This is a genomic window from Dactylosporangium sp. NBC_01737 (assembly GCF_035963215.1).
GTDB lineage: Bacteria > Actinomycetota > Actinomycetes > Mycobacteriales > Micromonosporaceae > Dactylosporangium.
In genome coordinates, this window is record NZ_CP109153.1 from 3,997,197 (window position 1) to 4,054,176 (window position 56,980).

A 56,980-nucleotide genomic window follows, 5' to 3' on the forward strand; every position below is an offset into this window, starting at 1 on the left:
GGTCGCGCAGGCGGCGGCGTTCCAGCAGGGGACCGGCACACCGCCCGGCGGTGTCGCACCCGTGAGTGCCGTGCCGATGAGCGCGCCACCCGTGAGCAGCCCCCCGATGAGCGGACCGCCGATGAGCAGCCCGCCCATGAGTGGACCGCCGATGAGCGGGCCGCCGATGAGCGGGCCGCCCATGAGTGCGCCGCCGATGGGTGGCCACCAGATGGGTGGCCAGCCGATGAGCGCGCCACCGGCGAGCAACGCGCCGGTCAGCGCGCCGCCGCCGGTGAGCGGCGGGCCCGGCTACCCGGCCGGTGCCCCGGTGAGTCCCGGGTTCGGCGACGCCGAGGCGACCCAGCGGATCCGTCCGATGACCCCGCCCGCCGGGCCGCAGGCACACCGCGGCGCGCCGCAGGCGGGCCACCAGCAGGCCTACCAGCAGGGTCACGCGCCGGTCCAGCCGCCGCAGCCGCCGCGGTTCGTGCCGCCGCCGCAGCAGTTGCCGCCGCAGCAGCCGGCGTACGTGTCGCCGTCGCTGACGCCCATGAACTATGCGCCGCCGATCCCGCGCGAGGAGCCGCTGCCACCGCCGGCCCCGCGGCGCAGCGTGGCGATCCCGTTCCTGGTCGGCATCCTGGTCCTCGCGCTGGCGCTCGCCGGCTACGTGGTCTACAAGGAGGTCGGCAACAAGACCGACAACACCGCCGGCCAGGATCCCTCGACGTCGACGACCACGGCGTCCGGGCCCACGCCCACGTCGACCAGCCAGGTGCTGGAGATCCCCGCGAGGCCGCGGGAGGACCGCCCGTCGTGGCTGCCCAGCAACTGGAAGCTGTTCCAGCAGCGTGGCCTGCACGAGCTCTGGGTCACGCAGGACGAGTCCGAGGGCGGCCGCTGCGACGCGACCGACAGCGCGCTGCACGTCGTGACGGATCGGCAGGGCCTGACCGGCTGCACGCTGAAGGACCCGCTGAACGTGTCGATGGCCGACGTCGGGATCGAGGCGAAGGTGCACCGCGAGAGCGGCTGCGCGGGGATCTGGGCACGGACCGGCGACAAGGGGTACACGGTCGGCGTCTGCGACGGCGTGGTCCGGCTGCACGCCCTGGGTGACTTCGCGCCCAGCCAGGACAACGAGCTGGCCTCGTGGCCCGTGAAGGTCACCGGCGACCCCTACGTGGCCCTGGTGGTCATCAGCAACGAGGTGTCGGTGTACGTCAACGGCACGAAGCTCGGCACGAAGACCCACGACCTGATCAGGCGCGGCCGGGTCAACCTCGGGGCGTTCACCCCCGGGGACCCCGCCGACGTCACCTTCTCGGAGGTGCGGGTCTGGCAGCCCCCGTCCAGCTCGGGCGGCGGCAACCCGACCACCGCGCCGAGCCCGTCGAAGACCACCTCGACCAGCCCGACGGCGACCCCGTCCTGGAAGCCGACGTCGACCCGCTCGTCGACCTGACACCGGTCCTCTTGCCGTGATCACGGAGGAGGGCCGTGCGCCGGCAGGCGAGCTTCGCCGCGGGGCGGTTGCGTGCCCGCCCAGCCACCGGCTCTGATCACGGAACTTCGCAGGGTGCCGGGCGCCACCGGAGCTCCGTGATCAGGGCATCGGGCGCCATTGCAGCGCTCAGCCTCCGTGGCCGGCGCGCGAAGCGGATGCGATGTCGGCCTGGTGCCGGTCGCTCGCGGCAGGAACCGCGCCGGGTGCGCCCGGACCGCCACCGGGCCGGCGCCCGGGAGGTTCCGTGATCATCGCGACGAGCCCGCACGCCATCCGGCACCCGGCCCGGACGGTGCCAGGGGTGCGCCGTCCCGGTGGTGACCGGAGGCTCGTAGCGGCAATGCCGCAGATGTGCGCAGAAAGCATCGGCCCGAGCACCTCGCCGTCGCCGGCGGGATCGGGCTGGGTCTGGCTCGCCTTCGGCTCCTCCCTCGCGGGAGCAGACGCCGGCGAGCACACCGACCGGCTGGCGACTAGCGGCGGGACCTCGCGGCGCGCGGCGCGACCAGGCGCGCCGCGGTCCAGTCCTTGCCGGCGTTGACCGTCGAGGTCTGCTGCAACCCGGCGGTGGGAGCCGACTCGTTGATATCGCTCGGCTCGACGTGCCCGGGACGGCCGGCCTTCGGGGTGAGCAGCCACACCACGCCGTTGTCCGCGAGCGGGCCCAGCGCGTCGATGAGCGTCTCGACCAGGTCACCGTCGTCGTCGCGCCACCACAGCAGCACAACGTCGACGACCTCGTCGGTCTCCTCGTCAACCAGGTCCCCGCACCGGTCGATCAGGACGTCGCGGAGATCCTGGTCGACGTCGTCGTCGTACCCCATCTCCATAACGACCATGCCCGGTTCGACGCCGAACCGGTCCGCCAGGCTCTTCACCTCGGCCTGACCCGCGGTCGCGTTCACTGTCCACTGCCTCCTGTCGCAACACCACTGTTAGCGCGTAGTCCACACAGTACGGGCCGTCAACGCAAGTGGCGCACCGATGCGATCGAAAAACTAAAGGTCCAAACTACCGGGCCAACAGCGATTTTGCTCCCTGGACGATCTGTTCCTCGGAGACCAGGACGTGGTTGGCGGCGGGTCCGAGCGGCACGAACGAGTCGACGGCGGCCACCCGGCGGGCCACGCCGACGTAGCCGGCGTCGACGAGCGCGGCGATGATCCCCTCGCCGACACCGCCGGAGCGGCGGGTCTCGTCGACGACGAGGACCCGGCCGGTGTCGGAGGCGTGCTTGATGATGTCGCCCACGGGCAGCGGCGACAGCCAGCGCAGGTCGACGACCCGGCAGCTCACGCCCTCCTCGGACAGCCGGGCCGCGGCCCGCAGCGACATCCGCACGCCGTTGCCGAACGTGATGATCGTCAGGTCGTCGTTCGGGCCGCTGTGATAGGCGCGGGCCCGGCCGATCGGCACGTGGATCGCCGACCACTCGCTCGGCGGCGCGTACTCCGACAGCCACCAGTTGTCGCGGTCCGTGTGCAGGTCGCGGGTGTGGTACAGCGCGATCGGCTCCAGGAACACCACGACGCTGCCGTCGACGACGGCGCTGGCCAGGCAGGTGCGCAGCATCGGCGCGGCGTCCTCGGCCCGGGCGGGCGCGGCCACGACCAGGCCCGGGATGTCGCGCAGCACGGCGAGGGCGTTGTCGTTGTGGAAGTGCCCGCCGAAGCCCTGCTGGTACGCCAGCCCGGCGACCCGCACGACCATCGGGTTGTGGTACGCGCCCTGGGAGAAGAACTGCATGGTGGCGGCCTCGCCGCGCAGCTGGTCCTCGGCGTTGTGCAGGTACGCCAGGTACTGGATCTCCGGCACGGGCAGCATCCCGGCCAGGCCGGCGCCGAGGCCGAGCCCGAGGATCGACGTCTCGTCCAGCAGTGTGTCGAAGACGCGGGTGGCGCCGAAACGGTCCCGCAGGCCCTTCGTCACCCCGTAGACGCCACCCTTGGCGGCCACGTCCTCGCCGAAGACCACCATCTGCGGGTACGCGAGCATGGCGTCGGTCAGGGCGGCGTTGATGGTCTGCGCGAGGGTGAGCGGGCCGGCGCGTTCGGGCAGCCGCCCGTTGAACGCCGCCGCGCGGGTCGGCGGGTGGCCGTTGCCGTTGGCCCGGTTGTCGTCGGCGGGCTCCGGCGCGTCCCGGTCGGCGTGCTGCTCGCTGTCGGCGGGCTCCACACCATCGTCCCCGCCCGGCGAACCCGAAGCGCCCTGCGGACCCGCAGCGGACGCCGGGCCCGCAGCGGACGCCGGGCCCGCAGCGGACGCCGGGCCCGAAGCGCCTGCTGAGCCTGCGGCGCCGGCCGGAGCCGCGGCGCCGGCCGGACCCGCGGAGGCCGCCGCATCCGCGGCGCCGGTGGAGTCCGCCGGGTCGCCGGCCGCCTCGTCCAACGGCTCGGCGGGGAGGGCCCCGGTGCCCGGATCCGGCCACTCGTCCCCACCGGCGGCGTCATCGGTGTCCTCGGACGGATCGTCCAGGGCGTGCTGGCCGGCGCCGGCGGACGACCGCAGCGCCGGGACGGGGGCGTCGTCGTCGGCGGAGGGCGCCCGGTGCGACGGCACGACACGGTGCGCCGGCGTGCCCGCCTCCGAAACCGCGGACACGCCCGCCTCCGAAACCGCCGGCGCGGTGCCCTCCGGCACCGCGGTCGGCACGGCCGCCGCCGGCGACGGTGCGGCGGTGTCCTCCGCCACGGGCCGCGCCCGGTGCGCCTCGGCGAACTCCAGGTCGTCGCCGATGTCGCTGCCCGCGTCCGGGTCCACGGCCTCGTCGATCAGGTCGGCGGCGGCGTCGGCGACCGCCCGGGACATCAGGTCGCGGACCGGGCGCCGCGGCGCGAGCGGCGCGGTCACCTCGGAGGCGCTGCCCAGCTTCGGCTCGCCGAGGACCTCCTCCGCGACCCGGCGCACGTCCCAGCCGAGCTCGTCGTAGCGGGCCATCAGCTCGGCCGGGGCGGCGACGCCGGCCTCGACGAGGAGCCGGGCGGTGCGGACCAGGGGGTCACGGGCCAGGTCCGCGGCGATCTCCACCGGGGAGCGGTACGCCATCTCGGCGTCGGCGCCCGCGTGACCCATCAGCCGGACGGTGGTGAGGTGCAGGACCGCGGGCCGCCGGAAGCGGCGCACCCACGCGGCGGCCTCGGCGGCACGGTCGTAGGTGGCGGCGCTGTCACAGCCGTCGGCGGCGTAGTACCGCACACCGGGGCGGCTGCTCAGGGCGGCCGTGACCCAGCCGTCGGGGGAGCGGACGCTGATGCCGAGCGAGTTGTCCTCGCAGACGAACAGCAGCGGCAGGCGCAGGCCGACGTGGTCGCACCAGCCGGCGGTGTTGAACGCGGCGGTCGCGGCGGCGTGGTTGACCGACGCGTCGCCGAAGGAGCACACGACCAGCGCGTCGCCGGGCCAGCCGTGGCTGTTGCCGAGGCCCGGGCCGACACCGGAGCCGGAGCCGGCCGGGGTGCGCCGGCGGCCGCGGCCGAGCGCGTAGGCGACGCCGACGGCGCGCGGCAGGTGCGAGGCGATCGTCGAGGTGGTGGGCACGACGTGCAGGTCGGGGTGGCCGAAGACCTTGTGCCGGCCGCCGGCGATCGGGTCCTTCGACGAGGCGACGACCCCGCGGAGCACGTCGCGGATCGGGTCGCTGCCGGGGACCTGCGCGGCGCGCATGCAGTAGAAGCCGCCGGAGCGGTAGTGCAGCAGGGCGGGGTCGGTCGGGCGCAGCGCCGCGGCGACGGCCGCGTTCCCCTCGTGGCCGGACGAGCCGATCGTGTAGTAGCCGGCGTCGAAGCTGCGCAGCCAGCGGGCGGCGAGGTCGAGGTGGCGGCTGGTGCACTGGGCGTCATACAGCGCCCGGGCCTGCACGCCGGTGAGTGCGGTGTCGTCGCGCACCGGCTCGTCGAGATCCCGGATGACCGTGGCGGCGACGAGCCCGGCGAGCTCCGCGCGGAACCGCTCGTCGAGATCCTGAGGGGTGGTCACGCTCGACAGCATGGCCGAAATTGGTCTTCGGTTGCCAGTCCGATGCGGCCGGGGGTGCCGCGGCCGTTACGGCGTGCCGCGCTCCGCGAGGGCCCTGTACTGCGAAGACGCCAGGAAGCCCGGCACCAGAAGCGCCGCTGTCACGCCGAGGTCCAGCGCGAGTGCCTCCTCAGGTGTGAGGAACACCATTGCCTGGCCCTCGCCGAGGACGATCTCGTCCTGGGTGGCGTCGGTCGGCGCGTAGTACACATGCATCTCCACGAGGCCGTCGGCGGTGGTCACCGAGGGTCGCGTGCTGGTAACGTAGTGCTCCAGGGTGGTTACGGTGAGTCCGGTCTCCTCCCGCACCTCGCGGCGGGCGGCCTCCTCCGGCGTCTCCCCCTCTTCGATCTTGCCGCCGGGCATCGCCCACTGGTTGGGGGAGACCTTGGCGTGGGAGTCGCGGTGCTGCATCAGGACCCGCCCCTGCGGGTCGACGAGGAACACGACGGCGACGCGACGCTCGATCACGCCTGTGATCCTCCCGCCTGGTGGCCGGGACGCCCGGCAGAAACGCGGTTCATCCGCGCAGGAAGCTGAAACGGACCTGACGGGTGGCGTTGTCGCCGTTGGGGTCGACCAGGCAGATCGACTGCCAGGTGCCCAGCGCGATCCGCCCGCCGATGACCGGCAGCGTCGCGTACGGCGCGACGAACGCCGGCATGACATGGTCCCGGCCGTGGCCGGGGGAGCCGTGCCGGTGCCGCCACCGGTCGTCGGCCGGCAGGACGTCGTCGAGGGCCCGCAGCAGGTCGTCGTCGCTGCCGGCGCCGGTCTCGATGATCGCGATCCCGGCGGTGGCGTGCGGGACGAACACGTGCAGCAGCCCGTCGCCGTCCGGGGCGTGCGCACCGACGAACCGTGTCGCCTCGTCCGTGATGTCGCGCACCACGGGGCGGGCGCCGGTACGGACGGTGATGACCTCCGAGTCCATGGATGACAGTGTGTCAGTCGCTGGAGGAGGACGACGACGACCCCGAGTCCGACGACGAGGACGAGCCGGAGTCCGACGAGGACGACGAGCCGGAGTCGCTGGAGGAGGACCAGCCGGAGTCGGACGACGACGACCAGGACGAGCCGGAGTCGTGCCCGTGGTGGCCGTGGTGACCGTGGTCCATGCCGTGCCCCCAGCCGTGCACGTGCCCGCCGTGCGAGCCGTGGTGCCCGGAGGACGGGCCGGGGAGGCCGGAGCCGCCGTCAGGGGTCCAGTCCGGCCCGAAGGGCGTGGCGCCGGAGCCGGTCCCGGGCCGGTACCCGCCGCCGGCCGTGTTGTTGAACGTGCTGCTGACGGCACCGCGGACGGTCCGGCGGACCACGAAGACGATCGTGAGGACCACGGTGGCGATCGAGGCCACGACGCAGAGCACGGGGATCAGCAGCCACCAGGCGGAGTTGTCGGACACGGCCGGACCGTAGCCGACGGGCTCCCCATGATGATCGCTGAGTCGCGGTTCTGTCACCCAGAAGTTACCCGCCGGTATCGTGTCGCGCGTCGCAGTTGACGCCCCGTAGACGTGACGGATTGCACTGGGGGCAGGCAGGATGGGACATGGGCTCACACATTGCCTCAACACGCACACCCCGAGGCCATCCCGACCGGCCATCGCCGTCCTACCAGCAGCGCGGCCGGTCCTACACCTAGAAGGAACGCCTGTGTCCACCGAACGCAAGCGCCCAGTGATCAGCGACGGCCTGCCGAGTCAACTGCCGGACATCGACCCGGAGGAGACCACCGAATGGGTCGAGTCGCTGGACGGAGTGATCGACGAGCGCGGCACGAAGCGCGCCCGATACGTGATGCTGCGCCTGCTGGAGCGCGCGCGGGAGCGACAGGTCGGCGTGCCCCCGCTCACCACCACCGACTACATCAACACGATCCCGCCGGAGCGTGAGCCCTGGTTCCCCGGCGACGAGCACGTGGAGCGGCGCATCCGCGCCTACATCCGGTGGAACGCGGCGATGCTGGTGCAGCGCGCCCAGCGCCCCGACGTCGGTGTCGGCGGTCACATCTCGACCTTCGCCAGTGCCGCGAGCCTGTACGAGGTCGGCTTCAACCACTTCTTCCGCGGCAAGGACCACCCCGGCGGCGGCGACCAGATCTTCTTCCAGGGGCACGCCTCGCCGGGCATGTATGCGCGCGCGTTCATGGAGGGCCGCCTGAGCGAGCAGCAGCTCGACGGGTTCCGCCAGGAGCTGTCGCACCGCGGCATGGGCGGCGGTCTGCCCAGCTACCCGCACCCCCGGCTGATGCCGAACTTCTGGGAGTTCCCGACCGTCTCGATGGGCCTGGGCGGCATCAACGCGATCTACCAGGCGCGGTTCAACCGCTACCTGCACAACCGCGGCTTCAAGGACACCAGCCAGCAGCACGTATGGGCGTTCCTCGGCGACGGCGAGATGGACGAGCCGGAGTCGATCGGCGCGATCGGCGTGGCCGCCCGCGAGGAGCTGGACAACCTCACGTTCGTCATCAACTGCAACCTGCAGCGCCTGGACGGCCCCGTCCGCGGCAACGGCAAGGTCATGCAGGAGCTCGAGGCGTTCTTCCGCGGCGCCGGCTGGAATGTGATCAAGGTCGTCTGGGGCCGGGAGTGGGACCCGCTGCTGGCCGCCGACACCGACGGCGCGCTGGTCAACCTCATGAACGTGACCCCCGACGGTGACTACCAGACGTTCAAGGCCGAGTCGGGCGCGTACGTGCGGGAGCACTTCTTCGGCCGTGACCCGCGCACCCGCAAGATGGTCGAGCACCTCTCCGACGACCAGATCTGGCAGCTCAAGCGGGGTGGCCACGACTACCGCAAGCTGTACGCGGCGTACAAGGCGGCGACCGAGCACACCGGCCAGCCGACGGTCATCCTGGCCAAGACGATCAAGGGCTGGACGCTGGGGTCGCACTTCGAGGGCCGCAACGCGACCCACCAGATGAAGAAGCTGACCCTGCAGGACGTCAAGGACTTCCGCGACCGGCTCTACCTGGACATCCCCGACAGCGCGATCGGCGACAACCCGTACGCGGTGCCGTACTACCGGCCCGACGAGAAGTCCGACGAGATGCAGTACATGCTGCAGCGCCGGGCGGAGCTGGGTGGCCCGGTGCCCAACCGGCGCACCAGCCACGTGGACCTGAAGCTGCCGGAGTCGTCGGTGTACGGCGACATCAAGCGGGGCTCGGGCAAGCAGAAGGTCGCCACGACGATGGCGTTCGTCCGCATGCTCAAGGACCTGATGCGCGACAAGGGCATGGGCAGGCGCTGGGCGCCGGTCATCCCCGACGAGGCCCGCACCTTCGGCATGGACTCGCTCTTCCCGACCGCGAAGATCTACTCGCCGCACGGGCAGAACTACACGCCGGTCGACCGGGAGCTGTTCCTGAGCTACCGGGAGTCCACCAGCGGGCAGATCCTGCACGAGGGGATCAACGAGGCCGGCTCGGTCGCCTCGTTCACGGCCGCCGCGACCAGCTACGCCACCCACGGCGAGCCGATCATCCCGGTCTACATCTTCTACTCCATGTTCGGCTTCCAGCGCACCGCCGACGGCATCTGGGCGGCCGCCGACCAGATGTCGCGCGGCTTCCTGCTGGGCGCCACCGCCGGGCGGACCACGCTCAACGGTGAGGGCCTGCAGCACGAGGACGGCCACTCGCTGCTCATCGCGGCGACGAACCCGGCCGTGGTGGCCTACGACCCCGCGTTCGGCTACGAGATCGCGCACATCACCGAGCACGCGGTCGGCCGGATGTACGGCGAGCAGCCCGAGGACCTCATCTACTACCTGACGGTCTACAACGAGCCGATCTTCCAGCCGGCCGAGCCCGCCGAGCTCGACGTGCAGGGGCTGCTCAAGGGGCTCTACCGGTACCTGCCCGCGACGGTGCAGGAGGGCCCGAAGGCGCAGATCCTCGCCTCCGGCACCGGCATGCAGTGGGCGCTGAAGGCGCAGAAGCTCCTGGCGGAGGAGTGGGGCGTGGCCGCCGACGTGTGGTCCGCGACGTCCTGGACCGAGCTGCGCCGCGACGCGGTCGTGGCCGAGGAGCACAACCTGCTGCACCCGGGCGACGAGCCGCGTGTGCCGTACATCACCGAGGCCCTGGAAGGTGCGGAGGGCCCGGTCATCGCGGTCTCCGACTTCATGCGGGCCGTGCCGGACCTGATCGCCCGCTGGGTACCCAACGACTACACGTCGCTGGGCACCGACGGTTTCGGCATGTCCGACACCCGGCACGCGCTGCGCCGGCACTTCCACGTCGACGCCGAGTCGATCGTGGTCGCCACGCTGCGCCAGCTCGCCCGCCGTGGCGAGGTCCCGGCGTCGGCACCGGCCGAGGCGGCGAAGAAGTACGCGATCGACGACGTCAACGCCGCCCCGGTCGGCGAGACCGGCGGCGACTCGTAGCACCCGCGGCACGCGGAGGGGGACCGGGCATCCGGTCCCCCTCTCTTTCGGCAAAGAGGTTTATCGCATAAAGTTCTTTGCATGACGCCCGTCGACGACGACGCACCACCCGCCTCACCCGCCGAGTCCCTGGCGCTCATCCAGCAGGAGCAGGCGGCCGTCACCAGTCGCGTCGGGCTCAACCCGCTCGCCTACTACCTGCCCTGGGGCGTGGCGTGGCTGGTCGGCTACGGCCTGCTGTTCCTGCGTTACGGCCCGGACGGGCGGATCTTCGTCGGCCTGCCGGACTGGCTGCCCCTGGTCGTGCTGTTCGTATGCATGGCCCTCGCCATGGTGTCCACCGTCGGGGTCTCCGTGCGGCGCGGCCGTGGCGTCGAGGGCCGCTCGTCGTGGCAGGGCACGGCCTACGGGCTGTCCTGGTTCCTCGCGTTCGCCGGGGTCGGCAGCACCCTGGGCCGCTTCGCCCCGCTCCTGCCGGATCAGGAGCGGGGACTGCTGTGGGCGTCGGTCTCCGTCGGCACCGTCGCCGTCATGTACATGGCCGGCTCGGCGATCTGGCTGTCACGCGACATGTTCGTCCTCGGCGCGTGGCTCACCGTCATCAACATCGCCGGCGTCGCCCTCGGCCCCGGCTGGCACTCGCTGCTGGTCTCGCTCGGCGGTGGCGGCGGCCTGTGCCTGCTCGGCGTGCTGCTGTGGCTCCGCGGACGCCGCAGCGCCCAGCCGGACGGACGCCGGCGTGGCTGACCTCGACCCGGTGATCCACGCCCAGGCGAGACTGCGCATCATGGCCGCGCTGTCCGGCCTGCCCGACGGCGACCGGATGACCTTCCCGCGCCTGCAGCAGATCCTCGACATGACCGCCGGCAACCTGTCGGTCCACCTGACCAAGCTCGAGCAGGCCGGCTACGTCGACGTCGCCAAGTCCTTCCGGGGTCGCACCCCGACCACCTCGGCCGCGCTGAGCGCCCGCGGGCGGGTCGCATTCGACGACTACACCGCCGCGGTCCGCGCCCTCCTCGACCCCCCTGCCGCCCCCTCTGCCACCCCCTCGAAGGAGACCTGATGCTCGCCCGCACCGTCGACGTCACCCGCCGCTACGGCGCCGGCGCCGATGCCCGCCTCGCGCTCGACGGCGTCAGCCTCGACATCCCCGCCGGCGGGGTCGTCGGCCTGCTCGGCCCCAACGGCGCCGGCAAGTCGACGCTCATCAACCTGCTCGTCGGCCTGCGCCGCCCCACGAGCGGCACCGCTGAGCTCTTCGGCGGCGACCCCCGCGACCCGGCCAACCGGCGCCGGATCGGGGTGACGCCGCAGGAGACCGGCCTGCCCGCGACGCTGCGGGTCAGCGAGTGCGTGGCGTTCGTCGCGGCCCACTTCGCCGACCCGGTCCCGGCCGGTGAGCTCCTGGAGGACTTCGGCCTGGCCGAGGTGGCCCGGCGGCAGACCGGCGGGCTGTCCGGCGGGCAGAAGCGCCGCCTGGCCGTCGCGCTGGCCTTCGTCGGCCGCCCCGAGCTGGTCTTCCTGGACGAGCCGACGACCGGCCTGGACGTGCAGGCCCGCCGCGAGCTGTGGTCCTACATCCGCGGCTACGGCCGGACCGGCACCGTCGTGCTCACCAGCCACTACCTGGAGGAGATCGAGGCCCTCGCGGACCGGGTCGTGGTCATCGGCGGCGGCCGGGTCCTCGCCGACGACACCGTCGCGGCGATCCGCGGCATGGTCGGCATCCACCGGGTCAGCGTCGCGGCGGCCGACCTTCCCGACCTGCCCGGCGTCGTGGGCGTCGAGCACGCCGACGGCCGCACCTCCCTGCTCACCCCTGACGCCGACCAGCTGGTGCGTGACCTCGTCCTGGCCGGCGTGCCGTTCCACGGGCTGCAGGTCCAGCCGACCACCCTCGAAGAGGCGTTCCTGACCCTGACCGGTTCGAAGACTGGAAGCTGACCAATGTCACTGGCACTCACCCACGCCCGGTTCCGCATCCTGGAGACCATCCGCATCCCCGTCGCGGTCGTCGGCGGGGCGTTCTTCCCGGCCGCGTCGATGCTGTTCTTCGTCGTGCCGTTCGCCGGTGACGACGCCGTCGGCGCCACCTACGCGACCGCGTCGATGGTCCTGTTCGCCGTCATGACCAGCTCCCTGTTCACCTACGGGGTCGGCGTCGCCGAGGACCGCGCGCAGCCGTGGGACCCGTTCAGCCGGACCCTGCCGGCCGGCCCCGCTGCCGCGTTCACGGGCAGGGTGCTGTCCGGGCTGACGTTCATGTTCCTGTCGCTGATCCCGGTGGTCATCATCGGCGCCGCGCTCACGGCGGCCACCGCCGGCGCGGCGCAGCTGCTGCTCGCGCTCGGCGCGGTGGTGCTCAGCGCGCTGCCGTTCACGTTCATGGGCCTGGCGATCGGCTACGCCCTGCCGACCAAGGCCGCGCTCGCCGTCGCGCAGATCATCTTCTTCCCGCTCGCGTTCGGCGGCGGGCTGCTCTCCGCGCCGGGCGACGCCCCCGGCTTCGTCGAGACGATCGCGCCGTACCTGCCGACCCGCGGCGCCGTCGAGCTGGTCTGGGCCGCCGTCGGCGACTTTCAGGTATCGACCACCGCGATGGTCGCCCTGGCCGTCTGGACGGTTGCGGCGGCGGCCCTGGCGGCCTGGGCGTACCGCCGCGACGAGGGATCCCGCTTCAGCTGATCCGCGCATCGGCGCCCTCCAATCGGTGTTCCACCGCCGATTGGAGGGCGCCGATGTGTGTCACAAAGAACATCATTACCTTGATTCCGGCGTTTCGCGCACAAGGGATCTTCCCTGGTCGCTAGCCTGGAGAGGCAGGCCTGCGACAGTGCAGGCCGAGGCGATGTCGAGGTGCCGACAGCCCACGGCCGGAAATTGCCGAACCATCGAGCTGGACGCACCGTTTCTCCGATCGCCGGTGAATCCTTTCTTCAGGGAACATGAAATGTATCTTTGGTACCGCGACCTGGCGGTGCGGTTGCCGTTCACATCGAGAGGGAACTCACGAGGGAAACGGCCAGGAGTGGCGGCGACGGTGACGGGGGGCAGGACGCGTGAGGTCGGGCGCCTTGCCGAGGGGGCGGTGACGGCCGTGGCACAACTGGACGCGGTCGGGCTCGTGGTGGCATACCTGCGTGCCCAGCACCACCTGTCCGGCGCGACCCTGGTGACCGAGCGCCCCGATGACCTGGGCGGGAGCCTGCCGGTGCTGCTCGTGGAGGCGGTGGGGGAGCCGGCCCGCTCGCGGCTGCCCTGGGCCCGGCAGGTGCGCTGGCGTATCGGGCTGCAGGCATGGGCCGAGGCCGACCAGGTGGAGAAGTTCATCTATGGTGCGTTGACGGCGCTGTTCGCCGCGCGCGGTGTCCGGCTGCCCGAGGGTGGCCGGATCATGCGGGTCGACCCGGCGGCGGAGCCGACCGAGGTGCCCGATCGCAAGATCAGCGACGGCGTCCGAAGGGTAGTGACAACCGTCGACGTGTCTGTCAGTTACTGATCTTTTCGGTAGATCAACACTCAACTATGAGTAGGTAGACACGCAACCGTTGAGTAACTCGGCCGAGTTACAGGGGTCGACGTAGGGCTACACCGGCGCTACGTTGGGCAGCGACATGAATTCTGCACGTGAATCTTTTCCGAAGCCTAGCGTGCTCGGGCACCACCGCCGCTCGGTGGGTACGGGGTGCGCACACGGCAACGGCCGGTCCCCCCGAGAGGATCGGCCGCCGGCTTTGTGCGGGTTACGCGGCGGTGCGCCAGGTGGCCCTTGGTCCTGTTGCCGCGAGCGGGCCCGCCCCGATGGCGTCGAGCATCAGCGCCTGCACGGCGTAGGGCTCGGCCGGCCGCCAGCCGTGCGTCTCCGGGGACAGCTCCCAGCGCACCCGCCCGCCGAACTGCGGACTCGGTGCCGCCGGGACCCAGGAGCCCTGCCCGTGCAGCACCACGTCGGGCTGCTGGGCGAGCTCCGGCAGCAGGCCGTGCCCCGGCAGCACCAGGAAGAACCAGCGGTCGGCCTGACCTTTCTGCTGCGCGACCGCGACCGGTCCCCGCGCCGCGACGAAGCCGTCGCCCAGCAGCGCGGCCCGGCCCAGTGCCGCGGAGACCTCCAGGACGTCGAAGGCGTGCCCGGTGGGGAACAGCACGCTGTAGGGATGGACCCGCCACCACTCGGCGACGACGGAGGGCGAGCGGCTCGGCGCGTAGGCCGCCGGGTGGCAGGCCACGGTGCGGCAGCCGGCCTCACCGCAGTCGAAGCGGCGCTCCTTGGCGTGCCGGCCGGCGTGCTGTCCGACCAGGTAGGCACCGGGCAGGACGTGCCACCCGTGCTCGACGTACCGGATCGCCGCTTTGCGCAGTTTGGCGCGTTCCCAGGACCGCATGTGCTCCTCCTAGCAGGGGAGATCACTCGAAAGTGCGCAGAGGACCACGTCGCGTCACCGGACGCCGTGTGCGTCGTTGACATTGGCGACGGGGGCTGCAACTTGCACATCGGAACGTATGAGCAGGCACGCCGGACGAACCGCACAAAAGGTGCGATGTCGGCCGGGCGGGTGACCTCCGGAGGTGAGCGGCGTGGATGAGCTGCCGATCGGCCGGCGCGTGGCCTACTGGCGAAACCGGCGCAAGATGTCCCAGCAGGTCTTCGCGGACCGGCTCGGGAAGTCGAAGAGCTGGGTCGACAAGGTCGAGCGCGGCGTGCGGCGGCTGGACAAGTTCTCGGTGGTCTACGAGATCGCCGACGTGCTCCAGCTGGACGTGCAGATCCTCCTCGGCAAGGACCCGGAGCGGCGCCCCGACAGCGTCAACTGCGTCGACCAGGTCGAGGTCGAGGAGATCCGCGCCGCCCTGGAGCGCTACGACCAGATCAGCGCCTTCTTCTACGCGCCGCCGGAGCCGCCGCCCCTGGCGGAGATGCGCAAGGCCGTCACCCACGCGTGGCTGAGCTACCAGCACGCCAAGTACGGCATGCTCGCCCGGACCCTGCCGCGGCTGCTGCGCGAGTCCCAGGCCGCCGACACCGCCTACGCCGACGGCTCGCAGGGCCGCGAGGCCGCCCACCTGCTCGGGCAGGTCTACCAGATCGCGTCCTCCGCGCTGCGCAAGCTCGGCGAGCACGAGCTGGCCTGGCTCGCCGCCGACCGGTCGATCGCGGTGTCCCAGCGCGCCGGCGACCAGCTGCTGGCCGGCACCGCCACCACCCGCGTCGCCCTCGCGCTGCTCGCCCTCGGTCGCTCCCGCCCGGCCCTGGAGATCAACGTCAACATCGCCAGCCGGCTCGCACCCGGTACCGGCGGCAACGACTGCGCACCGGAGCGCCTGTCCGTCTACGGCATGCTGCTGCTGCAGGGCGCGATGGCGGCCGCCCGCATCGGCGACGGCGCCACCGTCCGCGACCTGCTGGGCGGGGCCGAGGAGGCCGCCCGTGGGCTCGACGGCGACCACAACTACTACTGGTCCTGCTTCGGGCCGACCAACGTGCTGCTGCACCGCGCCGCCGCCGCCGTCGAGCTCGGCGAGGGCCGGGTCGCGGTCGAGGTCCACGACGCCCTGGACCGGGACGCGTTCCACGCGCTGCTGCCGGAGCGCCGCGCGCACCATTACCTCGACCAGGCCCGCGCCCACGCGATGCTCGGCGACATCGACCTGGCCAGCGAGATGCTCCTGGAGGGCGACCGGCTCGCCCCCTCGGAGATCCGCTGCCGGCCCCTCGCGCGGGAGGTGCTCAGCGACGTGCTGCGGCGCACCCGCGGTGCGCCGTCGGCACCCGTCGCGGAACTCGCCGAACACATGAGCGTCGGCGTCTAGACGCGGGGTAGCACAATGCCCGCATGGCCGGTCATGTCCTTTTCGCCGTGATGTGCGGATCGCCTGTCACGCAGGATGCCAGCAAGCTCGTGTCGCTCGCCCAGGCGAGAGGCTGGGAGGTCTGCGTGGTCGCCACGCCGGACGCCCTGAAGTGGCTCGACGTCCCCCGCCTCGTCGCGCAGACCGGGCACCCCGTCCGGCACCGGTACAAGTACCCCGGCGACCCCGACATCCTCCCGCAGGCCGAGGCGATGATCGTCGCCCCGGCAACCGTCAACACGATCAACAAGTGGGCCGCGGGCATCGCCGACACCCTCGCCCTCGGCCTGCTCGTCGAGGGGCTCGGCATGGGCCTGCCGATCGTCGCGGTGCCGTTCACCAACGTCGCCATGGCCCGGCACCCCGCGTTCGGCGAGTCGATCGAGAAACTGCGCGCCTGGGGCGTCACCGTCCTCTACGGCCCGGACGTGCTGCCCCTGCACCCGCCCGGCACCGGCGAGCGGGTGCTGGACTCCTTCCCGTGGCACCTGCCCGTCGAGGCGCTCGACCGGCAGACGGGCAAGGACGGCGTGGAGTAACGTCGCGCCGTGCTTGTCGCCGAACTCGTCGAACTGCTCGAACAGCGCTACCCGCTCTCCTGGGCCGAGAGCTGGGACCGGGTCGGCCTCACCCTCGGTGAGCCGTCCGCCGAGGTCACCAAGGTGTTCCTGGCCGTGGACTGCGACCCGCGGACGGTGCAGGAGGCCGTCGCCGCCGGGGCCGACTTCATGTTCACCCACCACCCACTGCTGCTGCGCGGCGTGTCCAGCGTCGCGCCCACCACGTACAAGGGCGCCGTCGTCCACCGTATGATCAAGGCGGGCGTCGCCCTGTACACCGCGCACACCAACGGCGACGTCGCCAGCCCCGGCGTCTCCGACGCGCTCGCCGCCCGCCTCGGCCTGCTGGACGTCCGCCCCCTCATCCCGGTCGGCGACGACGGCCGTGGCCACGGCCGCATCGGACGGCTGCCATCTGCGATGGCACTGGCGGACCTGGCCGCGCTCGTGTCGGCGTCGGTCGGTGGTGTACGGGTGGCAGGCCCCCGCACGGCCACCGTCGAGACGGTCGCCGTCGCCGGCGGTGCCGGCGACGCATGGCTCGCCGACGCCGCCCGGGCGGGCGTTGACGCATACTTGACCTCGGATCTGCGCCACCATCCGGCACACGAGCACCTCGCGGCCGGCGGGCCCGTGCTGCTCGACGTCTCGCACTGGGCGTCCGAGCGGCCCTGGCTCGACGACGTCGCGGCGTTCCTGCGGCGCGAGACCGGCCTGCAGACCATCGTGTCCGATGTGGACACCTCACCGTGGACGTTCTTGGAGGACGGTAATTCGTGAAGGCTGACCCAGAGGCTCAGCGTCGCCTGCTCGACCTGCAGGCGATCGACATCGCGCTCACCCAGCTCGCGCACAAGCGCAAGTCGCTGCCCGAGCACGCCGAGCTCGACCGGCTGGCCCGCGAACTGTCCACGATGGAGGACCAGCGCGTCCGCGCCCAGGTCGCCGTCGACGACCTGGACCGCGACATCAGCCGCCTCGAGCGCGACGCCGAGCAGGTCCGCGCCCGCAAGGACAAGGACCAGGTCCGGCTCGACGCCGGCACCGGCCCCTCCCGCGAGCTGGAGGCCCTCCAGCACGAGATCGCCACGCTCAACCGGCGCCAGAGCGAGCTCGAGGACGCCGAGCTGGAGCTGATGGAGCAGCGGGAGACCGCGCAGGCGACCCTCGACGACATCGCCGGCCGCCTCGTGGAGACCCGGTCGGTGCGGGCCGCCGCCGAGCAGCGCCGCGACGAGGCCCTCGCCGGCCTCGCCAAGGACGAGGAGTTCCGCCGCTCCGGCCGCAAGCCCCTCGCCGCGGACCTCCCCGCCGACCTCATCACCCTCTACGACAAGATCCGCGAGAGCAGCGGCGGCATCGGCGCCGCCATGCTCCGCCACGGCCGCTGCGAAGGCTGCCGGCTGGAGCTCTCCGGCGGCGACAAGGCCCGCGTCAAGGCCGCCGCCCCCGACGAGGTCGTCCGCTGCGAGGAGTGCCGGCGCATCCTCGTCCGGACCGCGGAGTCCGGTCTGTGAAGGTCACGGTCGAAGCCGACGGCGGGTCCAGGGGCAACCCCGGGCCCGCCGGCTACGGCGCGGTCGTGCGCTCCGACACCGGCGAGGTCCTCGCCGAGCGTCTCGGCCGCCTCGGCGTCACCACCAACAACGTCGCCGAGTACACCGGCCTCATCGAGGGCCTGCGCGCCGCGTCCGAGCTCGGCGCCGACGAGGTCGACGTGCGCATGGACTCCAAGCTCGTCGTCGAGCAGATGTCGGGCCGCTGGCAGATCAAGCACCCCGGGCTGCGCCCCCTGGCGGCCCGGGCGGGCGACCTGGCGCGCGGGTTCCGGACGGTGCGCTACTCGTGGATCCCGCGCGAGCAGAACAAGCACGCCGACCGGCTCGCCAACGCCGCCATGGACGGCAAGGACGCACCTGACCCGCTGCCGCCCGCCGCCGCCGCTGCGCCCGTTGCCGCTGCTGCGGTCGCGGGGCCGGACTCGCCCGGCCGCGCTGCCGCCAGGGCCGCTGCCGCCGCGGCGTCCACCTCCGTCGCCACCTCCGTCGCCACCGCTCCCGCCGCCGCATCGCCATCCTCCGCGCGGACGGTCGTCACCGTGCCGGACGCCGGCGCCGCGGCCGGGGAGCCCGCTGGGCAGGGGGTGCGGTCGTGGGACCCGCCGTCGACCGGGTCAGCACTGCGGATGGTGCTCGTGCGGCACGGCGAGACCCCGTACACCGTGGAAAAACGCTATTCGGGCCGCAGCGACATCCCACTCTCGGACCGCGGCCGTGACCAGGCCGCGCGAGCCGCCGGCCGGATCCGCGCCGTCGCGCCCGACCTCGCCGTGGTCGTCAGCTCGCCGCTGCGCCGCTGCCTGGAGACCGCGGCCGCGCTCGGCGACGTCGCGGTCGTCGTCGAACCGGACCTCGTCGAGTGCGACTTCGGCGAGTGGGACGGCCTCACGTTCGCCGAGGTGCGCGCGTCGTACCCGAACGAGCTCGACCGCTGGCTCGCCTCACCCCTCGTCGCGCCACCCGGCGGCGAGTCCCTCCAGCAGGTCACCATCCGCGTGCGTCGCGCCCTGCGGCGCCTGCAGCAGCAGTACACCGGGCAGCAGATCGCCGTCGTCAGCCACGTGACACCCATCAAGTCCCTACTCCGCGACGCCCTGGCCGCCGGCGACGCGTTCATGTACCGCCTGTACCTCGACCCGGCCGGCGTGTCGATCGTCGACTCGTGGCCCGACGGCGGGGTCGCCGTGCGCACCGTCAACGACACGGCACACCTGAGCTAGCTAACCCACGGCCCGGTAGAGCAGGACCAGGCCCACCCCGGTGCCGAAGACGACGATCAGCCACTTCAGCACCGCCGACGGCAGCCGCCTGGCGAGGCGGGCACCCGCGTACCCGCCGACCATCGCCGTCGGCGCCACGACGAGGACGTCCGCCCAGTCGACGGGCCCGAACGCCGCGAACACGCACACCGTGACGAGCCCGCCGAGCGCGGACACCACGTTCTTCAACGCGCTGACCCTGGCCATCGACTGATCCAGCACCAGCCCCAGCGCCGCGACCAGCATCACCCCGAGCGCGGCGCCGAAGTAGCCGCCGTACAGCGACCCCGCGAACACCATCGCGTGCAGGCTCAGCGTCCTGCGCCGCGGCGACATGTCCCGCGGATGCCCGACCAGCTTCCGCAGCCTGTCCTGGAACGCCAGGGTGGTCGAGGCGGCCAGGACCAGAAACGGCACCACCAGGTCGAACGCCCGCGCCGGCGTCGCCAGCAGCAGCACACACCCCAGCACCGCCGCCACGACGGACGTCGGCACGAGCTGCCACAACCCCGCCCGCTCCCGCGCCAGGTCCCGCAGATCCGACCTGCTGCCGAACACCGACGCCGTGTACCCGGGAAACACCGACACCGAGTTCGTCACGTTCGCCGCCACGGGACTCAACCCGGTCGCGATCAGCGCCGGGAACGTGATCAGCGACCCCCCGCCGGCGATGGCATTGACCGTGCCGGCGGCCAGCCCCGCCCCGGACAGGAGCGCGATGTCTACAAGGTTCATGGTCCCGCCTACCATAGTCAGCACGACGGACGAGTCGACCGGGCGGCCGCGTCGGCACCTTCACCGGTGCCGCCGAGGAACGTCCGGGCTCCAAAGGGCAGGGTGGTTGTTAACGGCAACCCGGGGCGACCCGCGGGACAGTGCCACAGAGAACAGACCGCCCGACCCTCGGGTCGGGTAAGGGTGAAACGGTGGGGTAAGAGCCCACCAGCGCCCCGGGTGACCGGGGCGGCTAGGTAAACCCCACCCGGAGCAAGGTCAGACGCAGGCGTTCGAGGGCTGCCCGCCCGAGCCTGCGGGTAGACCGCTAGAGCCTGCCGGCGACGGCAGGCCGAGATGGATGGCCGCACACCGCCTTCGGGCGGGGACAAAACCCGGCGTACAGGTCGACTCGTCCGTCTGTACCTCTCCGCGCCTGTCGGTGCGGGGCGGGGGGTTCCCACCCCGCACCCCCCATACTCGCTGCGCTCGCACCGCCTGCGCCTGGCGGCGCGGCGGCTTACGCGCCTCACGCGCCCGATCCGCGGTGTGGCCGCTCGCCTTTTGTCGTCGACCTTGGAGGCTCTGGCCGCCGCTGACCGGTCACAGTACCCAAGGTCAACTGGCCGCCGCGGCGCCAGGGGATCGCTGTGCGATCCCCTGCCTTCGGCGTAAGCGCACGGGCCGGGGCAAACCCTCGGCGCCTGCACCGGAGTCAATAACGGCGAGCAAGCAGAAGCGACAGCGCCCTGAACCGCCATGGATCGAGAACCACGGTACAAATATCGCTCGGTGGGACGACTCAAGCGAACGCCGATCTCGCGGTGGGCAACACCCTTCCCCGCCGCTGTGAGTGGTCGTCTTCTTCCCTGGTCACTTACTTGACTGTTGGTCTGAACTTCTCCACTAGCGAAAGAGCAAGAGAATCCAGCTGGTGAGCTCTGCTTCTCGGACACGCACCGCATTCGCTTGATGGTGAGCGGCTACCGCCATCTCGTGCGCCGCGTGTGCCGCTGCCATTTGTTGCTGCTGATGCCATGTAAGAGCGTTAACTGCCTCAATGGATCCCCAAGGCGGTCCGCCGGGCATCCCGGGCAGTGGTCCAAATGGCGTCGTCATTTCTCCTCACCAAACGCTACTTTCGTGACTTGACCAATACGGTGGTCCGCGAAACGCCAGTATCGCAAAACCTCTGACAGCGTGACCTCAAGCATGGCTGGCGGGACCACGCTGAGGCCGCTTGAACAGATAGCTCAGGGCCACCGGAACGGACGCGGTGGTCTGCCATCCCAGTTCGTCGCCCGGTCGGACCGCACTTGAAGTAACGTTCGTTGAAACGAGTTCCCACCCCAGATCGCCGAGATGGTCGACTGGGCCCTGCACCACCCGATTGTGTTCACCTGCCGGCGTCCCTACTGGGTGCCATGACACTTGATAAGGTATTTCCAATTCGCTTTGGTTGCCCTTGACCTGGCGAACATTTCGCCACCGGGCGATCCTTCTCGCTCGCATCGATAGTACGGCCGTCCACGTGAATGTCCAGCTGTCGTCAGAAGGGCTTTTCTTTGCACGGAATTCAACCTCCAGAAAAGCGTATTCCCATCGCTGCATGAGGGTCATTGTCATTGGACTTCCTCAACGGGTTCGAGATCTGTGTCAATGACGATAGTATCCTCCGGCCGGCCGTTCAATCGTCCGTTTGGTGCCGGTAGTCAGCGGTCTGGTCTGAGGCTGGCCAGCGGTGCATCCGCCGATCGCGGGGTCGAGCATTCGAACGCCAGCAAACGGACCGTCCTTAACGGCGTGGTGTTGAGGACGCAGTTCACCATCCCCCGATTTGGCGCGGCAAATGCATGTCATGATCTTGCTGGAGTCGACCGCAGCTCAGACGCGCACGCAGGCCAGGCGCCTGATGGACGCGAGCCGCCTTTCCGTTCCTGAACCGTGTGTCGGCAAGGTGGCTGAATCAAGGCTTCGGTGCTACTGGATCCGGGAGCTTGTCGGCCCACGACTTGAGCACCGCGGCGGGCTGGTCGTGGAGCTCGTCGGCGGCGGCCTGGACCGACGCGTACGCGTGGAACCTGGCATCGACGTCGCCGGGACCGAGCGCACCCGGGCGACTGGACGCCCGCGCAACGCCACTACTACGCGTCGGTGCTGCTCGGCGCGGAGGCGGGCGTCAATGGCGCTGTCGGAGTTCCTCGGTGACCGGGACGACCGGCTCACGCTGCGGTAGAACACCCACCTGATGCCTGCGAGCCTGGGCCGACCCGCGAAGCGATGGGATACGGCCCAGTAGGGCCGCCAGGATCGAAAGCGGTGTTTCCCTGGCAGGCGGATTGTGTCCCGCTCCGGGGTCGCACGGAACCATGCCTCGGTCAGTGCCGCCGCGGCCTGTCGGGACCGTCCTGTCGGCGGAGCCAGGAGGCACGCGTTCCTTGTACCGTCTGGCCATGTACTCCGCGCACTGGATCCGGGTGTCGGACGCGGACCGCGAGACTGTCGTCGCGCACCTCACCGTGGCGGTGGCTGAAGGGCGGCTGACGCTGGAGGAGTTCAGTGAGCGGTCGCAACTGGCGTACGCGTCCCGTACGTGGGGTGAGTTGACCCGCCTGGTAGACGACCTGCCTGAACTGCCCGGCGCGGACACGAGCCCAGCGGCTGCTGTCTCCGCGACGGCAGGACAGGCCAGCAACCTGCCGCTGGCCGCACTGATCGTCGGGATCGCCTCCATCCCGCTGACCTCGTGCGCAGTCCTGGGCGGCGTCGCTGGACTGCTGGCGATCGTTCTCGGGGTTGCCGCGCTCCGCAACGATGGCCAGGGAGTGCCCGGTCACCGCGGCATGGCCATCGCGGGCCTGCTGTGCGGATCGTTCGGCGTCGTGCTTCAGGGTGTGATGATCGCGTTCTTCTCCATCCTCGAGTGACGCGGCTGGTGCGTTCCGGCTCCGTCCTGTTGCTCAGCGCCGTTTGGACCGTCGGCGCGATCGGCAGCTACCGGGCGGCGCGACGTCTGGAGAAACGTGCCAGGGCGGGCTCGCAGGCTGGCGGTCATGATCGAGAGGCCGAGTCAGCGGTGGCGGCACGAGGTCGCGCGGGAGGAGGCCGCGGTCGCGGCGGGCATGTTGCCGCGTGAAGAGGCGAACGCCGCGGAGTTCTGGCCGCTGGCGTTCGTCGAGGCGGTCGAGACGGCGCTGGTGGCGTACGAGCGGGAGATCGAGCAGCTGCCGGACAGGGACCGACGAGCTCGTGTGGGCGGCGGTGCGACGGGTGGTCCTGGCGTTGAACGACACCGGCGGCGACGAGTTCATCGAGACCGGTGAGCGGGAGGAGCTGGCGGCGTTCATCGACCGGGTCCTGACGGCGGCCGGTGTCGACGTCGAGGCGCTCACCGCCCGCAGCGGCCGGGACCGCGCCGAGCTGACCGACCAATGGAGGGACTGGTGGCGGCGGGACCGGTAGCGGGGCGACAGTTACAGGACCGTCAGGTCGAGGCGCTCCAGCGTCGACGGGTCGCCGAGGAGCTCGATCTCCACGACCCGGCCGCCGGCGACGACGAAGTCGAAGACCACGCGAGGCTTGCCGCCCGCGGACCAGACCGCGCCGACGAAGCCGTCGATGAGGGCCGCCTGGGCCACCCGGGCGCGGCCGGCGAAGGTTGCGGCGACCGCGTCGGCGCCGTGGACCTCGGGGGCGGCGCCGGCCAGTACCGTGGCCGCGTCCGCCCGCAGGACGACCTCCGGGTCCAGCAGGGCGAGCAGGGCTTCGAAGTCGCCGCCGCGGGCGGCCGCGAGGAACGCGTCGACGACCTCGCGCTGGCGGGGCAGATCGGAGGCTCCGGAGACGTCGGAGACGCCCTGGACGCGGCGGCGGGCGCGGCTGGCGAGCTGGCGGGCGGCGGCGGGGGAGCGGCCGACGACGGTGGCGACGTCCTCGAACGGCACCGCGAACAGGTCGTGGAGCACGAACGCGAGCCGTTCGGCGGGGGTGAGGGTGTCGAGCACCACGAGCATCGCCAGGCCCACGTCGTCGGCGAGGAGGGCCTCCTGCTCGGGGTCGACGGGGGCGGGCGGCGCCACGAAGTCGTCGGGGCGGGCCTTGCGGCTGCGGAGCATGTCGAGGCAGATCCGGCCGACGACGGTGGTGAGCCAGCCACCCAGGTTGTCGACGGCGGCGTGATCGGCGCGGCTCAGCCGCAGCCACGCCTCCTGGACCGCGTCGTCGGCCTCCGTGCGGGAGCCGAGCATCCGGTACGCCACGCCGAGCAGATGCCCCCGGTGTTCCTCGAACCGCGCTGCCAACCGGTCGGAGTCGTCCACGGCCACAGCTTAGGCTGGCGGCATGACCGTACCTGCACGCGGCGCGGCACAGCGCGTCGCTGACACCCTGCACCGGCTCGAGCACGACGTCGACGCGTGGGTGGCGACCGCCTCACCGCAGGGGGAGCCGTGCATGGTGCCGCTGTCGTTCCTGTGGGACGGTTCGACGCTGCTGTTCTCGACCCTGGACAGCAACCCGACGGCGCGCAACCTCGCCGCGAACGGGCAGGCCCGTGTCGCCGTCGGGCCCACCCGCGACGTGGTGCTCATGGAGTGCGCCGTCGAGACGGTGCCCGCGGCGCAGCTGCCGCCGGGGGTCGTGGAGGCGTTCGCGGACAAGACCGGGTTCCGGCCGGGTCCGCGGTACGTGTACCTGCGCATGACGCCGCTGCGGGTGCAGGCGTGGCGCGAGGTGAACGAGCTCGCCGATCGCGACCTGCCGCCGCTGTGACGGAGCCGGCGACGCGCCTCACGCCACCGACGTGAAGGCCAGCTGCTCCCAGGGTCCGGCGCTGCCGCCGTTGCCGCGCAACATGTTGGCGGAGCTGCCGGTCAGGTCGACCCGCACGCTGACCCAGCCCTGGGTGGCCTGGTTGCGCAGGAAGTAGCGGCCGTTGTCCGACCACACCTCGAAGACCTCCCAGTCGCCCGGCCATTCGCCCCGGCCGCGCAGCATGCCCTTGGAGTTGCCGGCGTAGCCGTACTCGGCGGTGACCAGGTAGCCGGAGGACGCCTGGATGAAGATGAGGTCGGTCCTGCCGTTGTAGGAGCAGATGCTGAACTGCTCCCAGGTGCCCAGCGCGCCGGCCGAGGAGCGGGCCCGCAACATGTTGTGACTGCTGCCGGTGTACCCCTGCTCCTCCGAGACGTAGCGTCCCGCGCGGTAGCTGAAGATGTAGTACCGCCGGCAGATCGAGGCGCCGGGGATGCTTGCCGGGCCGAGCGCGTTGAGCTGCTGCACGCCGTCGCCGCCGCCGAGGTCCAGCGGGGTGCGGGTGAGCCCCTTCGTCGCCGGGTCGTCCTCGGCCGTCGCGCCGGGCGGTGCGGCGCTCTGCTCGGCGTGTGCGGTCCCGGTCCCCAGCAGCGCGGCCAGGACAACGGCAGCGGACAACAAGCTCCGAGCATGACGCACGACGACCCCCAGCATGGATGGTGACTGACCCCGCCGGACATGCTGGACGAATGCATCGATGAGTGTCAAGACCCGCCGAGAAGCTTCAGCGTGGCCGTGTGCAACAGGGCGCTGCGGGAGAACAGCGACGGGCCGGCGCCGGGGCTCGTGCGCCCGTCGAGGCCGCTGTACCGGCCGCCGGCCTCCCGCACGATCAGCGACGTGGCCGCGAAGTCCCAGACCTGTCCCCGGGTCTGCACGGCCAGGTCGAGCCGCCCCTCGGCGACGAGCAGCGCCGCGTGGGTCGGCCACGGCGCCTTGCGCGCGGTGGCGGTCAGCGGCGCGAGCATCGTCCACTCCGCCGGGAACACCTGCCCGTCGTCGGGGACGACGCCGAGCGAGGCGCCGTCGGGTGTGTCCGAGCCGCCGGGGTCCACGTGCAGGCGCCGGGTGGACGTCGCGTCGCCGATGCGCGACCGGTACGCCCCGGCGCCGCGCCCGGCCCACCAGATGGTGCCCTGTGCCGGTACTGCGGCCACGCCCGCGACGATCTCGCCGTCCTCCTCGAGCGCGACGAGGACCAGCCACCGGTCGTCGCCGGCCACGAACATCGCGGTGCCGTCGATCGGGTCGACGATCCACCGCCGGCCACCGGCGCCGGTCAGGCCGCCCTCCTCGCCGAGGATCGCGTCGGCGGGGCGGGCGGCGGCGAGGACGTCGCGCACGGCGGTCTCCACGGCCCGGTCGGCCTCGGTGACGACGCTGCCGTCGGCCTTGACCTCCCTGGGCAGCTGCGCGAGTGCCGCGAAGTACCGCAGGCCGACCTCGGCACCGGCGAGGGCGGCGTCGCGGGCCAGTGCGACGTCGCTGTCCGCCAGGGTCACAGGCGTGCCAGGTCGATGAAGTACGTCGGGTAGGTCTTCGCCACGCATCTGGGGTCCCGGATCCGGATGCCCGGCACCCGCAGGCCGAGCAGCGCCAGGCTCATCGCCATGCGGTGGTCGTCGTAGGTGTGGAAGTCCGTCGGCGCGGGCGTGCCGGGCGTGACGGTGAAGCCGTCGGCGTCCTCGACCGCGTCGATGCCGGCGCGGCGCAGCTCGGTGACGACCGCGGCGATGCGGTCGGTCTCCTTCTTGCGGATGAAGCCGATGCCGCGCACCCGCGTCGGGGAGTCGGCGAACACCGCGACCGCCGCCAGGGTCTGCGCGGTGTCGGAGATGTCGGCCATGTCGACGTCGATGCCGTGCAGCGTGCCGGTGCCGGTGACGGTGACCCGCTCGGCGGTCCGCTCGACCCTGGCGCCCATCTGCTCGAGGAGGTCCGCGAAGCGCACGTCGCCCTGCAGGCTCGCGGTGCCGAGACCCTCGACGGTGACCCGGCCCCCGCTGATCGCGGCGGCGGCGAGCAGATACGACGCGGCGCTCGCGTCGGGCTCGATCGCGTAGTCCGTCGCGCGGTACGCCTGCGGCCGCACCCGCAGGCCGTCGACGGTGACCCCGAACGACGCCATGACGGCCGTGGTCGCCTCGACGTAGGGGACCGAGACCAGCGGTGAGGTCAGCTCCACCGACAGCCCCTCGGCCATCAGCGGTCCCGCCATCAGCAGCCCGGACAGGAACTGGCTGGACAGGTGGCCGGGCACGGCGACCTTGCCACCGGCGACCGGCCCGGTGACGGCGACGGGCAGGAACCCGGGCTCGCCGAGGTCCTCGACCGTGGCACCGAGCTCGCGCAGCGCGTCGGTCAGCGGGCCGAACGGCCGCGCCCGCAGCTGCGGCGAGCCGTCCACGACGCTGCGCCCCGGCCGCAGCGCGGCGGCGGGGACGACGAAGCGTCCCGTGGTGCCCGACTGGCGGGCGTCGACGGTGCTCGGCGCGGTCTGCGAGCGCGGGTCGACGCCGTCGACGACGACGGTGTACGCGGGCTCGTCGACCGTCAGCGTCGCGCCCAGCGCGCGCACGGCGCCGAGCATCGCGTGGGTGTCGTCGGCGAACAGCACGCCCGTCAGCGTGCTGCGGCCCGGGGCGAGCGCCGCGCAGATGAGTGCGCGGTTGGTGATGCTCTTCGAGCCCGGCGGCCGCAGCGACACGTCCGGCGGTGCGCTCAGCGGGGTGACGGCAAGGACGTCCGGCAACTCATCGGCATGAAGACTCACACACCGATTGTCCCGCAGCCCGCGGGGCGTGCGTGGGGCGACCTCACCCCGTCCCAAATCCCTTCTGCATCTGGTACGAGCCGTCCCCGGTCGCCTCGAGGGGCACCGTGCCACCGAGCAGTTCGGCGGTGGCGGCGCCGATGCGCAACCGTCCCGGCGCGGCGAGGTCGGCGAGGCGGGTCGCGGCCGACACCGCCGGTCCCGTCAGCCGGTCGCCGGCAGCGTGTGGCGGCGCTCCGACGCACAGGCCGAACCGGACCATCGTCATCGCCCGTGGCCGCAGGTATCCGGCGACGTCGCGGACCGCGGCGCCCGGCTCGTCGTAGAGGACCAGGACGTGGCCGTCGGCGGCCCGCGCGACCCGTCCGGCGCTCAGGTGCACGGCGACGTCGTGCCCCGCGGCCGAGCCGCCGATGGCGAGGACGGCCGTGCTGGGGGAAGGCATGGACTCCACGGCAACGAGTATCTGGTGCGGGCCCGCCGCGGTGAAGAGGCCGGCGCCGGAAACTTCCGCGGGACCGTCGTCCACGGTGGACCGTTCGTCTCCTAACGATGATGGAGGGTCGCCCGACCGACTCGAATCTCGATCCACCGAACGGCTCACCCTCGGGTGATCGTGACCACACGCATCCGCCGCCGTCGGTGCGTCGCAGCGCCCGGCGGCGCCGTCCCGTCGATTCCCGAAATCGTTGCTCCACAACGACTTCCGGCCGCCGGAAGGACGATTTGCGTCACCTTCCGGACGTTCTGCGGGCGTCTGCTCCCCGACTCGGCCGGTTGCGTCTACTGTGGAATCCCAACCAGCTATTTGCCGGTTTCGGTGGCGCGTGTTGCATTTGCGGTGCACAGTGATGTCATGAGCAGCAGCGGTGCTGAGCGGTACTACTGGTGCCTTTCCCACCATCGGGTCGAGTCCGAGGCCGACATGTGCGCCGGAAGGGATCGGCTCGGCCCCTATGATTCGGCGTCAGAAGCCGAACAGGCGCTGACAACAGTCCAGCAACGCAACGAGGCGTGGGACGCCGAAGACGAACGGTGGGAAGGCAAGCACTAGCAACACGTCGGAGCCGACGGCGACCGCGAACCGCCCCGGCACACGACACGTTCGATCCGTCTCCACCCGCACAACCCAACCGCGAACATCCCGCAGGATGCGGGAGAACTCCTCCAGGAGGACCACGATGGCCGCAGCTAAAAAGGCCACCACGAGATCGGCCGCAACGAGCGCGGCCGCGACGACTCCCGCCGCGGACGCGGTGACGTCCACCGCGACCCCCGCCAGGGCCGCGAAGACGGTCGCCGCCGCCGCTCCCCGTCGGCGCGCGACCAGCAGCACGGTGGCCCAGCCCACCGACGCGACCAAGCCCTCTACCCGCACGCGCGCGACCGGCACCGCGTCGGCGACACGTGCGACCCCGTCCGCGACCAGGTCGGCCGCGGAGAAGAACACGACCCCTGCCACGTTGGCGGTCGCCACCCCGGCCGCCGCCAAGGCGACCGCGGCGAAGCCGGCGACCCCGGCGGCGAAGTCCGCGGCGTCGAAGTCGTCCGCGGCGAAGCCGGCAGCGGCGAAGCCGGCAGCGGCGAGCCCCGCCGCGAAGCGGGCCGCCGCGGCAAAGGCGACCCCGGCCGCTTCCAAGGCTACCGCCGCCAGGACCGCCACCAAGGCGACTGCGGCGAAGTCCGCGGCGGCCAAGCCGGCGGCGAAGTCGACGGCGGCGAAGACGGCCACGGCCAAGGCGACCCCGGCCGCCAAGTCCACGGCGGCGAAGGCCACCACGGCGAAGGCGACCCCGGCGGCGAAGTCGACGACCGCGAAGGCAACTCCGGCTGCCAGGTCCACGGCCGCGAAGACGGCCACGGCGAAGGCGACCCCGGCTGCCAGGTCCACGGCGGCGAAGGCCACCACGGCCAAGGCGACCCCGGCGGCGAAGTCCACGGCCGCCAAGACGGCGAAGGCGACTCCGGCGGCGAAGTCGACGGCGGCGAAGTCGACGGCGGCGAAGGCCACCACGGCGAAGGCGACCCCTGCCGCCAAGTCGACGGCGGCGAAGGCCGCTCCGGCGAAGACCGCGAAGGCCACCACCGCGGCCAAGGCGGCTCCGGCCAAGACCGTGACCGCGAAGGCGACCCCGGCGAAGACCGCCGCGAAGTCGGCCGCAGCGGCTCCCGCGAAGGCGGCCACGAAGTCGGCAGCGGCCAAGGCGACGAAGGCCGCTCCGGCGAAGACCGCGAAGGCCACCACCGCGGCCAAGGCGGCACCCGCCAAGACGGCGAAGGCCACCACGGCCAAGGCGACCACGGCGAAGGCGACCACGGCGAAGGCGGCCCCGGCCAAGGCAACGGCGACCAAGGCGGCCGCGAAGTCCACGGCCAAGGCGACCACGGCGAAGGCCACGCCGGCCAAGGCGGCGACCAAGGCCACCGCGACGAAGGCCACCGCGACGAAGGCCACCGCGACCAAGGCGGCGGCGAAGTCGGCTCCGGCGAAGGCCGCTGCGACGAAGGCAGCCGCCAAGGCCGCACCGGCGAAGACGGCCACCAAGGCGGCCGCGAAGTCGACGGCGGCCAAGGCGACCGCGAAGGCCGCCCCGGCGAAGACCGCCAAGGCGACCGCTGCCAAGGCCACCACGGCGAAGGCCACCACGGCGAAGGCGACCGCTGCCAAGGCGGCACCGGCGAAGACGGCGGCCAAGGCGACCGCGACCAAGGCCCCGGCGAAGGCCGCGGCCAAGGCGACGGCCACCAAGACCGCCCCCGCCACCAAGACGGCGGCGGCCAAGGCCACGACCAAGGCGGCTCCGGCGGCCAAGGCGGCCACGGCCAAGGCGGCACCGGCCAAGACGGCGGCGAAGGCGACCGCGGCCAGGTCCACGGCGGCCAAGGCGACGGCAGCCACCAAGGCCACGGCCAAGGCGGCTCCGGCGGCCAAGGCGGCCACGGCCAAGGCGGCACCGGCGAAGACGGCGGCCAAGGCGACCGCGACCAAGGCCCCGGCGAAGGCCGCGGCCAAGGCGACGGCCACCAAGACCGCCCCCGCCACCAAGACGGCGGCGGCCAAGGCCACGACGGCCAAGGCGGCCCCGGCGGCCAAGGCCACGACGGCCAAGGCCACGACGGCCAAGGCCACGACGGCCAAGGCCACGACGGCCAAGGCGGCCCCGGCGGCCAAGGCGACCGCGAGCAAGGCGGCCCCGGCCAAGACGGCGGCGAAGCCCACCGCCGCCAAGGCGACCGCGGCCAAGTCCACGGCGACCAAGGCGACCGCGGCCAAGTCCACGGCGGCGAAGGCGACCGCGGCGAAGGCCACCACGGCCCCGGCGGCGGCCCCCGCTCCGGCCACCGTGACCGAGACCGTCCCGGCCGCGCCGGCGACGGCCCCGGCCAAGGCGGCCCCGGCGAAGACCGCCAAGGCCACCACCGCCAAGGCCACCCCGGCGAAGGCGGCCAAGTCGACGGCCAGCAAGCCGGCCCCGGCGAAGAAGGCCACCGAGTCCACCGCGCCGGCGCCCGTCGTGGCGGCGGAGCCGGTGACCCCGCCGGCCGTCGTCTCCGAGGGCGGTCTCGACGCCGGCACCGCCGGTGACGTCGAGGGTGCCGCGAGCGTGCCCGTGGGCGGTGCGGCCACCGAGGCGATCCCCGGCCGCGAGAACGGCAACAACGTCGAAGGGGCGTCGAGCATGACCCCCGAGGACTGGGCCAGCCTGGCCCGCCCGTAACGGCACAGGCAGCAACGGCGGCGCCGCGGTCAACCCGACCGCGGCGCCGCTGCTTTTTGCGGTGCCGGTGTAAGACTGTGCCGTGGCCTTACGACGTATCCGAGCCGCCCGCATCGACTTCTCCGGGCTGCGCCGAGAGCTCGACCTGCCCACCGCGTTCTCCGAGGCGGCCGACCGGGAGGCCGAAGCCGCCGCGAAGGACCGGCACGAGGACCGTGAGGACCGCACGGCCCTGGAGTTCGTGACGATCGACCCGCCGACGTCCAGGGACCTCGACCAGGCGCTGCTGCTGCAGCGGCAGGGCACCGGCTACCGGGTGTTCTACGCGATCGCCGACGTGGCCGCGTTCACCGCGACGGCGCCCGCGATCGAGGCCGAGACCTGGCTGCGGGGGCAGACCGTCTACCTGCCCGACGGCAAGGTCCCGCTGCACCCGGCGGTGCTCAGCGAGGGCGCCGCGAGCCTGCTGCCGGACGAGGACCGCCCGGCGGTGCTGTGGACGATCGACCTGGACGGCACCGGCACGACGACCGGGGTGGACGTGCGCCGGGCGACGGTCCGCAGCCGCGCGAAGCTCAACTACGAGCAGGTCCAGCGCGACGTCGACGCGGGCACCCCGCACCCGTCGGTGGCGCTGCTGCCGGTGATCGGCCAGTTGCTCATCGAGCGGGGGCTGGAGCGGGGCGCGGTCAACCTGCCGATGCCGGAGCAGGAGATCGAGCCCGACGGCGACGGCTGGCGTCTCGTCGTGCGGGGGCCGGTCCCGGTCGAGGAGTTCAACGCGCAGATCTCGCTGCTGACGGGGATGGCCGCCGCGCGGATCATGCTCGACAACAAGACGGGGCTGCTGCGCACGATGCCGCCGCCGCAGGAGGACGCGGTGCGCAGGCTGCGGCTGGCGGCGAAGGCGCTGCGCCTGGACTGGCCCGACGGCAGGAGCCCGGGCGCGGTCATCGCGGCGCTCGACCCGATGGACCCGCGGGCGCAGGCGCTCATCGACCAGGCCGCGGAGATGATGCGCGGCGCCGGCTACACCCCGTTCGACGGCGAGGCGCCGCAGCAGCCGCTGCACGGTGCCGTGGCGGCCCCGTACGCCCACGTGACGGCCCCCCTGCGGCGCCTGGCCGACCGGTACGTCACCGAGGTGTGCCTCGCCCTGCACGCTGGCGCAGACGTGCCGGCGTGGGCGCGGGAGGCGCTGCCGCGGCTGCCGGAGGTGATGAGCCGCACCGACCGGGTCGCCAACGCCGCCGAGCGCGGCGCGGTCGACCTCGTGGAGGCGGTCCTGCTGCAGCACCGGGTGGGTGAGGAGTTCGACGCCGCGGTGCTGGACGTGGAGAAGAACCGGGCCGACATCGCGCTCGACGAGCCGCCGGTGCGGGCCCGCTGCGAGGGTGACGGCGAGGGCAGGGGACTGCCGCTGGGTGAGCGGATCCGGGTGCGCCTCACAGAGGCCGACCCCGCCCGCCGCAAGGTCCTCTTCCACACGGTAAGACTTGAGGCATGAGTGGACCGGAGCGCAGCGCAGAGGCCGCGAATCAGGGGCGCAGTATCGGCTCAGGCCGACGCCGGAGCGAAGCGGAGGTGGCGGCATGAGCTATGAGCAGATCGAGCTGCCCGACGTGTCATCGCTGCGGGTCGGCATCATCGGCGGCACCGGGCCGCAGGGCCGCGGACTCGCGTACCGCTTCGCCCGGGCGGGCCAGCGGGTCCTGATCGGTTCGCGGTCGACGGAGCGCGGCACCCAGGCGGCCGATGAGCTCAACGCGCTGCCGGGCGTCACCGCACCGGCCGAGGGTGGCGACAACGCGTTCGCCTGCCAGGCCGACGTCGTCGTCATCGCGGTGCCGTGGGAGGGTCACGCGGCGACCGTGGCGGAGCTGGCGCCGCTGCTGACCGGCGGGAAGATCGTGGTGGACTGCGTCAACCCGCTCGGGTTCGACAAGCAGGGGCCGTTCGCGCTGCCGGTGCCGGAGGGCAGCGCCGCCGAGCAGGCCGCGACGCTGCTGCCGGAGGCGCGGGTCTGCGCCGCGTTCCACCACGTCAGCGCGGCGCTGCTGACCGACCCGGAGGTCGACCGGATCGACCTGGACGTGCTCGTCCTCGGCGACGACCGGGAAGCGGCGGAGCAGGTGCAGGCCCTCGCGGCCCGGGTCGCCGGCATGCGGGGCGTGTTCGCGGGGCGGCTGCGCAACGCGGGCCAGGTCGAGGCGCTGACGGCGAACCTGATCGCGATCAACAAGCGGTACAAGGTGCACGCCGGCATCCGGGTGACCGACCTGTGAACACGTTCGACCCCTGGTCGCCGGCGTTCGTCGCGCACCCGTACGACGCCTACCGCCGGCTGCGGGAGCAGGACCCGGTCAGCTGGTTCGAGCCGAGCGGGCAGTTCCTGGTGTCCCGGCACGAGGACGTCAACGCGCTGCTGCGCGACCGGCGGCTGGGCCGCACCTACCTGCACGTCGCCACGCACGAGGAGATGGGCCGCACGCCCCCGCCGGCGCAGGACGAGCCGTTCTGGCGGCTCAACAACAACGGCATGCTGGACCGGGAGCCGCCGGACCACACCCGGCTGCGGCGCCTCGTGTCGCAGGCGTTCACGCCGCGGCGGGTCGAGGCGCTGCGCCCGGTGGTGCAGCGCCTCGCCGACGGCCTGGTCGACGCGTTCGTCGCCAAGGGCGGCGGGGACCTGATCGCCGAGGTCGCCGAGCCGCTGCCGGTGACGGTCATCGCGGAGCTGCTGGGCATCCCCGAGCCTGACCGGCACCTGCTGCGGCCGTGGTCGGCGGCGATCTGCGGGATGTACGAGCTGAACCCGTCACGGGAGACGGCGGCGGAGGCCGTGCGTGCCGCCGAGGAGTTCTCCGAGTACCTGCGCGGCCTGGCCCGGCACCGGGCGGGCGAGCCGCAGGACGATCTGATCAGTGCCCTCGCCGCCGTCGAAGGGCTCAGCGAGGACGAGCTCATCGGCACCTGCGTGCTGCTGCTCAACGCCGGTCATGAGGCGACCGTCAATGTGACCGGCAACGGATGGTGGGCCCTGTTCCGCAATCCGGAACAACTGCAAAAAATTCGGGCCAACCCCGCATTGGTACCGGTGGCGATCGAAGAACTGATGCGCTTCGACACGCCACTGCAGATGTTCGAACGGTGGGTGCTGGAGGACATCGAACTGCGCGGCCGCACGATTCGCAAAGGGCAGGAGGTCGCGCTGCTGTTCGGTTCCGCCAACCACGATCCGGCCGTGTTCACCGACCCGCAGCGCCTGGACGTCGAGCGCCGCGACAATCCGCACATCTCCTTCGGCGCCGGGATCCATTACTGCCTCGGCGCCCCCCTCGCCAGGATCGAGCTCATCGCGTCATTCGGTGCGCTGCTGGCCAAGGCGCCCGGTCTGCGCCTTGCGCGGGAGCCGCAGTGGAAGCCCGGATATGTGATCAGAGGGTTGGAAGGCCTCGAAGTGCTGCTCTGAGGAAATGCCTCAACTGGCGCAGATGTCACAGGACCTGCGCCAGCTGGTCCAGCACTTCGAGTTCTAGCTGCTAGAAGGTGTGCTCCTGAGCCGGGAAGGCGCCGGAGCGCACCTCGTCGGCGAACGCCCGCGTGGCGTCGCCGAGGGCGCCGGCCAGGTCCGCGTACGCCTTCACGAACCGCGGTGCCTTGCCGGTGCGCAGCCCGGCCATGTCCTGCCAGACGAGCACCTGGGCGTCGGTCTCCGCGCCGGCCCCGATGCCGATCGTCGGGATCCGCAGCTCGTGGGTGACGCGCTTGGCGACCTCACCCGGCACCATCTCCAGGACCACCGCGAACGCGCCGGCCTCCGCGACCGCGTGCGCGTCGGCGATCACCTCGTCGGCGGCGTCACCGCGGCCCTGCACCCGGTACCCGCCGATCGCGTGCTCGCTCTGCGGCGTGAAGCCGACGTGCGCCATGACCGGGATGCCGGCCCCGGTCAGCGCGGCGATCTGCGGCGCGACCCGCACGCCGCCCTCCAGCTTGACGGCGTGGCAGCCGCCCTCCTTCATGAACCGCACCCCGGTGCGCAGCGCCTGCGCCGGCCCCTCCTCGTACGAGCCGAACGGCAGGTCCCCGACGACCAGGGCCCGTCGCGTGGAGCGGACCACGGCCCGCACCAGCGGCAGCAGCTCGTCCTCGGTGACCGACACGGTGGAGGCGTAGCCGTACACGTTGTTGGCGGCGGAGTCGCCGACCAGCAGGACCGGGATGCCGGCCTCGTCGAAGATGCCGGCCGTGTACTGGTCGTACGACGTCAGCATCGGCCACCGCTCACCCCGCTCCTTGGCGGCGAGCAGGTCCCTGGTGCGCACCCGGCGGTTGACGGCACCGCCGTACAGCGACTGGACTTCGGACATCGGTGTCCTCCTTCGGTTCCTCGAGGCCCCGAACGGGGTCCCCGGGCTGTTCACCCCGATGGTCGCACCGCACCCGGCCACCCGGCAGGGTGCATGCGAAATGTCACTTGCTTCTGCTGTTTCTTCCGCTGCGGCCTTCGGCCGGAAGAGCAGTGGGGGATTCTCACCCCACACCCCCAATGCTCCCTCCGGTCGCACGTCCATGCGCTTCGCGCGGCCGACTCACACGCGTGCGCGTGGCGATCAAAGGACCGGGGGTCGAGGTTCGAGGCGCACCAGGTCTGTCGTCCAGCTCGCCTGCCCTTCGCGCGAGACGCGAAGGCAGGCCGTCCACCCGTCCGGCAGAAGTGTGAAGCCCCCGGGCCTCACACTTCAGGCAGACAGACCCTGCCGGGAGGGTTACGTCATGGTGACTGTCCGGCGCGGGGTTCGCTGGACGGGCCTGCCTTCGCGTCCCGCGCGCAGGGCAGGCGAATCGGACGAAAGACCTTGCAGCCCCCGCAACCTTGACCACCGGTCTTTTATTGCAGCGCGCATGCGTGTGTTTCGGCCGCGCGAAGCGCAGGGCGTGCGAGCGCGGAGCGCGAGCATGGGGGGTCCGGGGTGGGAACCCCCCGGCGGCCGCGGCGGCAGCCGCCCAAGCTAGTTATTAAAGCGGTTGGTGATCGGTAGGCGGCGGTCGCGGCCGAAGGCCTTGATGGAGATCTTCGTGCCGGGGGCGCTCTGGCGGCGTTTGTACTCGGCGAGGTCGACCATGCGCAGGGTCTTGTCGACGACGGCGGGGTCGTGGCCGGCGGCGACCAGGTCGTCGCGGCCGAGGTCGCCGTCGACGTAGCCGGCGAGGATCGCGTCGAGGACCTCGTAGTCGGGCAGGGAGTCGGCGTCGAGCTGGCCGGGGCGCAGTTCGGCGCTCGGCGGCTTGGTGATCGAGCGCTCCGGGATCGGTGGCACGTCGCCGCGGCGTTCGGCCTCCTCGTTGCGCCACCGGGCGAGCTTCCAGACGAGGGTCTTCGGCACGTCCTTCAGCGGGTTGAAGGCGCCGACCGAGTCCCCGTACAACGTGGAATAACCGACGGCGAGCTCGCTCTTGTTGCCCGTGGTCAGGACGAGGGGGCCCTCCTGGTTGGAGATCGCCATCATGATCACGCCGCGGACGCGGGCCTGCAGGTTCTCCACGGCGAGGCCGGACAGGGCCATGTTGGCCAGGAAGCTGTCGACCATCGGCTGGATCGGCTCGACCCGGTAGTCCAGGCCGGTGCGGCGGGCCATGTCCTCCGCATCGTCCTTGGAGTGCTGCGAGGAGTGCCCGCTGGGCAGGGACACCGCCACGACGTTGGCCGGGCCGAGCGCGTCGCAGGCGATGGCGGTGACGACGGCGGAGTCGATGCCGCCGGACAGGGCGACCGCGACGCCGCGGAAGCCGTTCTTGCGCACGTAGTCGCGCAGGCCGAGCACCAGCGCCTGCCAGACCTCGGCCTCGTCGGTGACCCGGGCGGCGATCTCCGGCGCGGGCGCGGGCTGGTCGCTCGCCACGACGCTGTCGGAGATCAGGACGTTGACGACCTGCATCTCGGCGTCGCGCACGACCGGCGGGACCGGCGCGGCGGCCGGCAGGTCCAGGTCCAGGACCATCAGCTGCTCGGCGAACTGCTGCGCCCGGGCGATCAGCGAGCCGTCCGGGCGCACGACCATCGAGTCGCCGTCGAAGACCAGCTCGTCCTGGGCGCCGACCGTGTTGACGTAGGCGACGGTGGCGCGGGCCTCGGCGGCGCGGCGGGCGACGAGGGTGAGGCGGGTGTCGTCCTTGTTCAGCTCGTACGGCGAGCCGTTGATGTTGATGACAAGACCGACGGAGGCGAGGGCGGCGACGGCGAACGGGCCGCCCTCCTGCCACAGGTCCTCACAGATGGTGAGGGCGATGTCGACGCCGCCGACCCGGATGACGGTCAGCGTGTCGCCCGGCTCGAAGTAGCGGTCCTCGTCGAAGACGCCGTAGTTGGGCAGGTGGTGCTTGAAGTAGGTGGCGACCTGCGTGCCGCGGTGCAGCACGGCGAGGGCGTTGCGCGGGCCGACCTCGTCGGCGTCGAGGTAGCCGACGATGACGACGGTGTCGCCGAGGCCGTCGGCGGCCAGCTGCGCCGCGAGGTCGTCGACGGCGCGCTTGGAGGCGGCCACGAACGACTTGCGGAACACCAGGTCCTCGACCGGGTAGCCGGTCAGCATCATCTCCGGGAACGCCACGACGTGGGCGCCGGCACCGGCGGCCTTGCTGGTCCAGCCGTGCACCAGGGACGAGTTGCCGGTGAGGTCTCCGACGGTCGGGTCGATCTGGGCGAGCGCGAGTCGCAACCGGGGCATGCCTCAAGTGTGGACCAAGCCCGGCGCGGCTGCCCCTGTGACCTTCACTCCAGTGCGGCGGGCCGACATGGGACGTTCACACCCGTGCCGGGCGGCGTGGGCAGGTCCGGTAACTTGTGCGTAACACCTTCGGGCGAGACTTGCCCGAATTGGCCGTAGACACCGCAGCTCGTGGGGGAACCACCGTGGACCGTCAGCAGGAGTTCGTGCTCCGGACGCTCGAAGAGCGGGACATCCGCTTCGTCCGTCTGTGGTTCACCGATGTCCTTGGCACGTTGAAGAGCGTCTCGGTCGCGCCGGCCGAGCTCGAGTCGGCGTTCGAGGAGGGCATCGGTTTCGACGGCTCGGCGATCGAGGGCTTCGCCCGGGTCTACGAGTCGGACATGGTCGCCATGCCGGACCCGACGACGTTCCAGGTCTTCCCGTTCGAGGGTGGCATGTCGGGGGAGAGCGCCCGCATGTTCTGCGACATCACGCTGCCCGACGGCTCGCCGTCCTGGGCCGACCCGCGCCACGTGCTGCGCCGGGCGCTGTCGCGGGCGGCGGAGAAGGGCTTCACCTTCTACACCCACCCCGAGATCGAGTTCTTCCTGCTCGAGTCGCTGGGTGAGCACGGGTCGCTGCCGACCCCGGTCGACACCGGCGGTTACTTCGATCACACCACCCACGCCGTCGCCCGCGACTTCCGCCGCCAGGCGGTCCTCGCGCTGGAGCGGATCGGCATCTCGGTCGAGTTCAGCCACCACGAGGTCGCGCCGGGCCAGCAGGAGATCGACCTGCGCTACGCCGACGCGCTGACCACCGCGGACAACATCATGACGTTCCGGCACGTCATCAAGGAGGTCGCGCTCTCACACGGGGTGCACGCCACCTTCATGCCGAAGCCGTTCACCGACCAGCCGGGCAGCGGCATGCACACGCACCTGTCGCTGTTCGAGGGGGAGCGCAACGCGTTCCACGACGCGAGCGACCCGATGAAACTTTCGAAGGTCGGGCAGGCGTTCATCGCCGGCCTGCTGGTCCACGCGCGGGAGTACACCGCGATCACCAACCAGTGGGTGAACTCCTACAAGCGGCTCTTCCCGCAGACCCTGCCGAACCGGATCACCGAGTCGCCGGCCTACGTCTGCTGGGGCCACACCAACCGCTCCGCCCTGGTGCGGGTGCCGGCCTACGGCAAGCCCAACTCGGCCCGCGTCGAGGTCCGCTCGCTCGACTCGGCCAGCAACCCCTACCTGGCCTATGCGGTCATGCTCGGCGCCGGCCTGCGCGGCATCGAGCAGGGCTACGAGCTGCCCCCGGGCGCCGAGGACGACGTGTGGGCACTCACCGACGGTGAGCGGCGCGCCGCCGGCTACGAGTCGCTGCCGGAGAACCTGTCCCAGGCGGTCGACGCGATGGCCGGCTCCGAGCTGGTCGCCGAGATCCTCGGCGAGCACGTCTTCGACTTCTTCCTGAAGAACAAGCGGACCGAGTGGGAAGAGTACCGCCGGGTCGTGACCCCGTTCGAGCGCGAGCGCTACCTCGGGATCATGTAGGTCGCGTCAGCCGTAGCGCTCGGTCCTGATGCCCCTGGCGTCATGGCCGAGCGCCACCATGATGTCCGCGACGGTCTCCACGAAGCCGGTCGGCCCGCACACGAAGACCGAGGGCTTGAAGTCGGCCGGCCACGCGTGCGTGTTGACGTCCGCGACCCCGACCCGGGAGCCGCGGACCCTGGTGTACACGTATTCGACGTCCAGGCCGCGGTCGTCGCGGGCGCGTTGCCGCAACTCGTCGGCGTAGATGACGTCCTGCGGGGTGCGCACCGAGTAGAGCAGCCGGAACGGTGTGCGCACCCCGTGCTCCGCCCGGGACCGGATCATCGCCATCAGCGGCACGATCCCGGAGCCGCCGGCGATGAGCTGCACCGGCGCCGGGTCGGTGTGCCGCCACACGAACCAGCCACCGACCGGCCCGCGCAGCTCCACCGGCTGCCCGATGTCGTAGATATCCGTGAGAAACGGACTCACCTCGCCGTCGTCGAGGCGCTGGACGGTGATCTCCAGCCCCGACGCCGACGCGATCGAGTAGCTGCGTTGCGCGGTGTACCCGTCCTCGGCGGTCAGCCGCACGTCAACGTGCTGGCCGGGCAGGTGCCCCGGCCAGTCGGGCACGTCGAAGACCAGGGTCCGCGCCGTCGGCGTCTCGAAGGAAGCCGACACCAGGGTCGCCTTCCGCCAGGTCAGTCGCCCTCCGCTGCGCTCCGGCCGCCTGACCTCCTGGCTGTGCTCCTGCTGCACGGCCTCTCCGCTCCGCTCCGGTCCGTTCAGCCGCCCTCCGCTGCGCTCCGGCCGCCTGACCTCCTGGCTGTGCTCCTGCTGCACGGCCGCTCCGCTCCGCTCCGGTCCGTTCAGCCGCCCTCCGCTGCGCTCCGGCCGCCTGACCTCCTGGCTGTGCTCCTGCTGCACGGCCGCTCCGCTCCGCTCCGGTCCGTTCAGCCGCCCTCCGCTGCGCTCCGGCCGCCTGACCTCCTGGCTGTGCTCCTGCTGCACGGCCGCTCCGCTCCGCTCCGGTCCGTTCAGTCGCCCTGGTACCGCTGCTCGCGCCATGGGTCTCCGTAATCGTGATAGCCGGCCTGCTCCCAGAACCCCGGCTCGTCCTCGAGCATCAGCCGCAGCCCGTGCACCCACTTCGCCGACTTCCACAGGTACAGGTGCGGCACCAGCAGCCTCGCCGGGCCGCCGTGCTCCGGCGTCAGGGGCTCGTCGTCGTAGCGGTAGGCCACCCAGGCCTTCCCGTCCAGGAGATCCTCCAGGGGAAGGTTGGTGGTGTAGCCGTCGTAGGAGTGTGCCATCACGAAGTCGGCGGCCGACTCGACGTCCTCCATGAGCGTGTCGATCGCCACGCCCCGCCAGCCCGTCTGCAGCTTCGACCACTTGGTGACGCAGTGGATGTCGACGGTCACGTCCTCGTGCGGCAGCGCGGTGAACTGCGCCCACGTCCACTTCGTCTGCGCGCCGGCCTCGGTGGTGATCACGAACTCCCACCGGTCGGTGCTCAGTTTCGGCGTCGGCCCGGCGGACAGGACGGGGAAGTCGTGGGCGAGATACTGCCCGGGCGGCAGGTCGGGCTCCTGCTGGCGCCGCCGCCCGCCGAACCCGGTGGTCACGAAACTCATGCCGCCGCCTCGCTTCGCTCACCGGCGTCATGAGCGCCAAGTCCACGCTGCATCATGATTCGTTCGCTCCGCTCACTCATGGTCCTATCCTGCCGCAGCGCTGTTTCCGATCTCATCCGTCACTCGACTGGTGAGGCAGCCCACGTTCACGTCCAGGACCGCCGGCGCGCCCAGCACGACGGTCTCCTGCCCGACGCCGTGCCCGACGCGCAGCCCGCCGAGCACCGGCACCCCCAGACCGCTGAGCTGCTCCCGCAGCACGTCCACGACGGTCGTGGGCCCGCCGCCCACGCAATTGGTGAACTGCCCGACCGCGACGCCCGCCACGCCGTCGAACGCGCCCGCCCGGCGTAGGTGCGTCAGCATCCGGTCCACCCGGTACGGCGCCTCGCCCACGTCCTCGATCAGCATGATGTTTCCGGAAAAGTCGGGCATGTCAACAGTGCCGGTCGTGCTCGCGAGCATCGCCAGGTTGCCGCCCAGCAGCACACCGCGCACTGGCGGGCCCGGCACGCTCACCGCGCCGGTCTCCTCGTTTTCGCCGGTGTACGAGCACAGCGGGCCGGACGAGAACAACGCCGCCCGCAGTGACGCCGCCGACGTCGCCGGGAGCCGGTCGTCGAACCAGGCCGCGCCCGGCCCGTGCACGCTCGGCCACCCGCCCGTGCGCCAGACCGCCAGCTGCAACGCGGTGATGTCGGAGAACCCCACGAGGGGCTTCGGCGCGCCGAACCGCACCCGGTCGACGATGCGCTGGGCCCCGTACCCACCCCTCGTACACACGACCGCCCGCACCGCAGGATCCTCGAAGGCGTCGTTGAGGTCGCGGAGCCGGTCGTCGTCGTGACCGGCGAGATACCCGTCGCGGTCGAACACGTGCCGCCCGACCCGCACCCGCAGCCCCCAGCTTTCGAGCAGCTCGATGCCGCGGGCCACCCGCTCGGGCAGGGTCGGCCCCGACGGCGACACGAGCATGACGGCATCCCCGGGCTTCAACGGTTCCACGGTCGTTATTGTCGGGTCGTGACGATCGAAGGGTCCCCGCGGGGACGGTTGGCGCTCGTGGTGGAGAACGATCCCAGCGACGGACCGGCGCGCCTCGGCGACTGGCTGACCGGCGGCGGCCTGGAGCTCGACGTCGTGCGCCCCCACGCCGGCGACACGCTGCCCGCCGACCTGGACGGCTACGCGGCCCTCGTGGTGCTCGGCGGCCATCAGGACGCGTTCCCCGGCCCCGACGGGCAGCGGGCGGCGCCGTGGTTCCCGCAGCTCGACGGGCTGCTGCGCAAGGCGGTCCGGCACAAGGTGCCGACCCTCGCGGTCTGCCTCGGCGCGCAGCTGCTCGCGCAGGCGCACGGCGGGACCGTCGAGCGCAGCGCCGCCGGCCCCGAGATCGGGGTGCGGCTCGTCGCCCGCCGCGACGTCGCCGACAACGACCCGGTCTTCGCCGCGGTGCCGTTCGCACCCGACGTGCTGCACTGGCACCGCGACGAGATCGTCGAGCTTCCGGTCACCGCGACCCTCCTGGCGGCGTCCACCCACTACCCGGTGCAGGCGTTCCGCATCGGCCCGCTCGCCTGGGGCCTGCAGTTCCACATCGAGTGCGACCTGGAGATGTTCGCCGGGTGGGCGATGGACGGCGTCGGCACCCTCGGTGAGCTCGGCATCGACCCGATCGAGCTCCTGGAGAGCGTCGAGGCGGCACTGCCCGACGTCGCCGAGGTGTGGCAGCCGTTCGCGGAGCGGTTCGCCGCCGTCGCGCTCGGCCGGGTGCCCAGAGGCTCGCAGGGCGACGGCGGCCTGCGGTCCCTGCCGCTGCTGGGGCCCTCCTGATGCCCCCGACCGGCCATCTGGCCCGCTACGGGTTCACCGACGACGCCCGCTCCTCGGCCCTCGCCGGCCCCGACGGCCTGCGCCTGTGGGACCCGGAGGGCCGCCGCCCCGTCGACGACGACGCCGCGACGCTCCTGGAGACCCTGTACTTCGCCGCCGACCCCGACCTGGCGCTGTTCCAGCTGCACCGGCTCGTCGAGGTCGCCGGGGCGGAGGTCCGCGAGGCCGTCCTCGCCGACCGGCCGCTGCGGCGCCGGCTCATCGGGGTGCTCGGCGTGTCCGCGACCCTCGGCGACCTGCTGGTGTCCAACCCGCCGGACTGGAAGGAGCTGCAGGGCGAGCAGAACAAGCGCCCCGCCGGCTACGCCACCCGCGACGTGACCACGGTGCCGTTGCTGCGCAGCGGGTACCGGCGGGAACTGCTGCGCATCGTCGCGGCCGACCTCACGGGGGCCGCCGACGTCGACGTCACGATGCGCCGCCTGACGGAGCTCGCCGACGCGACCCTGTCCGCCGCGCTGACGATCGCCCACGCCGAACACCCCGGCCTCGCGGACACCTGCACCCTGTCCGTCGTCGCCATGGGCAAGTGCGGCGGCCTGGAGCTCAACTACGTCAGCGACGTCGACGTGGTGTTCGTCGCCGAACCCGCCGACGGCATCGACGTCGAGGTCGCGATGCGGGCCGGCAGTACCCTCGCCGCCCGCATGATGGAGATCTGCGGCTTCGTCGCCTGGCCCGTCGACGCCGCCCTGCGCCCCGAGGGCAGCCGCGGCGCCCTCGTGCGGACCGTCGCCTCGCACCTCGCGTACTACCGCAAATGGGCCAAGACCTGGGAGTTCCAGGCGCTGCTGAAGGCCCGGCCCGCCGCCGGCGACCTGGACCTCGGCGCCCTGTGGCTGCAGGAGCTCCAGCCGCTCATCTGGTCCGCCGCCGAGCGCCCCGAGGCGGTCGACGAGGTCCGCGCGATGCGCCGCCGCATCATCGAGCAGATCCCGCGCACCGAGGTCGACCGCGAGATCAAACGCGGCCCCGGCGGCCTGCGCGACATCGAGTTCGCGGTGCAGCTGCTGCAGCTCGTCCACGGCCGCGCCGACGAGACGCTGCGCACCCCGACCACCATCGCCGGCCTGCGCGGCCTCATCGAGGGCGGGTACGTCGGCCTCGCCGACGGCGAGGCGCTGCTGCGGGCGTACCGCTTCCTGCGCACCGTCGAACACCGCCTGCAGCTGCAACGCCTGCGGCGCACCCACACCGTCCCCGACGACCCGGCGGCGCTGCGCTGGCTCGCGCACGCCCTCGGTTACCGGCCCAACGCCGCCCGCGACGCCGTCGAGTCCTTCCGCGCCGACTGGGTCCGCCACGCCCAGGAGGTCCGCCGGCTGCACGCCAAGCTGCTGTACCGGCCGCTGCTGGAGGCCGTCGCCCGCGTCCCCAGCGAGCAGCTGCGGCTCACCGCGGCCGCCGCCAAGGCCCGCCTGGAGCTGCTCGGCTTCGCCGACCCCGCCGGCGCGCTGCGCCACATCGAGGCCCTGACCGGCGGCGTGTCCCGCACCGCCGCGATCCAGCGGCAGCTGCTGCCGGTGCTGCTCAGCGAGTTCGCCGACGCCCCCGAACCAGACCGGGGGCTGCTGGCCTACCGGCAGGTGTCCGACAAGCTCGGCAACACCCCCTGGTACCTGCGCCTGCTGCGCGACGAGGGCCCGGTGGCGCTGCGGCTGGCCCGGCTGCTCGCCCTGTCCCGCTACGTCACCGAACTGCTCGTCCACGACCCGGAGGCGCTGCGCCTCCTCGCCGACGACGCCGAGCTCGTCCCCCGCACCGCCGCGCAGCTCGCCTCCCAGTTCGCCGCCGCCGCGGCCCGCCACGACGACCCCGAGACCGCGATCAACGCCGTGCGCGCCTCCCGCCGCCGCGAACTGTTCCGCATCGCCTGCGCCGACCTGCTGGGCTTCCTCGACGTGTCCGCCGTCGGCGTCGCCCTCTCCGCCGTCATCGACGCCACGCTGCGCGCCACCCTCGACGTCACCGCCGTGCCCGCCGTCGACCGCGGTCTCGACTTCACCATCATCGGCATGGGCCGCCTCGGCGGCGAGGAGACCAGCTACCCCTCCGACGCCGACGTCCTCTTCGTCTACGAACCCCCGCCCGGCATGGCCGACGACGCCGCCAGCGGCCTCGCCCTCACCGTCGCCGAGGACCTCCGCCGCCTGCTCGCCCGCCCCGCCCCCGACCCGCCGCTCGGCGTCGACGCCGACCTGCGCCCCGAAGGCCGCCAGGGCCCGCTCGTCCGCAGCCTCGGCGCGTACCAGCAGTACTACGCCCGCTGGTCGAAGGTCTGGGAGGCCCAGGCCCTGCTCCGCGCCCGCCACGTCGCCGGCACCCCCGACCTCGGCGCCCGCTTCCTCGCCCTCGCCGACACGATGCGCTACCCCGACGGCGGCCTCACCCGCGACCAGATCCACGAGATCCGCCGCCTGAAGGCCCGCGTCGACAGCGAACGCCTGCCCCGGGGCGCCGACCCCGCCACCCACACCAAACTCGGCCGCGGCGGCCTCGCCGACGTCGAATGGACCGTCCAGCTGCTCCAGCTCCAGCACGGCCGCACCGTCCCCGAGCTGCGCACCACCCGCACCCTGTCGGCGCTGACCGCGGCCACCACGGCGGGCCTGATCGACGACGTGGACGCCGCGGCCCTGCGCGCCGCCTGGCAGCAGGCGTCCAGGGTCCGCAACCTGCTGACCCTGGTCCGTGGCCGTGCCACCGACCAACTGCCCCGCCAGGGCCCCGACCTGGCCGCCGTGGCAAGAATCCTCGGCGGCGTCGAACCCCAGGAGTTCCTGGACGAGTACCTGCGCGTCGCCCGCCGCGCCCGCCAGACCGTCGAACGCATCTTCAGCAGCTCCTAGCCGCCCCTCCCCGTCCCCGACCCCACAGCTCGATCACGGCGCCCGGTGCAAAACGGACACGATCGCCGTGGCGCCCCCGGTCGCTTCTCGTGATCACGGGGCATGCACCGTTCCGAGCGCTCGACCCGGTCTCGTTGCGCTCGACCCGCGTTTCGTTCGGATTCTGATCTTGCCGTCGTGATCGAAGTCGCCCGGTGGCCGTCCACGCGACCAGTCCGCGACTTCGATCAACCGCAAGGTCTCCTTCCGGAGTGAGGCAACCTTGCAAAAGTCCCAATCTGGACATTGGTGAACGGCGCGCGACATTGCGAACCTGATCGAAGTCGTCCCGCGGTGTCGGGGCGGCAATCGGCGGCCTCGATCACGGAATGGTGGCGTGAGGTGATCCGGGTGCCGGAAGCTCTCCGCCCCGTGCCCGCATGTTCGGCGCGAACGGACACGATCTCCGCGGCGCCCTGGTCGCTTCTCGTGATCACGGACTTCATGGGGCTGGGGGTGCCATCGAAGTTCCGTGATCACGGGGGCCGGGCGTGCGCGCCGGCCGGTCAGGCCTGCGCCGCGAGGCGGCTGCGGCCCCTGGCGCCCGGTGCCGGGCGTTCTCCGTGGACCTGACCGAAGTCGTCCCGGGGTCGTCCGGGTGGCCGGCAGGCGGCTTCGATCATGGCCGTTGCCGGGTGCGGGGGAGGGGAGGGAACGCGGAACGGCGGTCGTGGCCGGCTGGTGAGAGCCGGGCGCGACCGCCGTCCTGACGAGCGACCTCACTGCCGCGCCGGTCGGCGCGGCGGCGCGGGATCAGACGTCGTAGTACATCGCGAACTTATCCTCGGTGCGTGGCGACCTGCGCTGTTTAGAGAAATGGAACCTTGACCAGCCCAAATGCTTGCCGACGGTTATCGTTGTTTCTCGGTGCCGTACAAGGCCATCTGTGCCGGCGCTGTACCCAATGATCTTGTTGGCTTGTCAGAGAGGTGTGAGACCACCTAGCGTGTTCGCGATATGGGGCTGTTGCAGTGGATCGCGAAGCGGAGGCTGGCGGAACGCGTCAGCTATTGCCTCGGTGTGCTGGATTCCGGCGAGGAGGCAATAGACAGTCAAACGTCTCTGTTCAGAACCCGGCAAGGTTGGGTCGAGGGCTATCTCCTTCTGACCAGCCGTCGGGTGGTCTTCGCGCCGTTGCCCATTGCGACCTGGAACTGTGAGATGCCCCTCGAAGCCACGTACGGAATCACTCGAGCGGGCGGAAGCGCCGCAACTGCAGGAATGTCGCATATCTGGACAGTTGAGGTGGCAGGCGACGGCGGCCTCGTAACGATCGTTCTCGACACTACCGCTTCGTTTGTAGCGGTTTGGGTAGACCTGCTGCCGTAAGATGTCGACGTCAGTGCAGGGGTGCAGCTACTAGTCGGGACTTCCTGATGGGCCACTGGGGCTGATCATCTCGATGCGAACCACCCGCAAGGCAGATCGGCGGGGTGTCGCATGTAGATAAGCAGCCTGTAAACGGTCGGTCCGGTCGGGTTCGGTGGTATCGGTTGCTGTGCTTTGCTGCTGTACATCGCAACGCGCCGTCCACCGCTCGGATGCTCTCAGCACCTGAAGGGCACGCCGGCACCGAAGACGAGTCGTCTTGCCGTGTATCACGTCACCAGCGGTATCCTCACGAGGAGATCGCGTACTGACCACGAGCGGGAGGAACGGACACATGACACCGCTCCTCGGCCTTGGCGTCTCTCATCGCCCGTCGATACGACCGAGACCCATCAGCGCAAGTAACAAGGCGCCCACTGCAACACCCACGGTCAACGGGTTAGCCCACTCTTCGCTCACGCGGACAAGCCAGACTGCACCCACAACGCCAGCGGCGAGGATCAGCCACTTGATGTCGATCTTCAACGTCGTCCCCCTCGGGAAGCATGACCGGTCATGAGGTCAGCGAAGCTTTGGGCATGCGCGACCGAGCGTCGCGGACCCGCTGTCTTGTATTGTCTTGTCTTGTCTTGCGTGACGCACGGTACACCTTGCTGACCCGGACGGCAACACCGTGGGGATATCGATGAACACTGATATGGACCCAGGAGGCGAGTTTCGCGCCCACCTGGAGGAGCTCTACCTTGCCGCCGGATCGCCAGCGGTCCGGGAGATTTCGCGACGCACCGACCAGAGGGTCAGCCACTCGGCCGTGGCGGCAGCACTGAGTGGTAAGTCCATGCCGCGGTGGTCCGCAGTTGAAGCCATCGTGGAGGCTCTGAATGGAGATCCAGAGAATTTTAAGGACTCCTGGAGTAGGGCGAGCAAAAAGAGCCAGATTACCCCGAGTTCGCAGCCATATCTATTTCTGTCACCATTTCCCATTACGCTTCACATGCTTGGTGAGCCGCTCAGTTCAGCAAATGAACAGGACTTTCTGAGGCCTTTACAAAGTCGATTGACGCGCACAATCAGTGACATGACCGGACTCCCGGTACGCGCCAACTTCGATTCACGGCAAGACATCCCCAGCTGGCGTCAGCAATCGTTCGACGGCACCAGTCGAGCTTCCGCCTTGATTGTTTTGATTTCCCCACATCAACTGCGACATTATGATAGCCGTCAATCAATTCGGGCGCATTTAGTCGCCCGCGATGCCGCAGTCAGTCCAGGCGTAGTGGTCCCGCTCTTGCTCATAGAGTCGGAACTAATCTCTCTCAGCTTCCGTAATGATTCGCTGTGGACCGACCTTCAAGAGCACGCGACTTTTGATTGTCACCGCCTAGCCGGCCATACTGCCGAATGGGCGGACTGGACCGATTTTATTCGCACTATTGCTCGCCACGTGGTCGAACAGCTGGCATCGCTGACGAAGTCTCGGTACGTCGAGGTGGACTCTGCAACCAGCCAGCGGAGGCATATTGAAGCAACTCTTGGGGCACTCGAACAGGTGTCGCGCGACCTAACAGAGGTGCAGATTTATGCTGACCAGTTGTGGGAAATGCGGGACCTGCATCGACTCTTCCCATCATCGCCTGCGACGATCAAAGCCAGTAACGAAATGAGAGTTGCAAGCGAGGAGTTGGCCGAGTGTACGGCCTCCATTCGGTCACATTGGCAATCTATTAGTCGAAATCTGAGCTCGCTTCTTCGGATGTCTTACGTAACCCCTACGGTCGCGCGATTTATAGATGAAGCAGTGCACGCCCTCGATCGCACCCTAAGGGGTTTCGATGGCTTTAATTCGCTACGATTTATGACGGAGAGATGGTCCGACGAAGTCGCTTGGGGACCGTTTGAAGAGCCCATGCAGATTACGTACGCCAGCACCCTCTCTTTGTTCGATATCCAGCGAGGACTGGCAGCTTGGGGCGACCAAATTAAGACGCGACGCGGTCTCATAGATTAGCCTGGATTATGCCACTTCGGTGCCGTGTGGGCGACCGGCGATAACTTAGTCTGAGCTATCCGAGCATGCCTCAACCCCCCGTTTCGGTATGACCACCGCGATGGCGAAACCTGGTGTCAACACGACCTTGACACCAAAATGGCTAGGCGATGATGCCTCTAGGCGGGGCGGCGTGCGCCATCGAGGGCAGGCCACCGGCCTGCCCGCCCCCACTGCCCGAAGGGTCGCAGAGGCTCCGGGGTCCAGGGCGGCCCGCAGGGCCGTCGCTTGCGACGCGAAGCGCCCTTGACCTTGGAGGGGCGGCCCGGCACACTGCGCGCCGCCCCGCCCGCCTTGTCATGTCCGGCGCTGGGCGGCCCCGACTCCGCACCTCCGCGCCAGCCGATGGGCGTCGGCCTGGTCGCCGGCGAGCGGCTGAGCGAGCTGGCGGCCAGGCGCCCAAGCGGCGGCGCGTGCGGCCCGTTTCGGGCCGCCTTGAAGACGTACAGAAAGTTTGCACAGTGCAGCAGCCAGCTGGCCGGCTGATCCCCGGCGACCGCGTTGCGAACAGAACCCGGTTGCAGCTCCCCCTACCATCGAGCTATGCCCAGTCTGGCCCTTACCAAAGCCGAGGTCCTTCGCCAAGTCGTGCTCGGCGAAGGGCAGAATATTGAGTTCAAAGAGACAACCGGCCAGATTCGTCCTGCAGTGAGGACAGCAGCCGCCTTCGCAAGTCAACCCGATGGCGGCATCATCATTTTCGGAATCAATGACAACGGTACCTTCAATCGGCGATTTCAAATCGGCAAGAATACTCAGACGGACGTTGCTCAGGCCGTTAAAGCAAATACGCTATCTATGGTGACCGCACAGCCGCTTGTTCCGCGAATTCACCAGTTCGACGACCCCGTCATGCTAGTCGTTGAGGTGGACGCCGCACTTTCTGCCGACGGGCCATATCTAGCGTATGGGGAACGCTGGAGGCGCTCCGGCGCGAGCACCAATCGTGTCAACATTGACTACAAGCAGCTCGCACGCGCCTACAATCATCACCTCTACGATGAAGACGACCACATGGGCTATCGGTTCTGCCCTACATGCGGCAACGACCGCCTAGAACGTGGACAATACGTAGACCGTCAACACGATCGCCTGTACTACGTGATTAAATGCGATGCCTGCGGCTGGAGTGACTGGAGCGAATAGTCTGCGTCGTCTCGTTAGCCGCCCAGCGGTATCGATGCCAGCGTGATCCACCTGTATGTGGATCCTTCACGGCGCAACCGGACAAGATCGACCGCCCGTACCGTTACGTCAATTGTCGGCAGCCGTCGAAGATTCCGGACTGTTTCGATTAATGGTTGAGCTGGTACGACGGTGTTGCAATATGCGATGCCGACATGCGGACTAAAATCGGCGCTGCCAATTCCGTCCACGCCAGCACTGGCTTCAACGAGATGGCGGGAAAGTTCCAGTACTGGTTCCCAGGGCGTGGCACTGAAGCGCACAGCGCCTGGGGAGCCGGCCAACGGTCCGACTGTCAATATGAACGGCTCCAGCTTGGCGCAACGCCGCGCCGCCTCGCTTGTCAGCTCGTCCAAGGCCCCTGGTTCGACCTGGTCCGACCATCCAACCTTTGGCAGCGTCATGTGCAGCGCGTCCAGCGGAACCGGATCGAGGAATGGCAGCGTCAAGCTGCGCTGGCAACGATCCGCGAGGTCTCGTAGCTCCTGTGAATCCCAGGTTAGATACCAATAGTAGGCTTCACGACCTGGAGTCCATTCTGGACGGTCCCAGTGGTTCTGCATCGTTGCGAGCGAGGAGAAGCGCCTCCAGTCGTCCTCTTGTCGGGTCACGAGTGGAGGATACGGCGCTGGGGCGGTCAACGTCGTTCAGCGATCTGTAGCGTTTCGGCGACCTCGCTCACGGCGGCCAGCTCGTTCCACCTGGACGCAGCGTGGACGAACTCCCGGCTGCGCTTGAGAACCGACGTGATCGGCCGCTCCGCTGAGATGGTCAACGCCTCAACCACCAGGTTGGCGGCCCGTTCGGGCTCGGGCGACTCCGACAACACCATCGACTTGGCGAGGTCGAGTCTTACAAGCGACTGACTCCACACCGAGTCCGACGCCTCGAAGGTCGGCATGACCTGATCAGCGTACTCACGGACCCGCTCGGGCAAGCCCAAGTCGACGTAGGCGGTTGCCGCGTTCGATGCCGTCCGAGCGTTGCTGTACAGGCCGAATGAGATGCACGGGGACACGCCAGGAACCGGCTCGAAGCGCTCTGCCAGGCGGTAGGCCCGCTGTACAGCTTCATCCACCCCTCGCGCGTCGCCGAGCTTGCCCAATGCTCGGGCCTCGCCGTTGCTGGCGAGCCGGACCGCTTGTGGGCCGTTCTTCGCATACCGCTGGCCGTCGCGAGCCAGGTCGACCGCGGCCCGGAAGTCGCCGGCGTAGTACGCGCAAAAGCTCTGCGTGCCCCGAACCCACGCCTGTAGGTCGCTGGACTCGATGATGTGGCCGAGCTGGAACGCCTCGCGGTTGTACGCCGTGGCCGTGCTGAACTTGCCCAGGTTCACCGCCATGTAGCCCAACAGTGCCGAGAGCTTGCCCGCGATCAGGTACAGCCGATCCCGCTGGCGGGGATGCTGCGGCCCCTCCAGCAACTGCTGCACCTGCTGCCGCTGGCGCACGACCCTGGCCGCCAGCGCCGCCGGCCCCTGCATCTCGTACGCCTCGACGACCGCATCAACGACCGACTCAAGTTGCGTGACGGTCTGGTCATTCACGTTCGAGCCCGACAGGAATTGCAACCGCTCGACGATATCGAGCGGCGATTCGAACATGGGGTCAATGGTTGAAGCCTCGAAAAGAGCCGGGCTAAGCAGAGCGTTTGAGCAAAATCCAAGCTGCTGTTCAGTCATGCCGTACAGCGAGCACAGAAGCTTGCGGTACTGTTTGTCCGGCGCTTTTACCTCACGCTCCCATTTCGAGATCATCTGCCGTTCGACGCCGACACGCTGCTTCGACTGGACCCACGCCAGTTCGACGAGCTTGTCGGCGAGTCCTTGCTGCGTAAGACCGTGTCGCTCCCGTGCCTGCTTGAGCTGGTGGCCGTAGTCCGTGCCGGTCATCGCGCGCCTCCCCATGTTGCCCGTCACCAATGTAGCGCTCTCCGCAACGCATTCAAGTGACCGGGACTACAAACGGGACTACAAGGAGACTACACGCCGGACCTGTGGCATTCCTGCTCCGCGACGTTCCATGGATCTGCGAGCAACAAGCCCGCACAGAGCAGTCGCCCGAAACGGGCGCGCATCCAAGGAGGACGTTGTGAAGTTGTACGTCGATCTCAGTGGCAAGCAGGTGACGGTGTCGAGGGAGCCGGAGCCGAAGAACGACCAGAACGGCAGTCAGCGTTCGGAGAGGGGAACGGGCCGGCTGATGTGGTCGACCCAGGTCTTCGTGCTGGACGAGTCGGGGGGCGAGGTCGTCACCATCACCACGGCGGGTGAGAAGCCGGGCGTGAAGGTGGGTCAGATCGTCGTTCCTGTCCAGTTGGAGGCCATTCCGTGGGCGACCAATGGTCGCAACGGCACCGCGTTCCGCGCGACGGAGCTGAAGCCGGCGACGGCGTCGGCGGCCAAGTAGTTGCTCTTCGCACATCGTGCTGTGTGAGCCACTGCGTCCGTGGCGTACGTGAAGCGGCCTGACTGGTCCGCTGACTGAACTACACCGGCTGGCAGACATCGAGGGTCTGCTGTCAACGCCGGATTGACGACTCCGGGTCGTCTCGTTGCTGGCGCGGGGCCGGTACTGCCGTAGGGCTGCTGGCCTCGTGCTGACTCATGCGTAAGGCCGGCCACGGCTGCATACCTGCCGGCCTCACGACTTCAACCCATCCAAGCCCTGTGCAAAGGGAGGACGTGTCGTGTCCAAGTCTAGTCGTGGCCTCTTCGGAAGGGGAGGCTCCAAGACGGTGACGGTCCTTGAGACCAAGGTTCACCGCGCCTCGGAACGCAACGCGAAGATCGCGTTCTGGCTGTGCCTGTTCGTGGTCGGCGTGCTCACGTCGGCGATCGCCTCGGACTACCTGCACCCGATCCTGGCGCTGTTCTTCGGTGCCGCAATCGGGGTCGTTGTCGGTGGCGTCGCGTACGTGCTGGTCCGGATCTGGCCAGCGATTCGGCTGCTGTGGTGGTGGACCCCGGAAATCCTGCTCGCCTCCGGCGCGCTGTGGGGGTTCGTCACCCTTTCCCGGCACACCGACCTGTGGCTGCGCCTGGTCGTGATCGGTGTGGTGGTCGGTGTCCCGGCCGCTGTTCCGGCGATCCGGTCGAGGATCGTGGCGATGGCCTGGTGCCTGATCGTGCGGCATCGGCTGCGGTTGTGCTTCGCGCAGTTCATCACCGCGAACCGCGCCGGCAGTCTCCCGCTGATCTTCTGGGCCGTGCCGACCCTGGTCGGGGAACGCGTCTGGGTGCTGCTGCGCCCCGGCCTGTCCCTGACCGACCTCCAGGCTCGTCTCGACAAGATCGCCGTCGCCTGCTGGGCGTCCACGGTCACCGTCGAGCGGGCCAACGACAGCAACGCCGCCTACGTGCGGATCGACGTGAAGCGCCGTGACGCGCTCGTCGACACCATCGCCTCACCCCTGGTCGACGCCGTAGAACCCGGCACTCCGACCGTCCAGCGTGTACCGGCCCGGGTGCCGACTGCGCTTGACCTGCCCGACGTCCCCGCCGCTGCTGCGGCCGCTGAGGGACAGCCCGCCCGGCTTCGTTCGGTTCCGGCCCAGAACGGCGGGCGCTCGGCTGCTGCCTCATCGACGGCGGCTGCGAACGACAAGGGCGACGACGTTGACGACTGGATCTGACCCTGCCGTCCCGACTGGGAACGGCTTCTGCGTGCTGGGGAGACCTTCGCCGGTCTCTCCAGCACCACCCGTGACAAGGAGGACCTCATGTCCACCGCGCCGTTGAGCGCTGTTCCTGGACCCGATCCGGTCCCGGCCTATGACCCTGCGTGGGAGGAGGCCGCTGTGCCGGTCGGGTCGATGCTGTCCATGTTCGACCCGCTGTTCATCGGCGTCGACGAGTTCGGTGAGCCGGTCTACCTCGACATCGTCTTTCACAACCTGCTCATCGCCGGTGAGCCCGGCGGTGGCAAGTCCGGCCTGGTCAACAACGTGGCCGCCTACGCGGCGCTGTGCGCCAACACCCGGATGGTCTGCTTCGACGCCAAGCTCGTCGAGCTCGGCCCGTGGATGGACATCGCCGACGAGTTCATCGGCCCCGATGTCGAGCACGCCCTGGAGGTGCTGCGCCGGCTGCTCGTCGTGGCGACCAACCGGTACGCGTGGCTGCTGGCGAACCGTCGCCGCAAGGTCGCCCGCGAGGACAACATGTCCACCATCGCCGTCATCCTCGACGAGATCGCGATGTACTCCACCGTCCTGGGCACCAAGGCCCAGCAGGAGGAGTTCTCCACCCTGCTGCGCGGCCTGGTGTCGCTCGGCCGTGCCTGCGGCATGCCGGTCATCGCCGCGACCCAGCGCCCGAGCTGGGACATCATCCCCGCGTCGCTGCGGGACCTGTTCGGCTACCGGGCAGCGTTCCGCTGCACCACGACCGGTTCCTCCGACGTGATCCTCGGCCAGGGCTGGGCCGATCAGGGCTACTCGGCCAACGACCTCAGCCCCGCCAACCGTGGCGCGGCCTACATGTTGACCGAGGGCCGGACCCCGTACCGGATCAAGGCGGCCTACCTGTCCGACGCGGACATCTACTCCATCGCCGACTACGCCGCCTGGACGCGGCGCACCGACCGGCTCGACCCGCAGCACGCCGTCACCGGCCTGGCTGCCTGACGCCGAACACACGCTCGGGACCCGCACAACGCCCGCGAAGCAACGACGGGTCCCGAACCATCCACCACCCACGAAAGGACGTGGATTCCATGCACCCTACCCAAAATCAGGTCGACGCCGAATCCGGCACGCGTACGGACGAACTGTCCGCAACGCCGGCTGACACGCTGCGTGTCGCCGCGACCTACCTCGAAGCGCATGGCTGGACCCGGTGCCAGTTCTTCGACTTCGCCAACCAGCTGGAGCCGGCCGCCTGTGTCGTCGGCGCCATCCGGTACGCCGTCTACGGCTACCCGGAAGACTCGCTGCGCCTCGACGGGCCGCTCGGCCGTCACGTCGAACTCGCCCTGTGGGCCGTCGCCGACTCCCTCGGCGTCGACGTCCTCGCCGACCTCGAACCCTGGCTCGACTGCACCGCAGACGCCGTCCAGGCCTGGAACGACCGACCCGACCGCAGCGCCGTCGAGGTCATCCAGGCGCTCCGTGAGGCAGCCGACAGCTATCTCGGCCCCCGCCACATCGGCGGTGCCGCATGAGCCCTTCCACCGTCAACCGTGCCTTGACAGGCAACCGCCGCCGACGGGTCGTCGAGAACGACGAATTCGGCCAGTTCATCCGCCGCGCCATCCGCGCCTACGGACGTCGCATCGCCACCGGCGACGTCGAAGCACTGCGCGACCTGCTCGGCCTGGCCCGTGAGATCGAGGCCGCCACCGACAACGCCGTCGAAGGCCTTCGCGACTTCGGCTACTCCTGGACCGAGATCGGTGACCGGCTCGGCGTCACCCGCCAGGCAGCCCACCAGCGGTGGGGGCAACGCGATGCCTAGCGCCACCGCCCTTGCGGCTCAACCGGACCCGATGCGGGTCGCCTACCTCGACACCCTCATCAGCCTCGGCCGGCACCTGGAGTTCTACGACCCGACCGGCGTCAGGTTCGGGCTGCCGACGTACCCGTTCAAGTGGGCACCGACCCACCTCGCCACCCGCCGCCAACTACGCAACCAGCAACTGCGGCCCGGCGGACAACCGATCACCGGCCAGATCCTCTGGCGTCACCGCGGCACCCTCCGCGTCGCCTACCTCTACGACGTCAACCACGCCAAGACCAAACGCGCCGCCACACCGGCGCAGCTCGTCGCGATCCGCAAGGCCCTCCGAGCCCGGTGCACCTGCACCACCTGCGGCGCGATCAAGCCCTACTACATCCCCCGCTCGCTCGGCGAGTGCCTCGACTGCGCCCCCGGAGGTGCCTGATGCCCATCTACAACACGCTCGACCACGACTGCGAGCTGTGCGTCGACGGGTTCCAGCCCGCTGGCATCCACCCGATCCTCGGCCCGGTCTTCATCTGGTGCCTGGCCGACATCACCTGCTCCGGCTGCTACGGCCACGCCGTCTTCCCGGCCAACTCGATGGCCCACATCCACAACGGCTGGCCGGTCATCGACATCGACCACACGGTCACGTTCTGCCGCGTCTGCCAGGGCGTCACCCACGTCCACACCTACACCGGCGGTGACCCGCGATGACCACACCAACCCGTGAAGGCCGATTCGAAGGCCTCGTCCAGGTCGTCATCCTCATCGGCGTCGCCGGCATGGCCGGAGCCGCGTCCTTCACCCACGTCCACGACTGGACCATGCACAACAGCCCGGACGGTACCGGCGACTGGTTCGGCTGGGCCAACGCCATGGTCAGCGAACTGATCCCGCTCGCCGCAGCCCTGGAAATCCGGCGCCGCCGCCGCAACGGCATGCCCGTCGGCAGATACCCGGTAGCGCTGATCCTCGCCGCCGTCGCCCTATCCCTCGCCGGTCAGTTCGCCGAGGCCAAACCCGGCGTCTCCGGCTGGCTCATCTCGGCGGTACCCGCACTCGGGTTCCTCGCCCTCGTCAAACTCGTCCTCTCCTCACCGACCACCCCGGCCGCGCCGGTCACCACGGTCGACGAGGACCACGCCGAAGAACCGGCT

55 protein-coding genes and 1 other RNA gene (2 of these 56 only partly in view) are annotated in these 56,980 nt (G+C 70.7%); 34 read left to right on the forward strand and 22 right to left on the reverse strand.

Features of this window, described 5'->3' with window-relative positions; genetic code table 11:
• Window positions 1-1,447: the 3' portion of an Hsp70 family protein gene (locus tag OHA72_RS18075; RefSeq protein WP_327008984.1), read on the forward strand. The gene continues 1,307 nt to the left of window position 1, outside the view; 1,447 of the gene's 2,754 nt are visible here — the last part of the coding sequence; the start codon falls outside the window, past its left edge; it ends in the stop codon at window positions 1,445-1,447.
• A 515-nt stretch (window positions 1,448-1,962) separates the two neighbouring features.
• On the opposite strand, the gene OHA72_RS18080 is transcribed toward OHA72_RS18075, so the two are convergent.
• The 5 genes from OHA72_RS18080 to OHA72_RS18100 all read right to left on the reverse strand — a co-directional run bounded on the left by OHA72_RS18080 (window position 1,963) and on the right by OHA72_RS18100 (window position 6,906).
• A complete protein-coding gene (locus OHA72_RS18080) occupies window positions 1,963-2,394 on the reverse strand; it encodes a DUF3052 domain-containing protein (protein ID WP_033362448.1) in 432 nt (143 codons plus the stop codon).
• A gap of 106 nt (window positions 2,395-2,500) precedes the next feature.
• Entirely contained in the window at window positions 2,501-5,464 is a 2,964-nt protein-coding gene (locus tag OHA72_RS18085) for a transketolase C-terminal domain-containing protein (RefSeq protein ID WP_327008985.1), read from the reverse strand.
• Window positions 5,465-5,530: 66 nt separating this feature from the next.
• Window positions 5,531-5,974 carry an NUDIX hydrolase gene (locus OHA72_RS18090; protein ID WP_327008986.1) on the reverse strand — a complete coding sequence of 148 codons (444 nt, stop codon included), beginning with the start codon at window positions 5,972-5,974 and terminating at the stop codon, window positions 5,531-5,533.
• A 49-nt stretch (window positions 5,975-6,023) separates the two neighbouring features.
• Window positions 6,024-6,437 (reverse strand): YjbQ family protein, encoded by a 414-nt coding sequence (locus OHA72_RS18095; protein WP_327008987.1) that lies wholly within the window; start codon window positions 6,435-6,437, stop codon window positions 6,024-6,026.
• Between the two features lie 13 nt (window positions 6,438-6,450).
• The gene (locus tag OHA72_RS18100; RefSeq protein WP_327008988.1) at window positions 6,451-6,906 is read right to left on the reverse strand and encodes a hypothetical protein; all 456 of its coding nucleotides are present in this window, start codon (window positions 6,904-6,906) and stop codon (window positions 6,451-6,453) included.
• A gap of 250 nt (window positions 6,907-7,156) precedes the next feature.
• On the opposite strand from OHA72_RS18100, the gene aceE reads away from it, so the two are divergent.
• The 6 genes from aceE to OHA72_RS18130 all read left to right on the forward strand — a co-directional run bounded on the left by aceE (window position 7,157) and on the right by OHA72_RS18130 (window position 13,403).
• Entirely contained in the window at window positions 7,157-9,901 is a 2,745-nt protein-coding gene (gene aceE / locus OHA72_RS18105; protein WP_327008989.1) for a pyruvate dehydrogenase (acetyl-transferring), homodimeric type, read from the forward strand.
• 81 nt (window positions 9,902-9,982) lie between these two features.
• Complete coding sequence (locus OHA72_RS18110) at window positions 9,983-10,648, forward strand: transporter (protein WP_327008990.1); 666 nt, start codon at window positions 9,983-9,985, stop codon at window positions 10,646-10,648.
• A complete protein-coding gene (locus OHA72_RS18115) occupies window positions 10,641-10,967 on the forward strand; it encodes a transcriptional regulator (RefSeq protein ID WP_327008991.1) in 327 nt (108 codons plus the stop codon). Before OHA72_RS18110 ends, OHA72_RS18115 begins: the two co-directional genes overlap by 8 nt.
• A complete protein-coding gene (locus tag OHA72_RS18120) occupies window positions 10,967-11,848 on the forward strand; it encodes an ABC transporter ATP-binding protein (protein WP_327008992.1) in 882 nt (293 codons plus the stop codon). The genes OHA72_RS18115 and OHA72_RS18120 overlap by 1 nt, the downstream gene beginning before the upstream one ends.
• 3 nt (window positions 11,849-11,851) lie before the next feature.
• A complete protein-coding gene (locus tag OHA72_RS18125; RefSeq protein WP_327008993.1) occupies window positions 11,852-12,589 on the forward strand; it encodes an ABC transporter permease in 738 nt (245 codons plus the stop codon).
• A 412-nt stretch (window positions 12,590-13,001) separates the two neighbouring features.
• Window positions 13,002-13,403, forward strand: a complete 402-nt coding sequence (locus OHA72_RS18130; RefSeq protein WP_327008994.1) for a hypothetical protein — start codon at window positions 13,002-13,004, stop codon at window positions 13,401-13,403.
• Between the two features lie 244 nt (window positions 13,404-13,647).
• Here OHA72_RS18130 and OHA72_RS18135 read toward each other — a convergent pair whose 3' ends face one another.
• The gene (locus OHA72_RS18135; protein ID WP_327008995.1) at window positions 13,648-14,286 is read right to left on the reverse strand and encodes a bifunctional DNA primase/polymerase; all 639 of its coding nucleotides are present in this window, start codon (window positions 14,284-14,286) and stop codon (window positions 13,648-13,650) included.
• 193 nt (window positions 14,287-14,479) lie between these two features.
• Between OHA72_RS18135 and OHA72_RS18140 the strand changes: the two genes are divergently transcribed.
• From OHA72_RS18140 to OHA72_RS18160, 5 genes are read left to right on the forward strand one after another with little or no spacing between them, the layout of a single operon-like run.
• The gene (locus OHA72_RS18140; RefSeq protein WP_327008996.1) at window positions 14,480-15,712 is read left to right on the forward strand and encodes a helix-turn-helix domain-containing protein; all 1,233 of its coding nucleotides are present in this window, start codon (window positions 14,480-14,482) and stop codon (window positions 15,710-15,712) included.
• Between the two features lie 23 nt (window positions 15,713-15,735).
• Window positions 15,736-16,290 carry a flavoprotein gene (locus OHA72_RS18145; RefSeq protein WP_327008997.1) on the forward strand — a complete coding sequence of 185 codons (555 nt, stop codon included), beginning with the start codon at window positions 15,736-15,738 and terminating at the stop codon, window positions 16,288-16,290.
• A 9-nt stretch (window positions 16,291-16,299) separates the two neighbouring features.
• Window positions 16,300-17,091, forward strand: coding sequence for a Nif3-like dinuclear metal center hexameric protein (locus OHA72_RS18150; RefSeq protein ID WP_327008998.1), 792 nt, complete (start codon window positions 16,300-16,302; stop codon window positions 17,089-17,091).
• A complete protein-coding gene (locus OHA72_RS18155; RefSeq protein ID WP_327008999.1) occupies window positions 17,088-17,828 on the forward strand; it encodes a zinc ribbon domain-containing protein in 741 nt (246 codons plus the stop codon). The genes OHA72_RS18150 and OHA72_RS18155 overlap by 4 nt, the downstream gene beginning before the upstream one ends.
• Window positions 17,825-19,090, forward strand: a complete 1,266-nt coding sequence (locus OHA72_RS18160) for a bifunctional RNase H/acid phosphatase (protein ID WP_327009000.1) — start codon at window positions 17,825-17,827, stop codon at window positions 19,088-19,090. Before OHA72_RS18155 ends, OHA72_RS18160 begins: the two co-directional genes overlap by 4 nt.
• Here OHA72_RS18160 and OHA72_RS18165 read toward each other — a convergent pair whose 3' ends face one another.
• Complete coding sequence (locus OHA72_RS18165) at window positions 19,091-19,864, reverse strand: sulfite exporter TauE/SafE family protein (RefSeq protein ID WP_327009001.1); 774 nt, start codon at window positions 19,862-19,864, stop codon at window positions 19,091-19,093.
• Between the two features lie 30 nt (window positions 19,865-19,894).
• Here OHA72_RS18165 and rnpB point away from each other — a divergent pair.
• Window positions 19,895-20,262, forward strand: an RNA gene (rnpB, locus tag OHA72_RS18170) — RNase P RNA component class A.
• Window positions 20,263-21,049: 787 nt separating this feature from the next.
• Here the strand turns inward: rnpB and OHA72_RS18175 are convergent.
• Window positions 21,050-21,454, reverse strand: coding sequence for a hypothetical protein (locus OHA72_RS18175; protein ID WP_327009002.1), 405 nt, complete (start codon window positions 21,452-21,454; stop codon window positions 21,050-21,052).
• A gap of 842 nt (window positions 21,455-22,296) precedes the next feature.
• Between OHA72_RS18175 and OHA72_RS18180 the strand changes: the two genes are divergently transcribed.
• Both OHA72_RS18180 and OHA72_RS18185 read left to right on the forward strand, forming a co-directional pair.
• Window positions 22,297-22,770: a DUF1707 and DUF4190 domain-containing protein gene (locus tag OHA72_RS18180; protein WP_327009003.1), complete on the forward strand. Its 474-nt coding sequence runs from the start codon at window positions 22,297-22,299 to the stop codon at window positions 22,768-22,770.
• A gap of 343 nt (window positions 22,771-23,113) precedes the next feature.
• Complete coding sequence (locus OHA72_RS18185; RefSeq protein ID WP_327009004.1) at window positions 23,114-23,305, forward strand: hypothetical protein; 192 nt, start codon at window positions 23,114-23,116, stop codon at window positions 23,303-23,305.
• 11 nt (window positions 23,306-23,316) lie between these two features.
• Here OHA72_RS18185 and OHA72_RS18190 read toward each other — a convergent pair whose 3' ends face one another.
• On the reverse strand, window positions 23,317-24,162 hold the full coding sequence (locus OHA72_RS18190) for a sigma-70 family RNA polymerase sigma factor (RefSeq protein ID WP_327009005.1): 846 nt from the start codon (window positions 24,160-24,162) through the stop codon (window positions 23,317-23,319).
• 22 nt (window positions 24,163-24,184) lie between these two features.
• On the opposite strand from OHA72_RS18190, the gene OHA72_RS18195 reads away from it, so the two are divergent.
• Complete coding sequence (locus OHA72_RS18195) at window positions 24,185-24,613, forward strand: pyridoxamine 5'-phosphate oxidase family protein (protein WP_327009006.1); 429 nt, start codon at window positions 24,185-24,187, stop codon at window positions 24,611-24,613.
• 18 nt (window positions 24,614-24,631) lie between these two features.
• On the opposite strand, the gene OHA72_RS18200 is transcribed toward OHA72_RS18195, so the two are convergent.
• The 5 genes from OHA72_RS18200 to OHA72_RS18220 form a co-directional block, all read right to left on the reverse strand.
• A complete protein-coding gene (locus OHA72_RS18200) occupies window positions 24,632-25,276 on the reverse strand; it encodes a fascin domain-containing protein (RefSeq protein WP_327009007.1) in 645 nt (214 codons plus the stop codon).
• Window positions 25,277-25,359: 83 nt separating this feature from the next.
• The gene (locus OHA72_RS18205; RefSeq protein ID WP_327009008.1) at window positions 25,360-26,157 is read right to left on the reverse strand and encodes an inositol monophosphatase family protein; all 798 of its coding nucleotides are present in this window, start codon (window positions 26,155-26,157) and stop codon (window positions 25,360-25,362) included.
• Window positions 26,154-27,428: a 3-phosphoshikimate 1-carboxyvinyltransferase gene (gene aroA, locus OHA72_RS18210; RefSeq protein ID WP_327009009.1), complete on the reverse strand. Its 1,275-nt coding sequence runs from the start codon at window positions 27,426-27,428 to the stop codon at window positions 26,154-26,156. Before aroA ends, OHA72_RS18205 begins: the two co-directional genes overlap by 4 nt.
• A gap of 43 nt (window positions 27,429-27,471) precedes the next feature.
• Window positions 27,472-27,873: a hypothetical protein gene (locus tag OHA72_RS18215; protein WP_327009010.1), complete on the reverse strand. Its 402-nt coding sequence runs from the start codon at window positions 27,871-27,873 to the stop codon at window positions 27,472-27,474.
• 522 nt (window positions 27,874-28,395) lie between these two features.
• Window positions 28,396-30,741, reverse strand: a complete 2,346-nt coding sequence (locus tag OHA72_RS18220; RefSeq protein ID WP_327009011.1) for a hypothetical protein — start codon at window positions 30,739-30,741, stop codon at window positions 28,396-28,398.
• 31 nt (window positions 30,742-30,772) lie between these two features.
• Here OHA72_RS18220 and OHA72_RS18225 point away from each other — a divergent pair, with 31 nt between their 5' ends.
• The 4 genes from OHA72_RS18225 (at window position 30,773) to OHA72_RS18240 (ending at window position 34,619) form a co-directional block, all read left to right on the forward strand.
• Entirely contained in the window at window positions 30,773-31,147 is a 375-nt protein-coding gene (locus OHA72_RS18225) for a hypothetical protein (protein ID WP_327009012.1), read from the forward strand.
• An 82-nt stretch (window positions 31,148-31,229) separates the two neighbouring features.
• On the forward strand, window positions 31,230-32,654 hold the full coding sequence (locus OHA72_RS18230; protein ID WP_327009013.1) for an RNB domain-containing ribonuclease: 1,425 nt from the start codon (window positions 31,230-31,232) through the stop codon (window positions 32,652-32,654).
• 85 nt (window positions 32,655-32,739) lie between these two features.
• The gene (gene npdG, locus OHA72_RS18235) at window positions 32,740-33,432 is read left to right on the forward strand and encodes an NADPH-dependent F420 reductase (RefSeq protein WP_327009014.1); all 693 of its coding nucleotides are present in this window, start codon (window positions 32,740-32,742) and stop codon (window positions 33,430-33,432) included.
• Complete coding sequence (locus OHA72_RS18240; protein WP_327009015.1) at window positions 33,429-34,619, forward strand: cytochrome P450; 1,191 nt, start codon at window positions 33,429-33,431, stop codon at window positions 34,617-34,619. Before npdG ends, OHA72_RS18240 begins: the two co-directional genes overlap by 4 nt.
• A gap of 70 nt (window positions 34,620-34,689) precedes the next feature.
• Here the strand turns inward: OHA72_RS18240 and panB are convergent, their stop codons facing one another.
• Both panB and OHA72_RS18250 read right to left on the reverse strand, forming a co-directional pair.
• Window positions 34,690-35,520, reverse strand: a complete 831-nt coding sequence (panB, locus tag OHA72_RS18245) for a 3-methyl-2-oxobutanoate hydroxymethyltransferase (RefSeq protein ID WP_327009016.1) — start codon at window positions 35,518-35,520, stop codon at window positions 34,690-34,692.
• Window positions 35,521-36,162: 642 nt separating this feature from the next.
• Entirely contained in the window at window positions 36,163-37,878 is a 1,716-nt protein-coding gene (locus OHA72_RS18250; protein ID WP_327009017.1) for an NAD+ synthase, read from the reverse strand.
• Window positions 37,879-38,063: 185 nt separating this feature from the next.
• On the opposite strand from OHA72_RS18250, the gene glnA reads away from it, so the two are divergent.
• On the forward strand, window positions 38,064-39,416 hold the full coding sequence (gene glnA / locus OHA72_RS18255) for a type I glutamate--ammonia ligase (RefSeq protein WP_327009018.1): 1,353 nt from the start codon (window positions 38,064-38,066) through the stop codon (window positions 39,414-39,416).
• 6 nt (window positions 39,417-39,422) lie between these two features.
• Here glnA and OHA72_RS18260 read toward each other — a convergent pair whose 3' ends face one another.
• The 3 genes from OHA72_RS18260 to OHA72_RS18270 form a co-directional block, all read right to left on the reverse strand.
• Window positions 39,423-40,106, reverse strand: coding sequence for a ferredoxin reductase (locus tag OHA72_RS18260; protein ID WP_327011591.1), 684 nt, complete (start codon window positions 40,104-40,106; stop codon window positions 39,423-39,425).
• Between the two features lie 332 nt (window positions 40,107-40,438).
• Window positions 40,439-41,038, reverse strand: coding sequence for a sulfite oxidase-like oxidoreductase (locus OHA72_RS18265; protein WP_327009019.1), 600 nt, complete (start codon window positions 41,036-41,038; stop codon window positions 40,439-40,441).
• 84 nt (window positions 41,039-41,122) lie between these two features.
• Window positions 41,123-42,013 carry a S66 peptidase family protein gene (locus OHA72_RS18270; RefSeq protein WP_327011592.1) on the reverse strand — a complete coding sequence of 297 codons (891 nt, stop codon included), beginning with the start codon at window positions 42,011-42,013 and terminating at the stop codon, window positions 41,123-41,125.
• A 48-nt stretch (window positions 42,014-42,061) separates the two neighbouring features.
• Between OHA72_RS18270 and OHA72_RS18275 the strand changes: the two genes are divergently transcribed.
• From OHA72_RS18275 to OHA72_RS18285, 3 genes are all read left to right on the forward strand, one after another.
• Window positions 42,062-42,871, forward strand: coding sequence for a type 1 glutamine amidotransferase (locus OHA72_RS18275; protein ID WP_442788602.1), 810 nt, complete (start codon window positions 42,062-42,064; stop codon window positions 42,869-42,871).
• Window positions 42,871-45,780, forward strand: a complete 2,910-nt coding sequence (locus tag OHA72_RS18280; protein ID WP_327009020.1) for a bifunctional [glutamine synthetase] adenylyltransferase/[glutamine synthetase]-adenylyl-L-tyrosine phosphorylase — start codon at window positions 42,871-42,873, stop codon at window positions 45,778-45,780. The genes OHA72_RS18275 and OHA72_RS18280 overlap by 1 nt, the downstream gene beginning before the upstream one ends.
• A 996-nt stretch (window positions 45,781-46,776) precedes the next feature.
• Window positions 46,777-47,148 carry a hypothetical protein gene (locus OHA72_RS18285; RefSeq protein WP_327009021.1) on the forward strand — a complete coding sequence of 124 codons (372 nt, stop codon included), beginning with the start codon at window positions 46,777-46,779 and terminating at the stop codon, window positions 47,146-47,148.
• Window positions 47,149-47,511: 363 nt separating this feature from the next.
• On the opposite strand, the gene OHA72_RS18290 is transcribed toward OHA72_RS18285, so the two are convergent.
• Window positions 47,512-47,673, reverse strand: a complete 162-nt coding sequence (locus OHA72_RS18290) for a hypothetical protein (protein ID WP_327009022.1) — start codon at window positions 47,671-47,673, stop codon at window positions 47,512-47,514.
• Window positions 47,674-48,226: 553 nt separating this feature from the next.
• Here OHA72_RS18290 and OHA72_RS18295 point away from each other — a divergent pair.
• Together OHA72_RS18295 and OHA72_RS18300 are read left to right on the forward strand one after the other, a co-directional pair.
• Window positions 48,227-49,156 carry a hypothetical protein gene (locus OHA72_RS18295; protein WP_327009023.1) on the forward strand — a complete coding sequence of 310 codons (930 nt, stop codon included), beginning with the start codon at window positions 48,227-48,229 and terminating at the stop codon, window positions 49,154-49,156.
• Window positions 49,157-49,738: 582 nt separating this feature from the next.
• Window positions 49,739-50,341, forward strand: a complete 603-nt coding sequence (locus tag OHA72_RS18300; RefSeq protein WP_327009024.1) for an AlbA family DNA-binding domain-containing protein — start codon at window positions 49,739-49,741, stop codon at window positions 50,339-50,341.
• Between the two features lie 14 nt (window positions 50,342-50,355).
• Here the strand turns inward: OHA72_RS18300 and OHA72_RS18305 are convergent, their stop codons facing one another.
• Both OHA72_RS18305 and OHA72_RS18310 read right to left on the reverse strand, forming a co-directional pair.
• Window positions 50,356-50,991, reverse strand: coding sequence for a 2'-5' RNA ligase family protein (locus OHA72_RS18305; protein ID WP_327009025.1), 636 nt, complete (start codon window positions 50,989-50,991; stop codon window positions 50,356-50,358).
• 26 nt (window positions 50,992-51,017) lie between these two features.
• Window positions 51,018-52,271 carry a helix-turn-helix transcriptional regulator gene (locus OHA72_RS18310; protein WP_327009026.1) on the reverse strand — a complete coding sequence of 418 codons (1,254 nt, stop codon included), beginning with the start codon at window positions 52,269-52,271 and terminating at the stop codon, window positions 51,018-51,020.
• A gap of 199 nt (window positions 52,272-52,470) precedes the next feature.
• Between OHA72_RS18310 and OHA72_RS18315 the strand changes: the two genes are divergently transcribed.
• From OHA72_RS18315 to OHA72_RS18350, 8 genes are all read left to right on the forward strand, one after another.
• A complete protein-coding gene (locus OHA72_RS18315; protein WP_327009027.1) occupies window positions 52,471-52,788 on the forward strand; it encodes a hypothetical protein in 318 nt (105 codons plus the stop codon).
• Window positions 52,789-53,116: 328 nt separating this feature from the next.
• Window positions 53,117-54,013: a hypothetical protein gene (locus OHA72_RS18320; RefSeq protein ID WP_327009028.1), complete on the forward strand. Its 897-nt coding sequence runs from the start codon at window positions 53,117-53,119 to the stop codon at window positions 54,011-54,013.
• A gap of 180 nt (window positions 54,014-54,193) precedes the next feature.
• A complete protein-coding gene (locus OHA72_RS18325) occupies window positions 54,194-55,006 on the forward strand; it encodes an FtsK/SpoIIIE domain-containing protein (protein WP_327011594.1) in 813 nt (270 codons plus the stop codon).
• An 89-nt stretch (window positions 55,007-55,095) separates the two neighbouring features.
• A complete protein-coding gene (locus OHA72_RS18330) occupies window positions 55,096-55,542 on the forward strand; it encodes a DUF6197 family protein (RefSeq protein ID WP_327009029.1) in 447 nt (148 codons plus the stop codon).
• Window positions 55,539-55,835, forward strand: coding sequence for a hypothetical protein (locus OHA72_RS18335; protein ID WP_327009030.1), 297 nt, complete (start codon window positions 55,539-55,541; stop codon window positions 55,833-55,835). The genes OHA72_RS18330 and OHA72_RS18335 overlap by 4 nt, the downstream gene beginning before the upstream one ends.
• Entirely contained in the window at window positions 55,828-56,262 is a 435-nt protein-coding gene (locus OHA72_RS18340) for an RRQRL motif-containing zinc-binding protein (RefSeq protein WP_327009031.1), read from the forward strand. The genes OHA72_RS18335 and OHA72_RS18340 overlap by 8 nt, the downstream gene beginning before the upstream one ends.
• Window positions 56,262-56,537, forward strand: coding sequence for a hypothetical protein (locus OHA72_RS18345; protein WP_327009032.1), 276 nt, complete (start codon window positions 56,262-56,264; stop codon window positions 56,535-56,537). Before OHA72_RS18340 ends, OHA72_RS18345 begins: the two co-directional genes overlap by 1 nt.
• On the forward strand, window positions 56,534-56,980 hold the 5' portion of the coding sequence (locus tag OHA72_RS18350) for a hypothetical protein (protein ID WP_327009033.1). The gene runs 297 nt beyond the window's last position; 447 of the gene's 744 nt are visible here — the first part of the coding sequence; its start codon is at window positions 56,534-56,536; its stop codon lies beyond the right edge, outside the window. Before OHA72_RS18345 ends, OHA72_RS18350 begins: the two co-directional genes overlap by 4 nt.

What these genes read in the sequence shown, in the direction of transcription:
- OHA72_RS18135 (WP_327008995.1), bottom strand. Translation starts at nt 14,286, where the DNA reads ATGCGGTCCTGGGAACGCGCCAAACTGCGCAAAGCGGCGATCCGGTAC.
- OHA72_RS18300 (WP_327009024.1), top strand. Translation starts at nt 49,739, where the DNA reads ATGCCCAGTCTGGCCCTTACCAAAGCCGAGGTCCTTCGCCAAGTCGTG.
- OHA72_RS18310 (WP_327009026.1), bottom strand. Translation starts at nt 52,271, where the DNA reads ATGACCGGCACGGACTACGGCCACCAGCTCAAGCAGGCACGGGAGCGA.
- OHA72_RS18175 (WP_327009002.1), bottom strand. Translation starts at nt 21,454, where the DNA reads ATGCAGCGATGGGAATACGCTTTTCTGGAGGTTGAATTCCGTGCAAAG.
- OHA72_RS18180 (WP_327009003.1), top strand. Translation starts at nt 22,297, where the DNA reads ATGTACTCCGCGCACTGGATCCGGGTGTCGGACGCGGACCGCGAGACT.
- OHA72_RS18345 (WP_327009032.1), top strand. Translation starts at nt 56,262, where the DNA reads ATGCCCATCTACAACACGCTCGACCACGACTGCGAGCTGTGCGTCGAC.
- OHA72_RS18270 (WP_327011592.1), bottom strand. Translation starts at nt 42,013, where the DNA reads ATGCTCGTGTCGCCGTCGGGGCCGACCCTGCCCGAGCGGGTGGCCCGC.
- OHA72_RS18335 (WP_327009030.1), top strand. Translation starts at nt 55,539, where the DNA reads ATGAGCCCTTCCACCGTCAACCGTGCCTTGACAGGCAACCGCCGCCGA.
- OHA72_RS18250 (WP_327009017.1), bottom strand. Translation starts at nt 37,878, where the DNA reads ATGCCCCGGTTGCGACTCGCGCTCGCCCAGATCGACCCGACCGTCGGA.
- OHA72_RS18165 (WP_327009001.1), bottom strand. Translation starts at nt 19,864, where the DNA reads ATGAACCTTGTAGACATCGCGCTCCTGTCCGGGGCGGGGCTGGCCGCC.
- OHA72_RS18120 (WP_327008992.1), top strand. Translation starts at nt 10,967, where the DNA reads ATGCTCGCCCGCACCGTCGACGTCACCCGCCGCTACGGCGCCGGCGCC.
- OHA72_RS18145 (WP_327008997.1), top strand. Translation starts at nt 15,736, where the DNA reads ATGGCCGGTCATGTCCTTTTCGCCGTGATGTGCGGATCGCCTGTCACG.
- OHA72_RS18340 (WP_327009031.1), top strand. Translation starts at nt 55,828, where the DNA reads ATGCCTAGCGCCACCGCCCTTGCGGCTCAACCGGACCCGATGCGGGTC.
- OHA72_RS18295 (WP_327009023.1), top strand. Translation starts at nt 48,227, where the DNA reads ATGACCGGACTCCCGGTACGCGCCAACTTCGATTCACGGCAAGACATC.
- npdG (WP_327009014.1), top strand. Translation starts at nt 32,740, where the DNA reads ATGAGCTATGAGCAGATCGAGCTGCCCGACGTGTCATCGCTGCGGGTC.
- OHA72_RS18125 (WP_327008993.1), top strand. Translation starts at nt 11,852, where the DNA reads ATGTCACTGGCACTCACCCACGCCCGGTTCCGCATCCTGGAGACCATC.
- OHA72_RS18325 (WP_327011594.1), top strand. Translation starts at nt 54,194, where the DNA reads ATGCTGTCCATGTTCGACCCGCTGTTCATCGGCGTCGACGAGTTCGGT.
- OHA72_RS18195 (WP_327009006.1), top strand. Translation starts at nt 24,185, where the DNA reads ATGACCGTACCTGCACGCGGCGCGGCACAGCGCGTCGCTGACACCCTG.
- OHA72_RS18330 (WP_327009029.1), top strand. Translation starts at nt 55,096, where the DNA reads ATGCACCCTACCCAAAATCAGGTCGACGCCGAATCCGGCACGCGTACG.
- OHA72_RS18285 (WP_327009021.1), top strand. Translation starts at nt 46,777, where the DNA reads ATGGGGCTGTTGCAGTGGATCGCGAAGCGGAGGCTGGCGGAACGCGTC.
- OHA72_RS18265 (WP_327009019.1), bottom strand. Translation starts at nt 41,038, where the DNA reads ATGAGTTTCGTGACCACCGGGTTCGGCGGGCGGCGGCGCCAGCAGGAG.
- OHA72_RS18215 (WP_327009010.1), bottom strand. Translation starts at nt 27,873, where the DNA reads ATGCCTTCCCCCAGCACGGCCGTCCTCGCCATCGGCGGCTCGGCCGCG.
- panB (WP_327009016.1), bottom strand. Translation starts at nt 35,520, where the DNA reads ATGTCCGAAGTCCAGTCGCTGTACGGCGGTGCCGTCAACCGCCGGGTG.
- OHA72_RS18110 (WP_327008990.1), top strand. Translation starts at nt 9,983, where the DNA reads ATGACGCCCGTCGACGACGACGCACCACCCGCCTCACCCGCCGAGTCC.
- OHA72_RS18095 (WP_327008987.1), bottom strand. Translation starts at nt 6,437, where the DNA reads ATGGACTCGGAGGTCATCACCGTCCGTACCGGCGCCCGCCCCGTGGTG.
- OHA72_RS18280 (WP_327009020.1), top strand. Translation starts at nt 42,871, where the DNA reads ATGCCCCCGACCGGCCATCTGGCCCGCTACGGGTTCACCGACGACGCC.